Annotated in this window: 58 protein-coding genes and 1 tRNA gene (1 of these 59 cut by a window edge); 15 read left to right on the top strand and 44 right to left on the bottom strand. The window is 62.2% G+C overall.

From position 1 onward, the window contains the following. Positions 1 to 120: 120 nt before the first annotated feature. The 3 genes from IVB27_RS09340 to IVB27_RS09350 all read right to left on the bottom strand — a co-directional run bounded on the left by IVB27_RS09340 (position 121) and on the right by IVB27_RS09350 (position 3,671). On the bottom strand, positions 121 to 585 hold the full coding sequence (locus IVB27_RS09340; protein ID WP_247443085.1) for an MFS transporter: 465 nt from the start codon (positions 583 to 585) through the stop codon (positions 121 to 123). Between the two features lie 144 nt (positions 586 to 729). Further along, on the bottom strand, positions 730 to 1,176 hold the full coding sequence (nikR, locus tag IVB27_RS09345; RefSeq protein WP_247443086.1) for a nickel-responsive transcriptional regulator NikR: 447 nt from the start codon (positions 1,174 to 1,176) through the stop codon (positions 730 to 732). Positions 1,177 to 1,229: 53 nt separating this feature from the next. Continuing rightward, positions 1,230 to 3,671, bottom strand: coding sequence for a heavy metal translocating P-type ATPase (locus IVB27_RS09350; protein ID WP_247443087.1), 2,442 nt, complete (start codon positions 3,669 to 3,671; stop codon positions 1,230 to 1,232). Between the two features lie 50 nt (positions 3,672 to 3,721). Here IVB27_RS09350 and IVB27_RS09355 point away from each other — a divergent pair, with 50 nt between their 5' ends. After that, positions 3,722 to 3,997, top strand: coding sequence for a metal-sensitive transcriptional regulator (locus tag IVB27_RS09355; RefSeq protein WP_007598521.1), 276 nt, complete (start codon positions 3,722 to 3,724; stop codon positions 3,995 to 3,997). Positions 3,998 to 4,138: 141 nt separating this feature from the next. Here IVB27_RS09355 and IVB27_RS09360 read toward each other — a convergent pair whose 3' ends face one another. Continuing rightward, a complete protein-coding gene (locus IVB27_RS09360; RefSeq protein WP_247443089.1) occupies positions 4,139 to 5,113 on the bottom strand; it encodes a YiiX/YebB-like N1pC/P60 family cysteine hydrolase in 975 nt (324 codons plus the stop codon). A gap of 192 nt (positions 5,114 to 5,305) precedes the next feature. Here IVB27_RS09360 and IVB27_RS09365 point away from each other — a divergent pair, with 192 nt between their 5' ends. Further along, positions 5,306 to 6,703 carry a flavin monoamine oxidase family protein gene (locus IVB27_RS09365; protein WP_247443091.1) on the top strand — a complete coding sequence of 466 codons (1,398 nt, stop codon included), beginning with the start codon at positions 5,306 to 5,308 and terminating at the stop codon, positions 6,701 to 6,703. Here IVB27_RS09365 and IVB27_RS09370 read toward each other — a convergent pair. From IVB27_RS09370 to pheS, 4 genes are all read right to left on the bottom strand, one after another. Further along, on the bottom strand, positions 6,700 to 7,470 hold the full coding sequence (locus tag IVB27_RS09370) for a sulfite exporter TauE/SafE family protein (protein WP_247443093.1): 771 nt from the start codon (positions 7,468 to 7,470) through the stop codon (positions 6,700 to 6,702). The two genes, IVB27_RS09365 and IVB27_RS09370, sit on opposite strands and share 4 nt — an antisense overlap. Positions 7,471 to 7,526: 56 nt before the next feature. After that, the gene (pheT, locus tag IVB27_RS09375; protein ID WP_247443095.1) at positions 7,527 to 9,935 is read right to left on the bottom strand and encodes a phenylalanine--tRNA ligase subunit beta; all 2,409 of its coding nucleotides are present in this window, start codon (positions 9,933 to 9,935) and stop codon (positions 7,527 to 7,529) included. Next, the gene (locus IVB27_RS09380) at positions 9,932 to 10,378 is read right to left on the bottom strand and encodes an endonuclease domain-containing protein (protein WP_247443097.1); all 447 of its coding nucleotides are present in this window, start codon (positions 10,376 to 10,378) and stop codon (positions 9,932 to 9,934) included. The genes pheT and IVB27_RS09380 overlap by 4 nt, the downstream gene beginning before the upstream one ends. Positions 10,379 to 10,593: 215 nt before the next feature. Continuing rightward, positions 10,594 to 11,676, bottom strand: a complete 1,083-nt coding sequence (gene pheS / locus IVB27_RS09385) for a phenylalanine--tRNA ligase subunit alpha (protein WP_247443099.1) — start codon at positions 11,674 to 11,676, stop codon at positions 10,594 to 10,596. A gap of 150 nt (positions 11,677 to 11,826) precedes the next feature. Here pheS and IVB27_RS09390 point away from each other — a divergent pair, with 150 nt between their 5' ends. Further along, on the top strand, positions 11,827 to 12,240 hold the full coding sequence (locus IVB27_RS09390) for a hypothetical protein (RefSeq protein WP_247443100.1): 414 nt from the start codon (positions 11,827 to 11,829) through the stop codon (positions 12,238 to 12,240). A 9-nt stretch (positions 12,241 to 12,249) separates the two neighbouring features. On the opposite strand, the gene rplT is transcribed toward IVB27_RS09390, so the two are convergent. Both rplT and rpmI read right to left on the bottom strand, forming a co-directional pair. After that, entirely contained in the window at positions 12,250 to 12,609 is a 360-nt protein-coding gene (gene rplT / locus IVB27_RS09395; RefSeq protein WP_247352688.1) for a 50S ribosomal protein L20, read from the bottom strand. A gap of 80 nt (positions 12,610 to 12,689) precedes the next feature. Beyond that, positions 12,690 to 12,890 carry a 50S ribosomal protein L35 gene (rpmI, locus tag IVB27_RS09400; RefSeq protein WP_027535561.1) on the bottom strand — a complete coding sequence of 67 codons (201 nt, stop codon included), beginning with the start codon at positions 12,888 to 12,890 and terminating at the stop codon, positions 12,690 to 12,692. A 285-nt stretch (positions 12,891 to 13,175) separates the two neighbouring features. Between rpmI and IVB27_RS09405 the strand changes: the two genes are divergently transcribed. Beyond that, on the top strand, positions 13,176 to 13,571 hold the full coding sequence (locus IVB27_RS09405; protein WP_247443102.1) for a hypothetical protein: 396 nt from the start codon (positions 13,176 to 13,178) through the stop codon (positions 13,569 to 13,571). Positions 13,572 to 13,693: 122 nt separating this feature from the next. Here IVB27_RS09405 and infC read toward each other — a convergent pair whose 3' ends face one another. Next, positions 13,694 to 14,233 (bottom strand): translation initiation factor IF-3, encoded by a 540-nt coding sequence (gene infC, locus IVB27_RS09410; RefSeq protein ID WP_085349942.1) that lies wholly within the window; start codon positions 14,231 to 14,233, stop codon positions 13,694 to 13,696. Between the two features lie 250 nt (positions 14,234 to 14,483). Here infC and IVB27_RS09415 point away from each other — a divergent pair, with 250 nt between their 5' ends. After that, complete coding sequence (locus IVB27_RS09415) at positions 14,484 to 15,308, top strand: alpha/beta hydrolase (RefSeq protein ID WP_247443105.1); 825 nt, start codon at positions 14,484 to 14,486, stop codon at positions 15,306 to 15,308. A gap of 158 nt (positions 15,309 to 15,466) precedes the next feature. After that, on the top strand, positions 15,467 to 15,934 hold the full coding sequence (locus tag IVB27_RS09420; RefSeq protein WP_247443107.1) for a nuclear transport factor 2 family protein: 468 nt from the start codon (positions 15,467 to 15,469) through the stop codon (positions 15,932 to 15,934). Positions 15,935 to 15,937: 3 nt separating this feature from the next. On the opposite strand, the gene IVB27_RS09425 is transcribed toward IVB27_RS09420, so the two are convergent. The 3 genes from IVB27_RS09425 to IVB27_RS09435 form a co-directional block, all read right to left on the bottom strand. After that, on the bottom strand, positions 15,938 to 16,735 hold the full coding sequence (locus tag IVB27_RS09425) for an acyl-CoA thioesterase domain-containing protein (RefSeq protein WP_247443109.1): 798 nt from the start codon (positions 16,733 to 16,735) through the stop codon (positions 15,938 to 15,940). Between the two features lie 156 nt (positions 16,736 to 16,891). Beyond that, positions 16,892 to 18,067, bottom strand: coding sequence for a tRNA epoxyqueuosine(34) reductase QueG (gene queG / locus IVB27_RS09430; protein WP_247443111.1), 1,176 nt, complete (start codon positions 18,065 to 18,067; stop codon positions 16,892 to 16,894). Beyond that, entirely contained in the window at positions 18,016 to 18,708 is a 693-nt protein-coding gene (locus IVB27_RS09435; protein WP_247352701.1) for a glutathione S-transferase family protein, read from the bottom strand. Before IVB27_RS09435 ends, queG begins: the two co-directional genes overlap by 52 nt. Before the next feature lie 169 nt (positions 18,709 to 18,877). On the opposite strand from IVB27_RS09435, the gene IVB27_RS09440 reads away from it, so the two are divergent. After that, the gene (locus IVB27_RS09440) at positions 18,878 to 19,684 is read left to right on the top strand and encodes an undecaprenyl-diphosphate phosphatase (RefSeq protein WP_247352703.1); all 807 of its coding nucleotides are present in this window, start codon (positions 18,878 to 18,880) and stop codon (positions 19,682 to 19,684) included. 132 nt (positions 19,685 to 19,816) lie between these two features. On the opposite strand, the gene IVB27_RS09445 is transcribed toward IVB27_RS09440, so the two are convergent. Further along, the gene (locus tag IVB27_RS09445; protein WP_247443113.1) at positions 19,817 to 20,782 is read right to left on the bottom strand and encodes a complex I NDUFA9 subunit family protein; all 966 of its coding nucleotides are present in this window, start codon (positions 20,780 to 20,782) and stop codon (positions 19,817 to 19,819) included. A 151-nt stretch (positions 20,783 to 20,933) separates the two neighbouring features. On the opposite strand from IVB27_RS09445, the gene IVB27_RS09450 reads away from it, so the two are divergent. Then, positions 20,934 to 21,020: transfer RNA gene (locus tag IVB27_RS09450), tRNA-Leu, on the top strand. Between the two features lie 88 nt (positions 21,021 to 21,108). Further along, positions 21,109 to 22,767: a tyrosine-type recombinase/integrase gene (locus IVB27_RS09455; protein ID WP_247443121.1), complete on the top strand. Its 1,659-nt coding sequence runs from the start codon at positions 21,109 to 21,111 to the stop codon at positions 22,765 to 22,767. 638 nt (positions 22,768 to 23,405) lie between these two features. Here IVB27_RS09455 and IVB27_RS09460 read toward each other — a convergent pair. Further along, positions 23,406 to 23,609 carry a hypothetical protein gene (locus IVB27_RS09460; RefSeq protein WP_247443122.1) on the bottom strand — a complete coding sequence of 68 codons (204 nt, stop codon included), beginning with the start codon at positions 23,607 to 23,609 and terminating at the stop codon, positions 23,406 to 23,408. 233 nt (positions 23,610 to 23,842) lie between these two features. Continuing rightward, positions 23,843 to 24,271 (bottom strand): hypothetical protein, encoded by a 429-nt coding sequence (locus IVB27_RS09465; RefSeq protein WP_247443123.1) that lies wholly within the window; start codon positions 24,269 to 24,271, stop codon positions 23,843 to 23,845. A gap of 117 nt (positions 24,272 to 24,388) precedes the next feature. Between IVB27_RS09465 and relB the strand changes: the two genes are divergently transcribed. Then, positions 24,389 to 24,631, top strand: coding sequence for a type II toxin-antitoxin system RelB family anti-toxin (gene relB, locus IVB27_RS09470; RefSeq protein WP_247443124.1), 243 nt, complete (start codon positions 24,389 to 24,391; stop codon positions 24,629 to 24,631). 559 nt (positions 24,632 to 25,190) lie between these two features. On the opposite strand, the gene IVB27_RS09475 is transcribed toward relB, so the two are convergent. From IVB27_RS09475 to IVB27_RS09490, 4 genes are all read right to left on the bottom strand, one after another. Then, entirely contained in the window at positions 25,191 to 26,471 is a 1,281-nt protein-coding gene (locus tag IVB27_RS09475; RefSeq protein WP_247443126.1) for a hypothetical protein, read from the bottom strand. A gap of 140 nt (positions 26,472 to 26,611) precedes the next feature. Continuing rightward, positions 26,612 to 27,244, bottom strand: coding sequence for a hypothetical protein (locus IVB27_RS09480; RefSeq protein ID WP_247443127.1), 633 nt, complete (start codon positions 27,242 to 27,244; stop codon positions 26,612 to 26,614). Between the two features lie 100 nt (positions 27,245 to 27,344). Further along, the gene (locus IVB27_RS09485) at positions 27,345 to 28,112 is read right to left on the bottom strand and encodes a hypothetical protein (protein WP_247443129.1); all 768 of its coding nucleotides are present in this window, start codon (positions 28,110 to 28,112) and stop codon (positions 27,345 to 27,347) included. A gap of 135 nt (positions 28,113 to 28,247) precedes the next feature. Beyond that, positions 28,248 to 28,946 carry a recombinase family protein gene (locus IVB27_RS09490; protein WP_247443158.1) on the bottom strand — a complete coding sequence of 233 codons (699 nt, stop codon included), beginning with the start codon at positions 28,944 to 28,946 and terminating at the stop codon, positions 28,248 to 28,250. 382 nt (positions 28,947 to 29,328) lie between these two features. On the opposite strand from IVB27_RS09490, the gene IVB27_RS09495 reads away from it, so the two are divergent. Both IVB27_RS09495 and IVB27_RS43575 read left to right on the top strand, forming a co-directional pair. Further along, a complete protein-coding gene (locus IVB27_RS09495; protein WP_247443131.1) occupies positions 29,329 to 30,486 on the top strand; it encodes an HNH endonuclease in 1,158 nt (385 codons plus the stop codon). Between the two features lie 125 nt (positions 30,487 to 30,611). Beyond that, on the top strand, positions 30,612 to 31,340 hold the full coding sequence (locus IVB27_RS43575) for a competence protein CoiA (protein ID WP_524536474.1): 729 nt from the start codon (positions 30,612 to 30,614) through the stop codon (positions 31,338 to 31,340). A gap of 234 nt (positions 31,341 to 31,574) precedes the next feature. On the opposite strand, the gene ptsN is transcribed toward IVB27_RS43575, so the two are convergent. The 15 genes from ptsN to IVB27_RS09565 all read right to left on the bottom strand — a co-directional run bounded on the left by ptsN (position 31,575) and on the right by IVB27_RS09565 (position 43,657). Beyond that, positions 31,575 to 32,036, bottom strand: coding sequence for a PTS IIA-like nitrogen regulatory protein PtsN (gene ptsN, locus IVB27_RS09500; protein ID WP_007598573.1), 462 nt, complete (start codon positions 32,034 to 32,036; stop codon positions 31,575 to 31,577). Positions 32,037 to 32,255: 219 nt separating this feature from the next. Further along, positions 32,256 to 32,855: a ribosome hibernation-promoting factor, HPF/YfiA family gene (gene hpf / locus IVB27_RS09505; RefSeq protein WP_247443132.1), complete on the bottom strand. Its 600-nt coding sequence runs from the start codon at positions 32,853 to 32,855 to the stop codon at positions 32,256 to 32,258. 83 nt (positions 32,856 to 32,938) lie between these two features. Next, positions 32,939 to 34,552, bottom strand: a complete 1,614-nt coding sequence (gene rpoN / locus IVB27_RS09510; RefSeq protein WP_247443133.1) for an RNA polymerase factor sigma-54 — start codon at positions 34,550 to 34,552, stop codon at positions 32,939 to 32,941. A 90-nt stretch (positions 34,553 to 34,642) separates the two neighbouring features. Continuing rightward, entirely contained in the window at positions 34,643 to 35,653 is a 1,011-nt protein-coding gene (gene lptB, locus IVB27_RS09515) for an LPS export ABC transporter ATP-binding protein (protein WP_247352754.1), read from the bottom strand. 174 nt (positions 35,654 to 35,827) lie between these two features. Beyond that, positions 35,828 to 36,538, bottom strand: coding sequence for an LptA/OstA family protein (locus tag IVB27_RS09520; RefSeq protein WP_247352752.1), 711 nt, complete (start codon positions 36,536 to 36,538; stop codon positions 35,828 to 35,830). Positions 36,539 to 36,543: 5 nt separating this feature from the next. Then, positions 36,544 to 37,272, bottom strand: coding sequence for an LPS export ABC transporter periplasmic protein LptC (lptC, locus tag IVB27_RS09525; RefSeq protein WP_247352750.1), 729 nt, complete (start codon positions 37,270 to 37,272; stop codon positions 36,544 to 36,546). Between the two features lie 144 nt (positions 37,273 to 37,416). After that, positions 37,417 to 38,031 (bottom strand): ribonuclease D, encoded by a 615-nt coding sequence (locus tag IVB27_RS09530; RefSeq protein ID WP_247443137.1) that lies wholly within the window; start codon positions 38,029 to 38,031, stop codon positions 37,417 to 37,419. A gap of 194 nt (positions 38,032 to 38,225) precedes the next feature. After that, positions 38,226 to 39,716 (bottom strand): hypothetical protein, encoded by a 1,491-nt coding sequence (locus IVB27_RS09535; protein WP_247352747.1) that lies wholly within the window; start codon positions 39,714 to 39,716, stop codon positions 38,226 to 38,228. A gap of 483 nt (positions 39,717 to 40,199) precedes the next feature. Continuing rightward, positions 40,200 to 40,904: a c-type cytochrome gene (locus IVB27_RS09540; protein WP_247443138.1), complete on the bottom strand. Its 705-nt coding sequence runs from the start codon at positions 40,902 to 40,904 to the stop codon at positions 40,200 to 40,202. Further along, positions 40,901 to 41,035: a hypothetical protein gene (locus tag IVB27_RS42965; protein ID WP_256468295.1), complete on the bottom strand. Its 135-nt coding sequence runs from the start codon at positions 41,033 to 41,035 to the stop codon at positions 40,901 to 40,903. The genes IVB27_RS09540 and IVB27_RS42965 overlap by 4 nt, the downstream gene beginning before the upstream one ends. A gap of 36 nt (positions 41,036 to 41,071) precedes the next feature. Further along, entirely contained in the window at positions 41,072 to 41,305 is a 234-nt protein-coding gene (locus IVB27_RS09545; RefSeq protein WP_247443139.1) for a hypothetical protein, read from the bottom strand. A 135-nt stretch (positions 41,306 to 41,440) separates the two neighbouring features. Continuing rightward, positions 41,441 to 41,701: a hypothetical protein gene (locus IVB27_RS09550; RefSeq protein WP_247443140.1), complete on the bottom strand. Its 261-nt coding sequence runs from the start codon at positions 41,699 to 41,701 to the stop codon at positions 41,441 to 41,443. Between the two features lie 114 nt (positions 41,702 to 41,815). Further along, positions 41,816 to 42,457: a DUF1109 domain-containing protein gene (locus IVB27_RS09555; protein WP_247352739.1), complete on the bottom strand. Its 642-nt coding sequence runs from the start codon at positions 42,455 to 42,457 to the stop codon at positions 41,816 to 41,818. Further along, positions 42,454 to 43,011, bottom strand: coding sequence for a sigma-70 family RNA polymerase sigma factor (locus IVB27_RS09560; RefSeq protein WP_247443141.1), 558 nt, complete (start codon positions 43,009 to 43,011; stop codon positions 42,454 to 42,456). Before IVB27_RS09560 ends, IVB27_RS09555 begins: the two co-directional genes overlap by 4 nt. A gap of 262 nt (positions 43,012 to 43,273) precedes the next feature. After that, positions 43,274 to 43,657 carry a DUF6538 domain-containing protein gene (locus IVB27_RS09565; RefSeq protein ID WP_247443143.1) on the bottom strand — a complete coding sequence of 128 codons (384 nt, stop codon included), beginning with the start codon at positions 43,655 to 43,657 and terminating at the stop codon, positions 43,274 to 43,276. A gap of 196 nt (positions 43,658 to 43,853) precedes the next feature. Here IVB27_RS09565 and IVB27_RS09570 point away from each other — a divergent pair, with 196 nt between their 5' ends. Both IVB27_RS09570 and IVB27_RS09575 read left to right on the top strand, forming a co-directional pair. Next, positions 43,854 to 45,368, top strand: a complete 1,515-nt coding sequence (locus IVB27_RS09570) for a hypothetical protein (protein ID WP_247443144.1) — start codon at positions 43,854 to 43,856, stop codon at positions 45,366 to 45,368. Further along, positions 45,368 to 46,318, top strand: coding sequence for a DNA adenine methylase (locus tag IVB27_RS09575; protein WP_247443146.1), 951 nt, complete (start codon positions 45,368 to 45,370; stop codon positions 46,316 to 46,318). The genes IVB27_RS09570 and IVB27_RS09575 overlap by 1 nt, the downstream gene beginning before the upstream one ends. Positions 46,319 to 46,734: 416 nt before the next feature. Here IVB27_RS09575 and IVB27_RS09580 read toward each other — a convergent pair whose 3' ends face one another. The 8 genes from IVB27_RS09580 to IVB27_RS09615 all read right to left on the bottom strand — a co-directional run bounded on the left by IVB27_RS09580 (position 46,735) and on the right by IVB27_RS09615 (position 54,192). Continuing rightward, a complete protein-coding gene (locus tag IVB27_RS09580) occupies positions 46,735 to 47,007 on the bottom strand; it encodes a BQ00720 family protein (RefSeq protein ID WP_007598581.1) in 273 nt (90 codons plus the stop codon). Positions 47,008 to 47,058: 51 nt separating this feature from the next. Beyond that, positions 47,059 to 47,484 carry an Hsp20 family protein gene (locus IVB27_RS09585; RefSeq protein WP_018645065.1) on the bottom strand — a complete coding sequence of 142 codons (426 nt, stop codon included), beginning with the start codon at positions 47,482 to 47,484 and terminating at the stop codon, positions 47,059 to 47,061. 305 nt (positions 47,485 to 47,789) lie between these two features. Beyond that, positions 47,790 to 48,869, bottom strand: coding sequence for a sn-glycerol-3-phosphate import ATP-binding protein UgpC (locus IVB27_RS09590; RefSeq protein WP_247443148.1), 1,080 nt, complete (start codon positions 48,867 to 48,869; stop codon positions 47,790 to 47,792). 5 nt (positions 48,870 to 48,874) lie between these two features. Beyond that, complete coding sequence (gene ugpE / locus IVB27_RS09595) at positions 48,875 to 49,723, bottom strand: sn-glycerol-3-phosphate ABC transporter permease UgpE (protein WP_247443149.1); 849 nt, start codon at positions 49,721 to 49,723, stop codon at positions 48,875 to 48,877. After that, positions 49,723 to 50,604: a sn-glycerol-3-phosphate ABC transporter permease UgpA gene (ugpA, locus tag IVB27_RS09600; protein ID WP_247443150.1), complete on the bottom strand. Its 882-nt coding sequence runs from the start codon at positions 50,602 to 50,604 to the stop codon at positions 49,723 to 49,725. Before ugpA ends, ugpE begins: the two co-directional genes overlap by 1 nt. Positions 50,605 to 50,651: 47 nt before the next feature. After that, entirely contained in the window at positions 50,652 to 51,968 is a 1,317-nt protein-coding gene (gene ugpB, locus IVB27_RS09605) for a sn-glycerol-3-phosphate ABC transporter substrate-binding protein UgpB (protein WP_247443151.1), read from the bottom strand. A 405-nt stretch (positions 51,969 to 52,373) separates the two neighbouring features. Then, a complete protein-coding gene (locus IVB27_RS09610; protein ID WP_247443152.1) occupies positions 52,374 to 53,591 on the bottom strand; it encodes a CaiB/BaiF CoA transferase family protein in 1,218 nt (405 codons plus the stop codon). Positions 53,592 to 53,766: 175 nt separating this feature from the next. After that, positions 53,767 to 54,192 (bottom strand): organic hydroperoxide resistance protein, encoded by a 426-nt coding sequence (locus tag IVB27_RS09615; RefSeq protein WP_007598424.1) that lies wholly within the window; start codon positions 54,190 to 54,192, stop codon positions 53,767 to 53,769. A 148-nt stretch (positions 54,193 to 54,340) separates the two neighbouring features. On the opposite strand from IVB27_RS09615, the gene IVB27_RS09620 reads away from it, so the two are divergent. Then, positions 54,341 to 54,691, top strand: the 5' portion of a protein-coding gene (locus IVB27_RS09620) for a MarR family winged helix-turn-helix transcriptional regulator (RefSeq protein WP_247352774.1). 111 nt of this gene lie beyond the right edge of the window; 351 of the gene's 462 nt are visible here — the first part of the coding sequence; its start codon is at positions 54,341 to 54,343; the stop codon falls past the right edge of the window.

Consider the following 54,691-nt stretch of genomic DNA (forward strand, 5'->3'; position numbering starts at 1 on the left):
GCGCGGATGGAACATGCTCGAAACATTGTCCCGATGCCCCACACAACTCATCCACAAACTCAGCGTCGCCTAACCGAGCAAACGGACCTGGGCAGTTACCGCTACGCTCGCAATGACGAACTACACCACATCGAGCGGCTTGCCGCGCACGTTCGGGCCGAACAGCGTCATGGCGACCACCACGATCAACATCGCCGCGGTGATCAGGCGGAACACGCCGGTGACGCCAGCCTCCTTCAGCATGTAGGCGACGATGAAGCCTGAGAACGTCGCGCTCAGCCGGCTCGTCGAATAGACGAGGCCGGAGGCACGCGCGCGGACCTGGGTCGGGAACACCTCGGTCTGATAGGCGTGGTAGGCGTAGGACATCGTCGTGTTGCAGGCTGTCAGCAGCACGCCGCAGATGATCAGCAGCGAAGGCTCGGTCAGCCGGGCGAACGCCATGCCGAAGATGATGATGGCGGCCCATGCCCCCGCGATGATCCATCGCCGTTCGAACCTGTCGGCGAAGCTCGAAGCCAGCAGCGGCGCGATCGGATTGGCGAAGCCGCAGAAGCCGAAGGCCTGGCAGAGGTTGAACATCATGAAGAGTGTCCCGGACGCGGCGCGGCATGAAATGACGCGACGCAGAGCCGGGACCCAGGAGCTTGCGCTAGCGGTGAGATGGGCTCCGGCTCAGCAGCGCATCACTCTGTGCTGCGCTGCGTCCGGGGTACGAGAGGATAACTCCTACTCATGCCGGTGCCCGTGCTTCCGTGCCTTCGCCTGCTTGCCTTCACCCGTCGGGATCATCACCACGCGGCCGTAGCGGACGCCGCGTTCGGCGATGATGTGCTCGGCGAAATGTCTGACCTCGCCGGCATCGCCGCGAAGCGCCGTCATCTCCATGCAATTGTTGTCGTCGAGATGGACATGCAGCGTCGCCAGCGCGAGGTCGTGATGGCCGTGGAATTCCTGCACCAGGCGTTTTGAGAGATCGCGGGCGGCGTGGTCGTAGACATAGACGAGGCCGGCGACGCAGGGGCCGGTCTGTGCGATGTTCTCGCTGCTCTGTTGCAGGCCGGCGCGGGCGAGATCGCGAATCATCTCGGACCGGTTCTGATAGCCGCGCGCTTCCGCCGCCGCGTCGATCTCCGCCAGCAGATCGTCCTCGATCGTGATCGTAATTCGCTGCATGAAAAATGCTCCCTCGCGCCGCTCGATGCCGTTTTACACGGATTTGGCGAGGCTCACAGCTGCGTTGCCCTCAGCCGCAGCGCATTTCCAACGACGCTCACCGAGGACAGCGCCATCGCGGCCGCGGCGATGATCGGCGACAGCAACACGCCGAACGCCGGATAGAGGATACCGGCCGCGATCGGAATGCCCGCGGCGTTGTAGATGAAGGCAAAGAACAGGTTTTGCCGGATGTTGCTCATGGTCGCCTGCGACAGCTTTCGTGCACGGACGATGCCGGTGAGATCGCCTTTGAGCAGGGTGACGCCAGCGCTCTCCATGGCCACGTCAGTGCCGGTGCCCATGGCGATGCCGACTTCGGCGGCGGCCAACGCCGGCGCGTCATTGACGCCGTCACCGGCCATCGCGACGCTGCGGCCGGCCTTTTGCAACCTTGTCACCACCGCGCTCTTCTGATCCGGCAGCACCTCGGCCTCGACCTCGGCAATGCCGAGCCGGCGTGCCACCGCTTCCGCCGTTGTGCGGTTGTCGCCGGTCAGCATGATGACCTTGATGCCTTCGGCCGCCAATGCCTTCAGAGCCTCCGGGGTGGAAGCCTTGACCGGATCGGCGATCGCGAACAGGCCGGCCAGCCGGCCGTCGACGGCCATGTTGATCACGGTTGCGCCGTCGCTGCGCAGCCGTTCGGCCTCGGTATCGAGCGTTTTGGTGTCGATGCCGATCGACGTCAGATATTTGGCATTGCCGAGCACGATGGTCTTGCCGTCGACCTCGCCGGTCGCGCCCTTGCCCGTCGGCGAATCGAATTGCTCGACCTGGCCCAGTGCGAGCTGCTTGTCCTTCGCCGCGCGCATGATCGCGTCGGCCAAGGGATGCTCGCTGGCGCGCTCGACGCTGGCCGCAAGGCGCAGGATGTCATCTTCCGCAAAACCGGCGGCCGCCACGATCGCGACCACCTTCGGCTTGCCCTCGGTCAGCGTGCCGGTCTTGTCGACCACCAATGTGTCGATCTTCTCCATCCGCTCCAGCGCCTCGGCGTTCTTGATCAGCACGCCCGCTTGCGCACCGCGTCCGACGCCGACCATGATCGACATCGGGGTGGCGAGCCCGAGCGCGCAGGGGCAGGCGATGATCAGCACGCTGACGGCGGCAACGAGCCCGAAGGCAAGCCGCGGCTCCGGCCCGAACCAGGCCCAGGCAGCGAAGGCTGCGAGCGCGACGGCGATCACCGTCGGCACGAACCAGCCCGCGACCTGGTCGGCCAGCCGCTGGATCGGCGCGCGCGAGCGCTGCGCGTCGGCAACCATCTGCACGATCTGCGACAGCAGCGTCTCGCGCCCGACCTTGTCGGCGCGCATGATGAAGCTGCCCGACTGGTTCAGCGTACCGGCGATGACTTTTGCGCCGCTCTCCTTGGTGACCGGCATGGATTCGCCCGTCACGAGCGACTCGTCGAGCGAAGAGCGGCCCTCGAGGATGATGCCGTCGACGGGCACCTTCTCGCCGGGACGAACGCGGAGACGATCGCCGGCATGGAGCGTATCGATCTCGACCTCGTGTTCGGCGCCGTCAGCATCGACGCGGCGCGCGGTCTTCGGGGCGAGCTGCAACAGCGCCTTGATCGCGCCGGACGTCGCGTCGCGGGCGCGCAGCTCCAGCACCTGGCCGAGCAGCACCAGCACGGTGATCACAGCAGCCGCTTCGAAATAGACGGCGACCGCGCCGCCATGGCCGCGGAAGGTCGCGGGGAAGATCTGCGGCGCGATGGTGCCGATCAGGCTGTAGACATAGGCGACGCCCGTGCCCATCGCGATCAGCGTGAACATGTTGAGGTTGCGCGTTAGCAGCGACTGCCAGCCGCGCAGGAAGAACGGCCAGCCCGCCCACAGCACCACGGGCGTGGCAAAAACGAGCTGGATCCAGTTCGACAGCGTCGGATCGATCCAGTTATGCGGGCCCGCGAGATGGCCGCCCATCTCCAGCACCACCGCCGGCAGCGCCAGCGCACCGCCGATCCAGAACCGCCGCGTCATGTCGGCGAGCTCGGGGTTGGGACCGCTGTCGAGGCTCGCGATCTCCGGCTCCAGCGCCATGCCGCAGATCGGGCAGCTTCCCGGTCCGACCTGGCGTACGTCCGGATGCATCGGGCAAGTGTAAATCGTGCCCGCGGGCATCTCGGGCTCGGGTGTCTTCTGCTCTTCGTTCTTCTTGGCGAGATATTTTGCGGGATCGGCGGCGAATTTGGTGCGGCAGCCGGCCGAGCAGAAATGGAAAGTCTCGCCGTGATGGGCGAACCGGTGCTTTGAGGTCGCGGGATCGACCGTCATGCCGCAGACGGGATCGAGGACTTTTGTCGCGGCGGCGCCGTGGTCGTGGGCGTGATCGCCGCAGCAGGAGGAAGCCGCGGGCTTGGCGGCCGGCGCCGCTTTGCTGGAACAGCTGCATCCGGAATGTGTTTCGGGCTTGTGGTGGTGTCCGTGTTCGGCGTCGTTCATTGCCATGCTCCGGCCTTGCAACTTATACCCTAGGGGGGTATATAGCCACCATGCGCAAGGACATCAAGGCATCCGTCGGAAAACGTCTCGGCCGGATCGAGGGTCAGGTTCGCGGCCTCTCGAAAATGGTCGAGGAGGACCGCTACTGCATCGACATCGTCACGCAGATCTCGGCGGTGCGAGCCGCGCTGCGCCGGGTCGAGGAAGAGGTTTTGAAGGACCACGTCGCCCATTGCGTCGAGCATGCGATCGCGAGCGGCGACAAGGCCGACCAGCGCGAGAAGATCGCGGAGCTGATGGCAGTGATTGGGCGGGCGGAGCGCTAGGTTTCCACCCTCATTGCGAGCGAAGCGAAGCAATCCAGAATCCCACCGCGGTGACAGTCTGGATTGCTTCGCTTCGCTCGCAATGACGGCGTTGAGGGAGGCGAGCACCACCCCGATCGCCGGGCACGACGGCGGACGTTTCTACGCCGCCATCTCCTGCGCCCGTCCGCGTGCGCGGTACCTTGCGAGCTCGTTCAGCAGCACAAAATGATCGGAGAAGGCGACGCTCATTTCCGCAACCGCCTCAGGCATCACTTGCTCAGCCGGAATTTGATCCGGCGCCTCTTTGTCAATCGCTTCAGGAACGAGCGGCGGCGCACTGAGCGCTTCTGGAAAGACACTGAAGGTGCCGGCTACCTCCTCGAGCGGCTTCTGCTTGTCGGCCCAGTGCAGGGCGGTGTAGTCGAAACCGTGCACGATGGTGGGTTTGACGACTTCGAAATAGGGCGAGATGTCGAAGTCGCGGGGCATGTAGAGCGAGGAATCGCGAATATGCAGGATCTCGCGGCGGGCAGCGCGGCTGCCGGCCTTGGTGATCTTGGGCAGGATCGGATAGCGCACGGCGTCGAAGGCCTGCGCGATCAGCGCCGAGCAGATGATCTTGGTGGGATCGCCCGAGCCGATCGAGATCATGCGGCGTCGCCAGCGCTGCGGGATCGGCAGCGGAAACAGAAAGCGCATCAGGTCGACGATGTTCTTGGTGTCGTAGCCGAAGCCGATGCGGTTGATCGCATAGCGGCAGACCGTGGTGCGGTCCTCATAGGACAGCCCGACCGGGCGGCAGACCCGGGTGTGATAGGGGAAATATTTCGAAAGCGGCGCGGAGGTGACGCCCTCGCCGATATTGGCCTCGATCAGCACGTGGGGCTCGCCGTCGGGTTCCTCGGCGCCCTCGATCGGGCCGACATAGAGTGCGGCATGCGACCAGGTCGACTGCGTCAGATATTTGATGATGCCGGAAATGCGGTTGTTGCCCTCGACCAGCAGCACGTCGCCGGGCTCGATGACGCCGCGCAGATGCTCCGGGTCGCTCGGCGTGAACGGCTCATAGCCCGGCACCTCCTTCGAGAGGTACGCGGCAATAAGCTTGCCGGCTGAGTCTAGGACCGTCCCCATGTCGAACTCTCCCCACGGCCTTTTCCGGCCGCCTTTTTCTCTTCTCTATCATGGTCGAAACGTCTTGCAATTCGGTTCATAGCTCTGTGAGGTCAAGCACGATTGATTCACCATGATAGTTGCCGTGCAACATCGGATGCGGCAAGGTTCGCTAGCTGTTCCCGTTTGCCGCAAGTCTCCGGAAACCATGACATGACAATCACGCGCCGCAGCTTCCTATCGGCGTCGGCGGGCCTTGCCGCGATGCCGGTCCTGCGCGCAACCGCCGCGACCCTGCCGCGCGAGGCTGACATTGTCGTGATCGGCGCGGGCGCGGCCGGAATTGCCGCAGCGCGGCGCATCATGGCGGCCAATCGCAAGGTCGTGGTGGTGGAAGCTGCAGGCAAGATCGGCGGCCGCTGCATCACCGACGCGACGACCTTCGACACGCCGTTCGATCGCGGCGCGCGCTGGATGCACAATCCCGACACCAATCCGATGATCCGGCTGGCGCGCAGTGCCGGGCTCGACGTGCTGCCGGCGCCATCGGGCCAGAAGATGCGCATCGGCCGCCGCAATGCGCGCGCCGGCGAGACCGAGGAATTCCTGGCGGCGCTGGTGCGCGCCAACCGCGCCATCGACGAGGCCGGGCGCGGCAAGCTCGATACGGCTTGCGCATCGGTGCTGCCGAAGGATCTCGGCGACTGGGCCGGCGCGGCCGAGTTCATGCTGGGCGCGAGCTTCGCCGGCAAGGACCTGCGGGAGCTTTCGGCGATCGACAAGGCGCGCGCGCAGGATCGCAACGCCGCGATCGCTTGCCGCCAGGGCCTGGGAACTCTGATCACCAGGCTCGGTGAGCAGGCGCCGGTCGCGCTGTCGACGCCGGCGAGCCGGATCGTCTGGAGCAATCGCGACGTCAGTGTGGAGACGCAGGCCGGCAGGATTGCCGCACGCGCCGCCATCATCACGGTCTCGACCAATGTGCTGACCTCGGGTGCGATCAAGTTTGGGCCTGACATTCCCAAGCGCACGCTCGACGCCGCCTCGAAGCTCACCCTCGGAAGCTACGATCATATCGTGCTGCAATTGCCGGGTAACCCGTTGGGCCTGTCGCGCGACGACATCCTGATCGAACAGAGCAACTCGACGCGCACGGCGCTGATGTTCGCCAATATCGGCGGCTCCTCGCTGTGCTCGATCGATGTCGGCGGCTCGTTCGGCCGCGATCTCTCCGAGCAGGGCGAGAAGGCGATGACGGCCTTCGCCAGGGAATGGATCACAAAACTGTTCGGCAGCGAAGTCGCGGCCGCCGTGCAGAAAGCCAGCGCGACACGCTGGAACGCCTCGCCTTTCGTGATGGGTGCGATGTCGGCGGCCTCGCCCGGCGGTCAGCTCTCGCGAAAGATTTTGGCCGAGCCGATCGGCAACCTGTTCCTCGCCGGCGAAGCCACGCACGAGTCCCTCTGGGGCACCGTCGACGGCGCCTGGGAAAGCGGCGAGCGCGCCGCGGACGCGGCACTACGCAAGATCGGTGCGCTGAAGGATGAGCCGAGCGATGTCCCGACGCAGTCGACGAAGAGGCGGCGTGCGCCGCGACGGCAGGGCAACTAGCGCAGTATGCCGTCTAATACGGGCAGACCGGCGATCACCGCTGTCGCGATCAGCCCGTAGCAAATCGCGCGGAACACTTTCTCGCTGGCACGACCGAACAGCGAGGCGCCGAAGGCGACGCCGATCGCATAGACCGGGCCGACGATTAGCGAGAGCACGAGCGATTCGCGCGAGATCAGTCCTGTGGTCGCATAGCTGACCATCGAGAAAAAATCCGATGCGCCAAAAAACAGCAAGATGTTGGCGCGCGCGACGATCGATGCGACCGGGCGGCCGAGCCAGTAGCCGACGATCGGCGGGCCGCCGGTCTGTGCGAGGCCGCTGCAGAACCCGGAGAGGCTGCCGATGCCGACCGAGAGCCAGGCGTGGTCCTTGCCGCGATAGCGCCAGCCCGACAGCAGCAGAAGCAACAGCGCGGCGACGAAGCAGGAGATGATCCAGCGCGTCGTGACGGGCTCGAGCACGCTGAGGAAATAGGTGCCGACGGGTACGCCGACCAGTGCGCCGAGCACGATCACTGCGGTGGCCTTGCGATCCGCCTTGCGCCAGGCGTCAGGCAGCAGCGGCGCGGCCGCGACGAAATCGATCACGAGGAGCAGCGCGGCAACGAGACGCGGCGCCGCGATGCTGCTCGCCAGCGGCATGAAGATCAGCGCCGAGCCGAAGCCGGAGAAGCCGCGCGCGGTGCCCGAAACGAAAGCGACGGCGCAGAGCGCCATCGCAATGGTGAGGTTGACGTCTTTTGGGAGAAAGTCAGTGAGACTCATGCTCTATTATTTCTCGAGCATGATGGCGTCCGAAAACCGCCTCACACTTTTCGGCATCATGCTCTCAAAGTGCCACCGGTCTTCTTCGTCACCTCCGCCACGATTTTCGCGGCGACGGCCTCGATCTCCTGGTCGGTCAGCGTCTTCTCGCGCGGCTGGATCGTCACCGCGATCGCGATCGACTTCTTGCCGTCATCGATGCCCTTGCCTTCGTAGACGTCGAACACGTTCACGCCGGTGATCAGCTTCTTGTCGACGCTCTGGGCCGCGCGCACGATGTCGCCGCCCTTTACGGTGCGGTCGACGATGAAGGCGAAATCGCGCGAAACCGGCTGGAAAGCCGACAGCTCGATCACGGGCTTGGCGCGGGTCGGCTTCTTCTTCGCCTCGGGGACACGGTCGAGGATCACCTCGAACACCATCAGCGGGCCGTCGGCACCGAGCGCCTCGAGCGCGCGCGGATGCATCTCGCCGAAATAGCCCAGCACGTTCTGCGGCCCGATCTGGATCGTGCCGGAGCGCCCGGGATGCAGCCAGGACGGGCCGCCCGCGATGATTTGAAGTGCCTGCATCGGTGCGCCGGCAGCAGCCAGCACCGCAAGCGCATCGGCCTTGGCGTCGAACAATTCAGCCTGCGCCGAACCCGACCAATGCCGTCCCAGGCCTTGCGACGACGCAAAGCCGCGGCGGACGCCGCTTGCCGCCGTGAATTGATCCTGCGGGCGATCGCCCTTGAATACCTGCCCCACCTCGAACAGCGCGACATCGCCAAAACCGCGATCGGCGTTGGCCTGCGCCGCCCCGATCAGGCCCGCCAACAGCGTCGGGCGCATGTCGGAGAGGTCCGCCGCGATCGGGTTGGCGACCTCGAGTTCGCGCTGGCCGCCGCCGAACAGTTTTGCCGCAGACTTGGTGATGAAAGACCAAGTCACCGCTTCGATGATGCCGCGGCTCGCCAGCGCGCGCTTGGCGCGGCGGGTGCGGAGTTGGAGCGGGGTCAGCACGGATTTGCGTGCGTCCTCGCCGCGCTCAAACGGCGTCATCGGCACCTTGTCGACGCCGAAGATGCGGACGACTTCCTCGACGATGTCGGCCTTGCCGTGCACGTCGGAGCGCCACGACGGCACCGCGATCTTCACGACAGGGCCCGGGCCCGCCATCATGAAGCCGAGATGGGTCAGGATGCGCTTCATCTCCGGCATCGGCACCTCGATGCCCGAGAGCCGCTTCACCTCGGTGACCGGAAAATCGATCACGCGGTCATCGCCGAAGGTCTTGCCGACCACCACGTTCTCCGACGGCGTGCCGCCGCACATCTCCATCACCAGCCTGGTCGCGAGCTCCAGCCCGGGGACCATGAAGGCCGGGTCGACGCCGCGCTCGAAGCGGTAGCGCGCATCCGAATTGATGCCGAGCTTGCGGCCGGTCTGGGCGATGTTGATCTCGTTCCACAGCGCCGATTCGATCAGCACGTCGGTGGTGGCCTCGTCGCAGCCCGAGGCCTCGCCGCCCATGATGCCGGCCAGCGATTCGACGCCGTGCTCGTCCGCGATCACGCAAATCGCGGGATCGAGATTGTAGCTGCGGCCGTCGAGCGCGAGCAGCGTCTCGCCGTCACGGGCGCGGCGCACCACGAGATTGCCCTTCACTTTCTTGGCGTCGAACACGTGCAGCGGCCGTGCGCGGTCGTAAGTCATGAAGTTGGTGATATCGACCAGCGCGTTGATCGGACGCAGGCCAATCGCGGTCAGCCGCTTCTGCAGCCATTCCGGCGACGGGCCGTTCTTGACGCCGCGCACGAGACGAAGCGCAAAGCCCGGGCACAGTGCGGCGTCTTCGACCGTGACCGTCACCGGACACGGGAATTCGCCTTTGATCGGCTTGATGGTGGGGTCCTTGAACTTGCCCATGTCTGCGGCGGCAAGGTCGCGCGCGATGCCGTGCACGCCGGTGCAGTCCTGCCGGTTCGGGGTCAAATTGATCTCGACCACGGGATCGCCGAGGCCGGCCCATGCGGCGTAAGCAGCGCCGACCGGCGCATCGGCCGGCAATTCCATGATGCCGTCATGGTCGTTGGAGATCTGCAGCTCGGCCGCCGAGCACAGCATGCCGCGGCTTTCGACACCGCGGATGGTGCCGACGCCGAGCGTGATGTCCTTGCCGGGAATGTAGGTCCCGGGCGGCGAGAACACGCTGACGAGACCCGTCCGCGCATTCGGCGCGCCGCACACGACCTGCACGGCCGCGCCACCGTCGCCGGTGTCGACCATACAGACGCGCAGCCGATCCGCATTCGGATGCTGCTCGGCGGATATCACCTTGGCGATGGTGAAAGGCTTCAGTGCCTTCGCCTTGTCCTCGATGTTCTCGACCTCGAGCCCGATCATGGTGAGCTTCTCGGCGAGCTTTTCCAGCGGCTCGTCGGTGTCGAGATGATCCTTCAGCCAGGAGAGGGTGAATTTCATGGCTGCTTTTTCTCCACGGAGGCGGTCTGCTCCCTCTCCCGCTTGCGGGGGAGGGCTGGGGTGGGGGCTCTCTCCGCAACGGCGGTAGCAATTGTTTCGAGAACGCCAGCACGACTGGTCATGACGTCAAGGTTGCTGAAACGGAGCACCTTGAAGCCTCCCGCTTCGATCACGGCAGACCGCCGTGCATCGGCGCGCTCACCTTCCTCCGAGAAGTGCTGGCCGCCATCGAGTTCGATGACGAGCTTGGCCGCATGGCAGATGAAGTCGGCGACGTAGTGCTCGATCGGCACTTGGCGACGGAAAACCATGCCGTTCAATCGGCCGGCGCGCAGCTCCGACCAGAGGACGCGCTCCGCATCGGTCGAGTTGCGTCTGAGCGCGCGCGCATTGGCTCGCAGGCGGGCCGGCACTTTCCAATCCGGATGCTTGGGATCGACCATTGGCAACCCCATTGCGGAGAAACCCTCTCCCCGACCCTCCCCCGCAGGCGGGGGAGGGAGTTCGAGCTGTCGAGCGGACAGAGCATTGGTACCCAAGGGGCAAACGCCACGCGCTCGCTCCATCCATTCCCTCCCCGGCTTGCGGGGGAGGGTCAGGGAGAGGGCTGTCTCCGCACAGGGAACGGAGAGAGTCATCGTATGGCTGAGTAGTGCCATCACGAGCTCAGCCCTCCCGCGAGGGTCGGCACTTCCAGTGGTTTGAAGCCGTAATGGGACAGCCAGCGGACGTCGTTGTCGAACAGCTGGCGCAGATCGGCGATGCCGTATTTCAGCATGGCGATGCGGTCGATGCCCATGCCCCAGGCAAAGCCCTGGTACTCGTCGGGATCGATGCCGCAGGCGCGCAGCACGTTCGGATGCACCATGCCGCAGCCGAGAATCTCCAGCCAATCCTCGCCCTCGCCGAAGCGGATCTCGCCCTTGTCGCGGCGGCACTGGATGTCGACTTCCAGCGACGGCTCGGTGAACGGGAAGAACGAGGGCCGGAAGCGCATGTTGATGTGATCGACCTCGAAGAACGCCTTGCAGAACTCGTGCAGGATCCATTTGAGGTGGCCGAGATGCGAGTGCTTGTCGATGACGAGGCCTTCGACCTGATGGAATTGCGGCGTGTGGGTCGCATCCGAATCGATGCGATAGGTGCGGCCCGGGCAGATCACGCGGATCGGCGGCTTCTCACTCAGCATGGTGCGCACCTGCACCGGCGAGGTGTGTGTGCGCAACAGCATGCGCGAGCCATCCTCCTTCGGATGGAAGAAGAACGTGTCGTGCATCTCGCGCGCGGGATGGCCTTCGGGAAAATTCAGCTTGGTGAAGTTGTAGTCGTCGGTCTCGATGTCAGGACCTTCGGCGACCGAGAATCCCATGTCGGCGAAGATCGTGGTCAGCTCGTCCCAGACCTGGCTCAGCGGATGAATGCGGCCGGCTTCGGTCGGCGCGTCGCGCAGCGGCAGGGTGACGTCGATCGTTTCCGAAGCGAGCCGCGCGTCGAGAGCCGCCGATTTCAAAACGTCGCGCCGCGCGGCGAGGGCATCGGTGACCTTGTCCTTGGCCTGGTTGATCGCAGCGCCTTGCGTCTTGCGCTCGTCCGGCGACATTTTTCCGAGCGTGGCAAGAAGCGCCGAGATCGAACCTTTCTTGCCGAGGGCTGCGACGCGCACCGCCTCGAGGGCGGCCTCGTCTCCGGCGGCGGCGATCTGGTCGAGGATGGATGTTTCGAGCGTTGCGAGGTCGGACACGGTCAAATCCCTGCTGCCAAATTCGGCTGGGTTGTCGCCGCCCGAAGGCCGTAACGTCAAGCGAAAAGCCGGTCATTTCGGGCTGACGAACGGCTGGGTTGAACCTCGCGCAGGGGCTTGGCACCAAGGGGATATGAGGAGGCTTTCGCGATGCTCTCAAGATCCGGTCTGGCTGTTCTGGCCGTCGCTCTCTCTGTCGCCGGCACCCCGGCGCGCGCCATGGTCTGCATGGAGAAATCCATGACGCTGGACGAGGTCGTCGACACCATCGGTGCCCAGAAGGGCTGCAAAAGCGCGATGAAGGTGTTTCAGGATTGCCAATTGACCGCGAGCGGCGATGTCCAGCTCGGTGCCGCCGTCGAGAAGAAATGCGAGGCGGATTTCATGCCCGGCCTCAACATGGTGCGGAAACAGGCCTACCAACGCGAGATGGGTGTTTGCGACCGAAAGTACCGGAATAAATCCGGCACCATGTATCTGTCGTTTACGGCATTCTGCCGGGCGGAGGTCGCCCAGCGTTACTCGCAACGCGCGCTGAAGGCTGCGGGCTCGAAAGCCCGCTAGCGCGGCCTCTTAGGCCGCGAGCGCAGCTTTGGCCTTCTCGGCGATCGCCTGGAACGACGCGGGCTCGTTGATCGCGAGATCCGACAGCACCTTGCGGTCCACGGTGATCCCGGACTTGGCCATGCCGTCGATAAAACGGCTGTAGGTCAGGCCGAACGGACGGACGGCAGCGTTGATGCGCTGGATCCAAAGCGCACGGAACGTCCGCTTCTTGCGCTTGCGGTCACGGAAGGCGTACTGCATGGCCTTGTCGACGGCTGGCTTGGCAGTGCGGATGGTGTTCTTGCGGCGGCCGCGGAAACCCTTGGCGGCCTTGTAGACTTTCTTGTGCTTGGCGTGGGCGGTCACACCGCGTTTGACGCGAGCCATGACAAATTTCCTTCAGAGATGACTTGGTTTTCGGATCGCCGCGAGAGGTGCGGCGCTGGTGGCAATGATCGTGGACTCGATCAGGCGTTCGGCAAGAAGTACTTCTTGACGTTGTCGCCGTCGGTCTTGAACAGCACGCTGGTGCCGCGGAGCTGACGGATCTGCTTCTTCGTCCGCTTGATCATGCCGTGACGCTTGCCGCGATGGGCGAACATCACTTTGCCGGTGGCAGTCACCTTGAAGCGCTTTTTGGCGCCCGATTTGGTCTTCAGCTTGGGCATTTTGCTCTCCTATGGCCACAACAGAATGCCGCCCGTGAAGGCGGCTGGCCGTCTAAAATGCTCGTTAGAGCGTTGATTGTGCTCAGGTCTTTGCGAACTAGCGCGAAACCCGCACGGACACCGCCGCGGCAGCCCTTAATCAGCCGGGCGATGAAGGCTGGGCTTATGACAGAGGACAAGCCAATTGGCAACGGTGAACGCGTGGAACTTACCTGGCGACTAGCCGTAATTGCTATCCTCATGTCCAAGACATGTCCAAGACATGGCGCCCGGAGCAGGACCAAAATGTCCCATTTTTCCCAATTGCTTTTGACTGATTTCGCTCGTCCGAGCCGCCTGGCGCTGGCCGTGCTCGCCATTGCTGCGTTTCCGTCGACCGCCGATGCTCGCATCGACCGCTATGACGGCGTCTGGAACGTCACTTTCGCCACCACCCGCGGCAATTGCAGCTCCGGCTACAGCGTTCCCTTTACCGTCGCCGGCGGTCGGGTGTCGTCCGCCGGCGGTGGCCGGGTCTTCGGCAAGGTCAATCGCAACGGTGCCGTCGCGGTCCAGGTTTCGGTCGGGGCGTCCCATGCCAGCGGCGGCGGCCGCCTCGCCGGCGGGGCCGGGACCGGCTCCTGGCACGGCATCATCTCCGGCGACCGCTGCAGCGGCATCTGGCACGCGACAAGGACGTAACTATCGCCCAAGAGGACGGTGCGCTCCCTCTCCCGCAAGTGGGAGAGGGAAGCAAACAAAACGGCCCGCCGGAAATCCGGACGGGCCGTTGAATTCGCTAATTCAAAGTATCGGTGTCAGCGTCAGCGCGGCGCCAGCACCATGACGACCTGACGGCCCTCGAACCGCGCGTCCTGCTCCACCTTGGCGAGCTCGGCGACGTCGGTCTTGATCTTGTCGAGCAGCTTGGTGCCGATCTCCTGGTGCGCCATTTCGCGGCCGCGATAGCGCAGAGTGATCTTGACCTTATCGCCCTCTTCGAAGAACCGCTGCATCGCGCGCATCTTAACTTCGTAATCATGGTCGTCGATCATCGGGCGGAGCTTGATCTCCTTGATCTCGACGATCTTCTGCCGCTTGCGGGCTTCGGCAGCTTTTTTCTGCGCGGAATACTTATACTTCCCGTAGTCCATGATCTTGCAGACGGGAGGGCTGACGTTCGGCGAGATCTCGACCAGATCCATGCCGGCCTCCTGGGCCAGGCGGATAGCCGCGACGGTCTCGATGGTGCCCTTGTTGTCACCGGTCTGATCGATCAGCTGGATCTGCGCATTGCGAATATCGTCATTGATGCGCGGCCCGTCTTTGGCGGCAGTGGGTGGGGCTTTATTGGGACGGCGAATGGGTGGTTCTCCAAAGTTATGAAAAGAGGCGGCTATTTTGCAGGAAGATACGGTTGCCGGCAAGCAATTCGCTCGTGCGGCGGTCGAAAAAGCCTCAACCGCGAGGCATTTTGGCCACGCCGGGGCACGAAGACCGACATAGACACCTTGCTTCTGTTCCGCAAGCGTCCCAAAGGGCCAATGCCGATGTCCGGCTGCGCTGCGGAGCACGTCCGGACAACTCAAACCGCGCAGTCAGAGTAAACGTTCCATGAATCACCCAATTCCCGATGCCATGCTCGACTTCATCGATGTGGGCGACGGCCCGTCCGCACGCCGGATCGCGGTGCGCAGCCGGCGCGGGCAAGGACCTGAGCAAGGACCTGAACAAGGACCGGGACTGGTTTGGCTCGGCGGGTTCAAGTCGGACATGCAGGGCAGCAAGGCCGTGGCGCTGGACGAGTGGGCCAGGGATCGCGGCCGTGCCGTGGTCCGGTTCGACTATTCCGGCCACGGCGAATCCGGCGGCGACTTCGCCGATGGAACCATTGGGAGCTGGCTCGAGGATAGCGTGGCGGTGTTCGAACGGTTCTGCGACGGCCCGCAAGTCCTGATCGGCTCGTCCATGGGCGGCTGGATGGCGCTGTTGCTCGCGCGCGAAATCAAGAAGCGTCAAGAGAAACAGCAAGCCAAGGCGTCGCTGGCGGGCCTGGTGCTGATCGCGCCGGCGCCCGACTTCACCGAGGAGCTGATGTGGAAGAACTTTCCGGCCGCGGTGAAGAAAGAAATCGAGACCAAGGGTGTCTGGCTGCGGCCGTCGGACTATGGCGACGGCTCGCCCTATCCGATCACGCGGAAACTGATCGAGGAGGGGCGCAACCACCTCGTGCTCGGCAGCGCCATCGATCTCGGCTGTCCCGTCCGCATCCTGCAAGGCGCGCAGGATCCTGATGTACCCTGGCAGCACGCGTTCGCGCTGACACATCGCCTGCCGGCCGACGACGTCGTGCTGACCATGATCCAGGACGGCGATCACCGTCTCTCCCGCCCGCAAGACATCGCGCGCATTCTTGCCGCGGTGGCCGAGATCGGGTGAAGGTGTAGTACTCGGTGTCATCGTCCGCCTTGTGCGCAATTGCGCACTGGGGCGGACGATCCAGTATTCCAGAGCCTGCAGTGATTGAACCGAGAAGCTGCGGCGTACTGGATGCCCCGCCTTCGCGGGGCATGACGAAGAGAGTGGGAGAAACACCGATGACCACCACCGCCATGCTGCGCGCCTTCTGCGACGCCGTCGAACAACGCGACGGGAAAGCCTTCGCCGACCTGTTCGCCGAAGACGGCGTCTATCACGACGTGTTCTACGGCGCCTTCGACGGCCGCGAGAACATCGCCGCGATGATCGACGACTGGTTTTATCGCACGGCCACCGATTTCCGCTGGGACATGCACGATCCCGTGTCCGACGGCACCACGCTCTATGCGCGCTACACGTTCAGCTACCGCTCGACCTTGCCCGAGGCGAATGGCGCGCGGGCGATGTTCGAGGGCGTCGCGATCATGACGCTACGCGACGGCAAGATCGTCAGCTATCACGAGGTCGCCAACACCGCGCCGGCGTTTGTCGATCTGAAGTTTGCGCCCGAGCGCATCGCCAAGATCGTCGCCAGGCAGGGCGCTGAGCTCAAGGCGCGGCCGGAGATGAAGCGGCATTTGTCGTGACGGTTACGGCGGCGGTGGCTTCGCAATCGGCTTGCGCTGCGCCAGCGCTGCGACCGTGGCGGTGCCGATCGGGCCCGCTTCGTCATAGAGCCAGCATTCGCCGATTGCCACGCCGTCGGTGGCCTGGTGGTTGACCACGTCGAAGCCGATCCAGTTCGTCACCGGCAAGCGGTGCAGATAGATCGTGACATCGCTGTTGATGTAGCGGAGCCCCTTGTCGCCGGCGTTCGCGAACGGGCTGGCGAAATCGGCGCCGGTGGCGACGTGGACGAACGGCGTCATCGGCACGCCCGCCACCAGCTCGCGCACCTCGCTCATCCAGAGTTTTCGTGGCCCGAGCGAGCCCATATGGCCGACGATCGGCCGCGTCGCCCATTTGCCGTTCATGCCGAGCCTGGGATCGGTGGGCTTGGGAATGTCAGCGGGTTTCGGCACGTCCCAGTTCCGCGGCGACCAGACATTGCCGTCCGGATTCTGCGTTCGCCGCAACAGCTGACACGAGGCGCGCGCCATGCCGACGCCGCCGGACAAGAATTCCGCTTCCACGACGCGGATGCGCATTCCGTCGCGCACGAGACGCGTCGTCACCTCGATCGGCTTGTCGATGGTCGGCAGCCGAAACATGTCGACGGTCAGCCGCGCCGGCACGAATTCAGGGCCGGAATGCCGCTCCTCGATGGCGAAGCCGAGCAGGCCGATGATGACGCGTCCGTGCAGCGATTTCGGATCCCACGGACCGTTGGCGGCTTCCGTCGGATGGAATGTGTCGCCGTCGCAAGTGAAGAAAGGCATGTTTGTCATGGCGCGCGAGATTGAAGGAACGCGCGGGGAAATCAAGATCCCCAATCCTCATGGTGAGGAGGCGCGAAGCGCCGTCTCGAACCATGAAGGCCCGGCTCTTTCAGCTCGGCCTCTATCCTTCGAGACGCGCGAAGAGCGCGCTCATCAGGATGAGGATCAGGAAGCGGCCCGCCACTCCGCGCGCACGCCATCATCGCGCTCGCGCGCGATTGCGGCATCTTTCATCGCCGCGAAGTCATCATCTGACAACAACTGCCCCAGCGCCCACACCGCAGCCCCCCGCACCAGCGGGCTCGCATCCTCCAGCAATCGCCGCGCCTCGTCCGCCAGTGCCGGATCGCCGGAGTTGCCGATCGCGATCAGCACGTTCCGCAAAAAACGATCGCGGCCGATGCGCTTGACCGGCGACTTCGTGAACAGCGCGCGAAACGAAGCGTCGTCGAGCCGGGCGAGTTCGGCGAGACCTGGCGCGCGCAATTCGTCACGCGCCGCGAGCTTTGCCTCGCGACCCTCCTGCGCGAACTTGTTCCAGGGACACGCCGCGAGGCAATCGTCGCAGCCATAGATGCGGTTGCCGATCGCCTTGCGAAATTCGCGCGGGATCGGCCCCTTGTTCTCGATGGTGAGGTACGAGATGCAGCGCCGCGCATCGAGCTTATAGGGCGCGGGGAAGGCCGCGGTCGGGCAGATGTCGAGACACGCCCGGCACGAGCCGCAATGATCGATCTCGGCGTCGTCGCGCGGCAGCTCCAGCGTGGTGTAGATCGCGCCGAGAAACAGCCACGAGCCGAATTCGCGCGAGACCAGATTGGTGTGCTTGCCCTGCCAGCCGAGATGCGCAGCTTGCGCCAGCGGCTTCTCCATCACGGCGGCAGTGTCGACGAACACTTTCACGTCGGACGGTGCGGTCGCAACCAGCCATCGCGCCAGCGCCTTCAGGCGCTTCTTGATGAGGTCGTGATAGTCGTCGCCCTGCGCATAGACCGAGATCGCCGCGCGCGTGCGTTGTTCGAGGATCGCGAGCGGATCCTGGTCGGGCCCGTAATTGACGCCGAGCATGATGACGCTGCGCACGTCCTGCCACAGCCCGCGCGGATCGACCCGGCGCTCCGGTTGCGCGGCGAGCCAGTCCATGTCGCCATGGCCGCCGGATGCGATGAATTCCAGAAAATGTTTTCCGGCGCTTTCGATCGTGCCGGGCTCTGTGACGCCGATGCAGTCGAATCCGAGCGCGCGTGCCTCGTTTGCAAGCGCCGTCTTCAGTTCGGTCGGACCGGAGTTCAGAAGTCGAGGTCCACGTAGGTCCGCGACGCCGGCACGCCCGCCAGCCATTCGCTCAGCAGCGGACGGAACGACGGGCGGGATTTCACCCGCGCGTACCACGCCTTTGCTGCGTCGTCCTCGCTCCATGGCACGTCGCCCAGATAGTCGATCGCCGAGAGGTGCGCCGCGGCGGCGAGATCCGCGTAACTGAGCCGGTCGCCGGCGAGGAAATTACGCGTCTGCGCCAGCCAGCCGATATAGGCCAGATGATAGCGCACATTTGCCTTCGCGGCGCGCATCACGTCGGCCGAAGGCGGGCCGCCGCCATTGTCCTCGCTCATGAAGCGCTTGTAGATGCGCTCGGTGACGAGCGGGTGGGAGACCTCCTCGAAGAATTTTTCGTTGAACCAGGCCATCAGCCGGCGCACCTCGACGCGCTCGCCGATCGTGTCCGGCATCAGGCGCTTGGGTCCCATCTCGGCGCCATAGGCCTCGTCGACATATTCTGCGACGATCGCCGCGCCCGGGATGGGCGGCTGCTCGTTGTCCACCAGGACGGGCGTCGTGCCCGCCGCATTGAGCAGCAGAAATGCCTCGCGCCGCTCCCAGCTGCGCTCTTCAACCAGCTTCAGCTCAAGCCCGTATTCCCCCGCGATCAGGCGGATGAAGCGCGAATGCGGACAGAACGGATGATGAAACAGCGTGAACATGAAGCCTTTGACTATTTGATGGTGCTTAAGAATCCATCAATGTTTGTGCGGCGCCACACTAGTCATTCAAAACCGCGAAGCAAGGGCGTGACGCCGCATTTTGCGATTGCAGCAATGGGGCGGATGGGCGAGAAGAGCCCCGCTTTTCCAGCGGAAATGGACCGTAAATATGTCAGACGCAATACGGGCAGTGATCCTCGGCATCATCGAGGGTGTGACCGAGTTCCTTCCCGTGTCCTCGACCGGTCACCTGCTGCTTGCGGAGCGCTTCTTCCATCTCGGCGAGGGCGCGTTCTGGGATTCGTTTACGGTTCTGATCCAGCTCGGCGCGATCCTCGCGATCGTCGTGCTGTACTTCAAGAAATTGTGGGACGTCGCGATCGGCATGTTCACGGGCGACGCCTATGCGCGCCGTTTCGTGATCGGCGTGCTGGTGGCGTTCCTGCCCGCTGTCGTCGTCGGTCTCGTCGCCGGCAAATACATCAAGAGCATGCTGTTCAATCCGTGGGTGGTGTGCTTCTCGCTGATCGTCGGCGGCGCCATCCTGCTCTGGGTCGACAAGCTCGATCTCAAGGCGCGCGAGCATGACGCCACCCGGTTTCCGCTGCTGATGTATCTCTATATCGGCATCGCGCAGTGCATCGCGATGATCCCGGGCGTGTCGCGCTCCGGCGCCAGCATCGTCGCCGCAATGTTTTTGGGGGCCGACAAGCGCGCCGCGGCGGAATTTTCGTTCTTCCTCGCCATCCCCACCATGATCGGCGCGTTCGCCTACGATTTCTACAAGAACCGCTCCGAGATGACGATGGACCACATGGGCATCGTCGCGATCGGCTTCGTGGTATCGTTCGTCACCGCGATCATCGTGGTGAAGACGTTCCTGGAATACGTCACCCGCCACGGTTTCGTGGTGTTCGCCTGGTGGCGCGTGATCGTCGGCACGCTCGGCCTGATCGCGCTGGCCATGGGGCGGTAAGCCCGAACTTCAAACAACTGCAGCCTGGATGAATCTCGTCACGCCCGGCCTTGTGCCGGGCATCCACGTTCTTGGCGACCATCGAGGAAAGACGTGGATGGCCGGGACAAGCCCGGCCATGACGGCGGATGGTTACGCGCTCTTGCGCTGGAACTGCCCGGCGGCGCGAAAGCGCCAGAGATATTGGGGGGCGATCGCTTCAAGCGAGTCGGCGCTGATGCCGAGGCCCTCCAGCGTCAGGCCGGCGGCCTTCGCCGCATCCGACACGACATTGTCGCGCGCGAGCAGCGTGACCTGGTCCGGCGTCAGCTTCAACGCGCCGGGCGCGAATTGCAGGAAATTGGCCTGGAAGCGGGCCAGCCCGAACGGCAGCGGCACCAGCATCGGCTTGCGATCGGCGATCTTGAGGATGGCCTCGATGATCTCGCGCATGGTCAGCACGTCCGGCCCGCCGAGTTCGTAGGTCGCGCCCGCCTTGGCCTTGCCGTCGACGGCATCCGCGATCCCGGTGGCGACGTCGCCGACATAGACCGGCTGCATCCTAGTCTCGCCGCCGATCAGCGGCAGCACCGGCGACATCCGGGCCAGTGCCGCGAAGCGGTTGGTGAACTGGTCCTCGGGGCCGAACATCACGGAGGGACGGAAGATCGTCGCCGACGGCACCGCGGCCAACACCGCGGCTTCGCCGGCCGCCTTGGCCTTGGCGTAGCGCGAGGGCGATTCAGCGTCGGCGCCGATCGCCGAGACATGGATCAGGCGTGCCCCCGCGGCCGCGGCCGCCTTGGCGACGGTCTCGGCGCCCTTGGCCTGGACGGCATCGAAGCTCTGCGCGCCACCCTCGGCGAGGATGCCGACCAGATTGATCACGACCTGCGAATCACGCAGCGCCGCCTCGACCGAGGCCGGATAGCGCAAGTTCGCTTGAACGGTGTGAACCTGCCCGACCTTGCCCGACGGCTGGAGGTAGCCGGCCAGCTCCGGCCGCCGCACCGCGACCCGGATACGGTAGTCGCGCCGGCACAGCGCGCGGACGACATTCCGGCCCAAAAACCCCGATCCGCCGCAAACCGTGACGAGAGTTTCCAGATTCGATGCCATGGAGGTCCATTCCTGCAGGAAGAGTGCGTGTTATCAGGCTTGTATCGGGCCGGTTTGCGATGCGCAATCCGCATCCGGAAGCGGGGTTCAAGCATGAATTGACAACCGCGTCACCGAACCGTAGTAACCGCCTCCGTGCCCTAAACGGCATGCCCAGGTGGTGGAATTGGTAGACGCGCTGGCTTCAGGTGCCAGTGGCTTAACGGCCGTGAAGGTTCGAGTCCTTTCCTGGGCACCATACAATTCTGGATATCAAACAAATCCAGATAGATAAGCCCAATCAGAGTCTTGCGTTGGCCCCGACTGTGTAACAATGGGGCGTAACATTGCTGTTCAGGGTTGTTCGGCCGATGCGCCGGGACGGGTCTCGCTTTCCACTTTTCGTGCAGCGCATTCCGGCTGATGTCCGGCGCAAGGCGGTCGGTATCGAACTGGCGATTCCGCTCGGTGATGACTTCGTTTTTGTGACGCTCACCGAGAGCGCTCAGGCCGTCAGGTTCTCCCTCCGCACCGCAGAGCCTAGTGAGATAAAGACGCGTCAGGCACTCGCAGCGGCCTATCTGGAAACCGTCTGGGAGGCGCTCCGCAACGACGCCCCGGTGCATCTGACCCACCGGCAGGCGACGGCCTTGGCAGGCGAACTCTATCGCGTTTGGGCGGACAGCGAGAGCCGCGCCCGGAGTGTCGCCATGGTCCACACGCCCGGTGTTGGTTGGGCGCCGGATACTGAGAGCCACGAGGAGCAGGAAGCTCACTGGGCGGCCGTAACCGAGATGTGGGAGAGGGTCGGCGGCGACGGTGCGGCCAAGAAACTAGAGAAGGCACTCGGGCCCATCGTGGACCGCCTCTTGCTGACTAAGGGCATCCGCCGTGTGGATACCGAATCGCGTGCTCTCCTGCTCACCGCCTTTTGGATGGCGCTGCGTGACGCCTTCGCGAGCCGCCAACGGAACGCTGGGGGAGACTATTCGCTCGACTCCAAGGCCGCCCGCTTCCCCGAATGGCAGACGCCGGCAGATGTGCCGAAGGAGAAGCCAAAACGGGGCGCCTCCAAGAATTCCCTCACCGGACTAGTCGAGGACTGGTGGAAGGAAGCCAAACGGGCCGGCCGCAAGCAGAGCACCTATGAGAGCTATCGCAACTCGATGGCGCGGCTCGTGACATTCCTGAAGCACGATACGGCGAGCCGGGTGACGCCCGAGGACATCGTTCGCTTCAAGGACTATCGCGTGCAAAGCGGCGTGAGCCCGAAAACCGTGAAGGACAGCGACCTCGCGGGCATGAAGACCGTGTTTGGATGGGCGGTGGTCAATCGTCGGCTGCCCAGCAATCCGGCCGAAGGGATCACCATCAAGGTCGGCAAGTCGCGTAAGCTCCGGTCCAAGGGGTTCTACGATTCGGAGGCTATCGCAATCCTGAAGCACGCCCGCGAGTTCGTGCCCGGCCGGGAAGCCCCGAAGCTGGCGGCAGCTAAGCGGTGGGTGCCGTGGCTGTGTGCCTTCACGGGCGCCCGCGTGGGCGAGATGATTCAGATTCGCAATGAGGACATTCGGCGCGAGGGCAAGCTCTGGGTGCTGCATGTGACGCCCGAGGCCGGGCCGGTGAAGACGGACGAAGCGCGTGATGTCGTGCTCCATCGGCAAGTTATCGAGGAAGGCTTCTTAGCGTTTTTTGAGAAGTCGAAGGGCGGCTATCTGTTCATAGACCCCAAGGCCGGCGAGTTAGGCGTGCGCAACGCGGTGAAGACGGCCCGTAACAAGGTCAATGAGTTCGTGCGTGAGGTGGTGAAGGATAAGAACGTTGATCCAAGCCATGGCTGGCGTCATCGCTTCAAGACGGTTGGCATTGAGCAGGGCGTGGAGACGCGTGTTCTGGATGCCATTCAGGGGCATGCGCCGCGCAATGTCTCCGAGGGTTATGGGGACGTGACCATCAAGGCGAAGGCGAACGCTATCGCGAAATTTCCCACCGTCGAGGTCGCATAGGGCACCCTTACCCTTCGCCGATCTCCAGCTCCACGTCAGCAGCGGCGCTGTGGCGAAAATAGCTTGTCCCTCCGCTGTCCCATCTCACCTTGATTGATCCATCGTTGTCGACCACAAGGCCAAGCTCCTTCGTGCTCTTGCGGGCTACTCGCTGGCCAACTGGCCACGTTGCGCGGCTTGTGTCCGGCATCGCGATCTCCTGATTTGGGGGCGACTTAGTGTCTGGTCGGTGAGAAGGTCTCGATCTCAAGGCCGTCCGAATCCCGCAAGATTATTGTTCGTCCAGTCTTATTGGCTAATAGCTTGGCGAGTTTTCGGGCTTGCGCTTCGGTATCGAGACTGAGAACTATGATCGTGGGCCGATCGTGTTTCGTGGGTGAATGCCTCATCATTTTTCCTTTTTGGGCACCATTCGTCCCTCCCGTACGACGTGAGAGATCGCTTCGCCGGAGCCTTCGGAGCTGTCGGGTAATAAGCGCTTGACCATTCGGTCACCGCTCCAAACCTCGATAGGCCGATCCTGTAGGAGTTGGGTGCCCCATACGACGGCACTTTCGTCGCTGTCACATACGATCGAACGCGCACTTACTGACTGGCCGTTTGGGCCAATCACATGGAGTCGGTAGTCGGTCATGATGTTATTCGGGGGGTTGCAATCCAGGCGAGGCCAACCAATTGGCCATACGCGCTGCGGTCTCTGCCTGCTGAGCTTTTCGCAACAGCTCCTCGCGACGAATGCCCAAGGGCATCCCCTCCGCCTGTTTGCGGAGATTTATCGCCACTTCCACTAAATTAGACTGATCATCGAACAAAAAAGATTGCTCAAGGCCGTGCTGTTTCATCTTGCTGCTCCCTCTTCAAGTTGGGCGCAGGCGGGAGTTCTCTCAGCCTCTCGGTCGCCAGCGCCCGCAGACAAGTGTCTTTGGCCGGCGATGACTATCTAACTACCACCATTCCGTTTGGTTCAAATGAACTTAAAGTTCCGGTTCCACCTCCGCCCACTCCGCGCGGCCGTCTTGTCGAGCGTGGGATTTTCCCTCGATCTGATTGGCGAGGGACGGATTGAAATGACTCGCTAGCGCGTGTTCGCATAATCCGTTGCTGCCGCCTTGCAGGCCGCAATCTTGGCGCACGCCAGCACGGCACCATCACGCAGGGCACTCTCATAGGACTCGTCTTTGTGGTTCGCGTGAAGATAGGCCCCGAGCAAGGCCGCAGCGACCAAGACCACGACGTAACGGGCCCGCTCCAAAATGAGCCGAGCCTTGGGGTTCTTCTCAATGCGGGTGACCGTCACCAAGAAAATGGCCGGTGTGCTCACGAGAAGGATAACAACTTGGATGCTGCCCGGCTCGATGTCCAGCCGGTTGAGAACCTCATGTTCGAGCCAAAGGCAAAGCGCGATGAATCCCCAGATGGTGGCCCAGTAGCTGGCCATGTCGAAGAGGACCTTAATGGGGTCGTTTTCGCCCAACTTCGGGGCGTTGCTCTCGGTGCTGGACATTTGCGCGTTCCTCAACAGGTGGCTGATGCAATGTAGACGATAGTCATCATGGCTCAATGGGAAAATGGGACTCATAGTCCGTAGACCCAAAGTCATCATGACGGCCTGCTTCCGTGGATGGATGACGAGACAGGCATCGTTAACGTGGTGGCGGCGGCTGTGCGGCGGGCCCGGAAGGGGCTTGGTCTGTCCCAAGAGGATTTGGCCCTAGAGGCGGGGCTGGATCGGACCTACGTCAGTCAGGTGGAGCGGGGCGCCCGCAACTGCACCATCATCGTCCTGGCCCGCTTGGCGAAGGCCTTGAAGACGACCCCTGATAGGTTGCTTGTCCCCCAGAAGAGGACCCGAGGTCAGGCCTGAATCTCGGCCGGTGTCAGGCGGGTCACTTTCAGCACCGGACCTCAGGTTAGGCCCGAACCGGACCGTTGATTTAGGTCAATGGTCACTGTCGTCCTTTTGCCAAGCTTTAGGCATGAATGCGCCTGAGCCCGAGAAACGTCCGACGCCCAAGCCGACGCGCATGGAGGAGACTCGACGGATCATCGAGGAGTATGCCGATGACCTCCGCGAGATCATCAGGAAGCTGCGTCAGAAGATGAATTGAGACCGCCTTGGTCCGCGCACATGGTTCGGCCCTATGGAGGAGACCGAAGGGTTAGTCTTAGGGGCTGTCCTTGGGCGCCATGTAGGAGGGGTGGTGGTCACTCACCCGAGCTTGGAGGTGACCCTTCAGGGTTGGTGAAGGCTGGCCCTTAGAGGCCGCACTAGGGGTGACAATAAAGGAGGGGTGGTGTCACCCTCCCAACTTGAAGGCAGCCCTTACAGGCCCCCTGAGACGGACCTCTAAGTTCTAACCCCCGCTGAGTTTCCTCCTTTAGCTTCCTCCTCCATTAGCGGAGGCGTAAGGCCTATTTCCGGTTTAAGTGATTGTTATCGCGGGGAAAAATTCTATAGAGACAATCGCGCAGGAAGATCCCGTCGCCATGCTGAAAGCAGTCTGCATCGCGTCCTCCGCAACGTAGGCCTTCGATTCCGCGACCAGCACCGCGTCATGGAGCGGCAGGGCGGTCACCCCGAGGCTCTGAAGATGCGTGATGATCCCGATCAGCATATCGCTTTCGATGCGCATCAACTGAAAGCCCAGCCCGGTGCCGAACAAATCGGCAATGGGCGCATGGCGCGTGGCTAGCATCTCAATGGCGTCACGGAGTTTCATGCCCGAGGGGAAATGTTGAAGCGTGCCCTCCGGCCAATTCCGCAATGGGCCGTCCGCGAACAACATCGCGTTCATCAGCCGTTTCCAGCCATCACGTCCGGAGCCATCGCCGGCCACATTATATATGTCACCTTCCGGCTGCGGCTGTCCCGCCCGCACGTACGCTAGGCGCGGGAAGAGCTGCCTGTAATCGACATCCGCAATTCGCTCGCTATCAATCCGAATGCGCTCAAACCGCTCGGCTCGTTCCATGCCCATCCAGAAACCGCCAGCGAGCCGGCCCCCGTGGTGCCAGTTGGCATTATTGAAGATACGCCGAAGAGAGCGGCGATAGGGTGCGATGACTTGCCCATCCTTCCCTAAAGAGAGGCCGGTGTTCTGACCGGTTACTTCGATATCCGCGCTGCTAAGAAACTCGTTGATGCGCCGCATCTGTCTCGCAAGCTGGCGTGTATTGGCTGTCTCCCGGAAGGCGATTGGGGCCGCACGCCCGTCATCGTCCTTGCCTTCCTTCAATATGATTAGAGCGCGTTGGTCGATTTGCTTAACGCTTCGCCACTCGGGTGGTGCCAGCGGAAGATGCTGAGCGAGCGTGGCGCTTGGTCGAATGAGCGACGGCACCCGCATTCTAGCGGACAGCCTATATCCCCTTTGCTCCTCTTCGATCAGGCCAAGCGATGCAAGCCCATCTAACGCGGATAGGAAGTGCTGGCCGTATACTGGGTCGGCGCCGCCATCGCCCCGCCAAAGAAAGCCGTGCGACCGGGGCACCGCGAGCTTTGGGCCGGACTCCACTGCGCTGAGCAGGATTAAGTTGCAGGCCAGCGCTTCAACGGCGAGGCCGAACTTCTCCTTGTCCGCTTCCTTCCGCGCTCGCTTCCTCGCGCCGCTATCTGTCTCGTGCAGCAGTAGCGCATCGCGCAAACATTGGACCGCATGGGCAAGTTCGGTCGTCTTGCCCCGGAGCAGTGGATCGAACCACATGATGTTGGGTGATTCTGTCATCGAGGCGTGAGGCGTGTGTTCAAAGTGACCTGCCCCAACCCTCGATATGCACGCACTGCTTCACTCCGACCAGATACCTCGCGCGAATGCTGCGGCTTACGATTTCTTTCGGGCATGGATCAACTCGACGCGCGGAGCCGCCCATAGCGCTGCCGATGGGCCAGGACGCCCGCGACGTGCTTCTCAATGACCCATTCGCAGGGCTGCTCCAGCATCCGTCCCATCTCCCGCAGAACCCGCCCGGTGGACTTGGGGAAGGCGTGCATTTCGGTCCGCCGTTTCCTGCCCTGATGGTCCTCCACTACCCACACACGATGCGTGCCCGAGGCTAGCCGATGGACGGCCTTGCAGATTTGCACCGTCCGGAACTCCTTTGAGCGGGGTGCCGTGGCGTCGGCCTTGATCAGGGCGGAGACGGCGAGCACGAGGGAGACAACGCGCTGCGGGGGCACGCCTTCAACGCGGAGCCGCGCTAGTCCGATCTTGGCTCGCTTCGTGGCGGACATTCCTTTGAGGCGCGTCGCAATCTCCACCGGGCCAGCTTCCTCTAGGGCTCGTGCCATGTCCGCAATTGCGGCGGCGATGAACTTATCGTTAGCTGCCCGAAGGCCGACATACGCGGTCGCCGCCGTGATAAATGGCCGCAACTCGGATGCCTTGAAGCTCGCCCGCCAATAGGAGCCATGACGCTGCCGGTGCTCAACGTGGCGCCTACAGTGGTGAGGGGCGAGGCCTTCACGGGCTGCCTTCATGGTCTCGCGCCCGCAGCCGGGTATAGCGCACGTGGCTGCAGCTGCGAGCGGCCCCAATCGGATGCTCTCCTTTAGGGCCGTCTTGCGTCTGCTTCGTGGGCTAGCGCCGGACATCGTCCCGACCTTGCAGCAGAAACCTCTCGTGCACGGCGTCTGCCAAGTCCACAGCGTAGCGGAGCAATTCCTCATATCCGCCGAGTGTAACATTGAGCCCCGGCATCTTGCTTGCCCTCGTGGGGCGTTTGCCATGGGCGGCAAGTTGACGCTTGAACAGCTCGACCGCGAATTGGATAGCACTTTCTCTCACACGCGCTTTGCGACGCGTATCTTGCCCCATTGCGCGAACAACGTCTTTGTAGACCCACCTCAGTGTGGCGCGGCGATAGTCGTAGTGACCACCATCTTTTTGTTCGCGAGTATCGGCCAGCGCTGGAGTGTTCGCCACAATACGGCGTAGGTAGAAATTTCCTTCTTTGGTGCCGGGCGCGGCATACGCCAAATACAGATATTTCCGCTTAGACCAATCGAACCGAAATCGTCCTCCAGGAATTTCCATCAGCAGCATGACCACGAAATACCAAGGGTCAAAATATCGGTTGCTTCGGGCCTTGCCGGATTCCGCTGTAGGATCATGAATCACCGCTGAAACTGCGGGCAAAGGCAATCCGCGAGCCTCTGGGACTAGGTCAGACTGAAGTATCGAACTCGCAGGAAATCGAGACCGGACAATGCGCGAGGCATCTGGTAGCGTTCTGCGCTTTCCCTGCTGGTAGGCGCCGGCCTCTTTCAAGTATGCAATGCAAGCAGCAAGGGTCTCACGAGCCGACTGATCATATTCGATGAGCAGTGTCGAATTCTTCTTGGGCATTTCCTCATTCCATAGCGGTGACGCACAACGTTTTATGTAGGAGTTCGCATCCCGATTTGCGAGAAATTAATGCTGGAGAAACGTCAAGCTACTTCACTAGAATCAATCGCTTGGTAGCTTTTTCTTCGTTCGCTGCTACTGCATCCTCGCTAGACGTGCTTCGATCAGCGTGACCTGTGGTGCTGACCACTTCGCTCCACCCCTTGCCGTAGGGATGTCCTGTGCGGTCAATGCTCGTGCGACCTCGGTGGGTGACGTGATGCCCTTGGCCCGGAGCTTCTTGAGCACGGGGGCGAGGTCCGCTGCTCGTCTATCGGCAAGCTTTGATTGCTCGTCTCTCCCGCGAGCTTGTGCATCGGTGGATAGGCTCCCCCCTCGATGTCCCCCCAGTCGTTGCCCTCGCGCCTTAGCTGCCGCAAGCGCGGCCTTGGTGCGGGCAGAGATCAGCCCTGCCTCTAGCTCCGCCACTGCGGCCATCTGTTGAAGCATGAAGCGCCCGGTGGGCCCCTCGATGGCTGGGAGATCAGCGAAGCGTACGTCCACCCCAGCCTCTAGCAGGCGCTCCAAGAAGCCCACCGAGCGGGTCAGGCGATCAACCTTGGCGACCACAAGGGCTGCCCGGTGCAGACGCGCTGCGGTCAATGCCTCGTCTAGCGCGGGTCTGTCGTTGCGGCGTCCGCTCTCCACCTCCGTGAATTCGGCGATGACGTTCGCTAGTCCATCTCCGAGGTGGTTCGTTACGGCGGCCCTCTGAGCATCGAGGCCCAAACCGGACTGGCCTTGCTTGCGGGTGGATACTCGATAGTAGGCGACAAATCGGCGCTTCACGGCCATTTTTTCCTCTCGATGATGGCTCGCAAAAAACTTAGTCAACGAGCGTTGTCACCATATTTTTCGGAGGATTCGCTCGGCAAGAGGGGGCGCATGAGTCAAATAGACTCAGGCAACGGAAAGAGTTAAGCGCGGCCCGCATGTGGTGAAATAGCATTGGCCACGAGGAATCCCGACCGAACGCTCCGTTGGACGACGTTTCAGAAATCAAAGGGGCGCACGGGGGAAAGACAGCAAGCCGCCGACACGAGGTCACGTCTTAAATTTGGGACCCCTGAGAAATGTTGGCCGGGCTCGTCTGCGTCTGGCCTCTTCTAGTCCAGCTACGATAAGCTAGGGCTGGGTCGTCGGCATCACGCAGGACGAACCTCCTTGGGGAAAGTTCATGCAGTCGCGAGAGGAATTGGTTGGAGCAATTCGAGCGCTACGGAATGAGACGGAGATTCTTTCCGAGCCGCAGAAGGAGAAATGGCTCGGTTGGCTTTCCGAATATGACGGGCCGGGCTTCTATGGTCGGAAAAAGGCGGATCGTTCGGCTCGCTTCATATTCAACAAGTTGAACAGCGCCGCGATGATTATTTGGCTGGCGGAAGCCAGTGGTGTTGATGCTCGTATCCTTCAAAAGGCTCTGACGGCGAGCCGGAATCATCCCCAAACAAAGCAGGCGGCAGCCATTCGGAAAGTTCTTCCTTGGGAGTTGATTGAAGCGCGTCTCGGCGTGTCACAAGCGAAGGAGGCGGCCGTTCAACGCCACTTCATTGCGTATCATAACGCGGATGAACGCGGCACTTATCGAACCCGTAGGGATGAAGGTGCTTTCCTCACACGCAAGAATTTTCGTGGTCAGACTCTGATCGGGCAGCATGTCTGGGTTTTTGAAGGAAGTGGCTCGCCAAAGAATTATCGACTGGTGCGTCATGGGACCGTAATCACAATGCACCGTGATGACGCGGGGGAGGCGCGTGTAAAGTTTAAGATAGAAGGCCCCGAGGCGGCGATTGCCGTGACCGAATTGCCGTGGTTCAGGCGTCTATTGGATCAGCAGCGTTCGTTTGCGAATGGATTTAGCTCTCTTCGCGATGCGGCGATTATTCAATCCTTGGAGCAAATTGTCCGAGCATGGCAAAATGACGCACGCGTTGGTCTTCCTGCCGGCCCAACGACCGCTCAAGCCCTAATAGACGCACGCCTCGGTCAGGGCACCTTCAGAAGGAGCTTGGAGGCCAAATGGAGTAGTGCGTGCGCGGTCACGGGCTGCACAATCTCCGGAATTCTTCGTGCTTCTCACATAAAGCCGTGGGCCGCTTCCAATGATTCTGAGCGCTTGGACCCGGAGAACGGTCTTCTGCTGATTGCGCACGTTGATGGGCTTTTCGATAAAGGGCTTATCTCTTTTGGGAAGGACGGACAGATGCTCCTATCGAAACGGATCAGCCGGAGAGATCGCAAGTATCTGCGCTTGCCGACATCGTTGCGCAAAGGGCCCAGTGAGCAACAATGCCACTTTCTTGAATACCATCGGGTGAAGATTTTCGAGGCCTAGATAATGCGCTCGCTTCTTCATGCGAAGTGTTCGATTGCCCATCTCGGCGGACGGTGGTTGGCTCTAGGCATGAACAAGGTCGCGCGTGCGCTCGCATGCGTCATCGATAATCCACGGAGACCGACGTGCAGTTCGCGTTTGCAATAGACAACACGCATCTTGAAGCGGAGCCTGGGAAGTCCGCCACCTGCCGGGATTGTGGTGGCAGGGTTATTGCAAAGTGCGGAGAGCACCGAGTTTGGCACTGGTCACACATTGGACGGCGTGACTGCGACAGTTGGTGGGAGCCCGAGACACCCTGGCATCGTGGTTGGAAAGGGCTGTTCCCAAAAGATTCTCAGGAAATCATTTGTCGCTCGGAAACGGGCGAGAACCATCGCGCAGACGTAAAGACCCTGTCGGGTCTAGTCATCGAATTCCAGCGGTCGCCTATTGCTCCGGACGAGCAGCGAAAACGCGAGCCCTTTTACGGAGACCGCTTGATCTGGGTGATAGATGGAACTCGGCTTGCAGGGGACATGCGTCGCTTTAACCAAGGCGGCCGCAACCTCGTGCGAATGACATCTGGGGTGCTCAGCGTTTTCTTGACCCAAGACCCCGCCGCAAGCTTTCCGAGACAGTGGCTAGAGTGCGAAGCGCCCGTCTTCTTGGACTTCGGAGGTGCAGATTGTCGGGTTGACGCGCCTCTGTGGTGCTTGCTGCCCGGGCGGGCAGAAGGGCACGCTCTTGTTGTTGCGGTATCGCGAAGCAATTTCCTTGCTCTAGCACTTACCGAGGTTTGCATTTTTGACCATGCAGCGATTTTGCAGACTGCGGCTGAAGGTCTGAAAGCAACGAGGCGTCGGACATCTTAGGCGCATCATCATGCAACAGGGCTGTGTAACAAAGTCTCGACACGTTTAGAAATATGGCATAAAGATCAGTATCTTACGGATCAGGCCGGCCAGTCCTTTCCTGGGTACCATTTCCTGGGCACCATTTTCGAAATCTCAGCATCAAATGGCTCGCCTGCACATCAGGCTTTGCTGGCACTTGCGTGAAGCAAGGCCAGATCGGGCATTCATCTGAACTGTTGGAGACCCGGCTTCTTACGCCGCAGTCGCGGGCGGTAGCGCCAGCACCGAATAGATCGCCTGGGCGTCGCGGGAGGCGCGGAGCTTTTTGGCGATGTCCTGGTCGCGGAGGAGACGGGCGATGCGGGCGAGCGCCTTCAAATGATCGGCGCCGGCGCCTTCGGGGGCGAGCAGCAGGAAGACGAGATCGACCGGCTGGCCGTCCATCGATTCGAAATCGATCGGACGATCGAGACGGGCGAACAGGCCGAAGATCTTTTCCAGCTTGGGCAGCTTGCCGTGGGGAATGGCGACGCCGTAGCCGACCGCGGTGGTGCCGAGCTTCTCACGCTGCAGCAGCACCTCGAACACGGAGCGCTCGTTCTGGCCGGTCAGCTCGGCCGCCCTGGCGGCGAGTTCCTGGAGCGCCTGCTTCTTGCTGTTGACCTTCAATGCCGGGAGAATCGCCTCGGGCGCGACCAGATCGGTAATCGGCATGGAAGGTTTCCGAGGTGAATTAAACCGTCAGGTTCCGAATTGGCCAGCTTGGTGAGAACCACGCCGGGCCGGCGTCAAGAAGGTGAAGCAGGAGGGGAACTTAGCCCGGTCCTGATGTGGGGCGCTTCTACTCCAACGCAATCCCGGTGCCAACTGCTGCGTGCGGCTTTGCCCCCGTCATTGTTAAGGCTGCGGATGGTACGGGCCCCGGTTCCGGCCCTAACCACCTGATTTGGCCCCCGGCGGGTCGATCCAGCCCACATTGCCGTCGGCCCGGCGGTAAATGATATTCACCCGGCCGCTGGAGCCGTGCTGGAAAACCAGGCAGGGCGCACCGCTGAGGTCGAGCTCCATGACGGCCTCGCTCACCGAAAGCTGCTTCAGGGAGGTGGTGGCCTCGGCGATGATCACGGGGCTGTAGCCGGTGACCTCGTCGTCGTCCTCACCCTCGCCCGGCGCTTCCAGCACATAGCTCGTGGCATCCATGGCGGCGAGAGCGGCGGAGGCGACATGGGCCTTGCGGGCCGAGCGATCCTTGAGCCGGCTCTTGTAGCGCTTGAGGCGCTTCTCGATCATCAGGAGCGCCAGGTCGGCGCTTGCATAGGCATCGGGCGCGTTCGAATCGGCCTCAAGCGTAATTCCGGAATCGAGGTGCAGCGCGCAGTCGGTGCGGAAGCCGAAGCCGTCCTTGCTGAGCGTAATGTGCCCGGAATAGTTGCCGTCGAAATATTTACGCAGGACCTCTTCAGTCCGGTCGGAAACGCGGCCGCGCAGGGCCTCGCCAACGCTGACGCTCTTTCCCGAGATTCTGAGAGTCATGTGATACCTCGCTTGGTTTGGGTGCCTAGCTTGGATCGGCCGCGAAGGGGGGATGAGAGTAGCGCGATTTCGCGCCAGCGCAATCAGGCCGGCACGGTGCTGCGGGAGCGATCGGACATTGCGGTGGAGAGGACGTTACCAAGAGCGCTCTGCTTGTCGCGGCGGCGTTGCACCGAGGAAGGAATGCGCATGGCTTCGCGGTACTTCGCGACCGTGCGGCGGGCAATATCAATGCCCGAGCCGCGCAAGCGTTCCACGATAGTATCGTCGGACAGGATCGCGGACGGCGCCTCCGAATCGATCAGCTGCTTGATGTGGTGACGCACGGCTTCGGCCGAATGCGCCTCGCCGCCGTCAGCCGAAGCGATCGAGGCCGTGAAGAAATATTTCAGCTCGAACGTGCCGCGATTGGTCGCCATGTATTTGTTGGCGGTGACGCGCGACACCGTCGATTCATGCATCTGGATGGCGTCGGCGACGGCCTTCAGATTCAGCGGCCGCAGGTGCGCCACGCCATGGGTGAAGAAGCCGTCCTGCTGGCGCACGATCTCGGTCGCGACCTTCAGGATGGTGCGGGCGCGCTGGTCGAGCGCGCGCACCAGCCAGGTCGCATTCTGGAGCGCGTCGGTGAAATAGGACTTGTCGCCGTCCTTGCCGATCTTCTTCGAGAGCTGCGAATAGTAGGTCTGGTTGACCAGCACGCGCGGCAAGGTGTCGCTGTTGAGCTCAACATGCCAGCCGCCGTCGGGACCGGGGCGGACATAGACGTCAGGCACCATGGTCTGGAGCCGGGCCGAGCCGAACTTCATGCCGGGCTTGGGATTGAGCCGGCGAATCTCGCCGATCATGTCGGCGATGTCCTCGTCGTCGACGCCGCAGAGCTTGCGCAAGGCTCCGACGTCGCGCTTGGCGAGGAGATCGAGATGCTCGACCAGGGCCTGCATCGCGGGATCGTAGCGGTCGAGCTCGCGGAGCTGGATCGCCAGGCATTCGCTCAAATTGCGCGCGCAGACGCCGGGCGGATCGAATTTTTGCAGCACGGCAAGAACGTTCTCGACGTCCTGCTGCGATGCGCCAAGCCGTTCGGCGGCCTGGCCGAGATCCGGTGGCAGATAGCCGGCCTCGTCGACGAGGTCGATCAGGTACTGGCCGATCATGCGCTGCGCGGCCCCGGTGAAAGCAACCGATAGCTGCTCGGCGAGGTGGTCGCCGAGCGTGGTCTCCGCGGCGACGAAGGCTTCGAGATTGTAGGCCTCGTCACCGGAGGCACCGCCGCCCCATTCCGTATAGGTGGTCGGCGCCGCATCCTGGGCGTTGCGGGCGGCAGCCTCGGCCGGTTCCTCGGAGAAGACGTTGTCGAGGCCGGTGTCCATGGTCTGCTCGATCTCGGCGCGGGTGCCGAGATCCTTGCTCAGCCATTCTTCCTGGCCGGGCTCGAACGCCTCGCCCGGACCGCCGCCGGGCTCGTCATTGTGGCCGCCGTCGCTATCGTTGAACTGGCCGGTCTCGGCCGGGGCTTCGCCGGCCGGGGGCTCGTCATTGGCCCGCTCCAGCAGCGGATTACGCTCGAGTTCCTCTTCCACGAACGTCGTGAGATCGAGATTGGACAATTGCAGCAGCTTGATCGCCTGCATCAATTGCGGCGTCATGACCAGCGACTGCGATTGCCGGAACTCTAATCTCTGCGTAAGCGCCATGAAGCAAGAACCGATCCCAAAAGTTGGTCCGATTTTTGCTTATCCTAGTCCGAGCCCGATGTACACGTCTTGACGAAATGGAAAAACGGGCTAGAGGCGGAACTCCTCGCCAAGGTAAAGACGGCGTACGTCCGGATCGGCGACGATCTCATCCGGGCTCCCCTCGGTCAGGATTTCACCGGCATAGACGATGTAGGCGCGATCGGTGAGGCCGAGCGTCTCGCGCACATTGTGATCGGTGATCAGCACGCCGATGCCGCGGTTGGTGAGATGGCGAACGAGGTCCTGGATGTCGCCGACCGCGATCGGATCGATGCCGGCAAAAGGCTCGTCGAGCAGCATGTAGTTCGGACGCGTCGCCAGCGCACGTGCGATCTCGACGCGGCGCCGCTCACCGCCGGACAGCGCGATCGACGGCGATTTACGCAGGCGCGTGATGTTGAATTCGTCGAGCAGCGAGTCGAGCTGCTGCTCGCGCTTCTTGCGCGAGGGCTCGACCACTTCAAGCACGGCGCGGATGTTCTGCTCGACGGTGAGGCCACGGAAGATCGAGGCTTCCTGCGGCAGATAGCCGATGCCCAGTCGCGCACGCTGATACATCGGCAGCTTGGTGACGTCGTGGCCGTCGAGTTCGATCGCGCCGCGGTCGGCCTTGATCAGGCCGGTGATCATGTAGAACACGGTGGTCTTGCCGGCGCCGTTCGGACCGAGCAGGCCGACCGCTTCGCCGCGGCGCACATAGATGCTGACGCCGCGCACAACCTGGCGGCTGCCAAAACTCTTTTCCACGCTATGCACAGCCAGGAAGCCCGGGCGCTTCAACAGCTGAGGCCCGCCGGAACCATTGGGCTTGGCGGCAGCGGCCCTGACGGGATGAACCGCCTGCGCGCGCGGCTCGGCTTGATAGGTGGCCTGGAAGTCAGCCTGGAACTGGTCTGGCGCATGCATCGGCTGGTCACGCGCAATCGGCGGCGCATCCCGTACCGGGCTGGCCACGAGACCGCCGACACTGTCACCGAGCGCGGTGATGTCCTGGCGCGCAAATCCTGGCCGGCCGCGCTTGGCGGGGCGCCGACGGAACATGCTGAAGAGATCGACCATCCCCGCCTTCTAGCCTTTCGCGACGATCCTGCGCGGAACTGCCCGGTGAAACACCCCCGATAAGCGGCGAACCCCGCTTCGAAAGCCCTTCGCACCAGATACAGTCTCGCCGGGCAAGCTTCAACCTCGGATCAGCAGCGCTCGGCCCAAGTGCTTGAAATCATTCTTCAAATTTTACTTCGGTTTACTGGCGCCAGGCAGTTGCAAAGGCCCCGCGCCGGGCTTGCCCGATCCTCCGGATCCGCAATCATTGCCGCCGCCTTGTGGCAGCAGCGCCTGCACCCGGCCGGTGTCGGATTCCACACGCGACACGCCGGTGGTCATGTCGACCGCCAGCCGGTCGCCGCGCAGCACGTTCTTGCACTGCGTCAAGACGACGCCGCCGAGCATGGTGATCTGATTGGTCCTGGTGTCGAACACGGCGGTCTCGCCTGTCACCACCTGGTCCTTCTGGGTGACGACGACATTGCCGCGCGCCTCCAGCCGCTTGATCGAGGAGCTGCCGCCCGGCCCCGGCGTCGCCGACTGCATCGGAGCGCCCTTTGTCGCCTTCGCCGCAGGCTGCGGTGTGGCCGGCTTGTCGCCGCCCGAATCGTAAAACACCACCAGCGTCTTCGAGGTCATGGTGGTGTCGCCCTGGATGACCTTCACATTGCCGGAGAAGGTCGCCTCCTTCTTCTTGTCGCGCATCTCGAGCGAGGCAGCTTCGATCTGGATCGGTTGATCGCGATTCTGCGAGAAGCCCTGCATCGCGTTGGGCACGCCTTGCATCGTGCTCTGCGCGATTGCCGCACCCGTTGCGAGCAGTGCGACGCCGACGGCGAGCGCGGCCGCACCAGGGATGACGCGCCGCTTGTCTTTGTTGCGCGGAAAAAACCTGATCATGAAAATCACTTTGAATTGGCAGACTTGTTCTGCGGCGTGCGTGTCTTCGCTGGCGGCGCAGGCTCGGGGGGCACAGGCTGAGCGGCGGCAGGATCGTCCAGCTTGTCGAGATGCATCACCACATTGCCCTCGAAGCGGATGACATCGCCGCCGTCCGTGATCCGCAGCCGATCGGCGGTCAGCGTGCCGTTGGTCAGCTTGACGTCGACATGCTCATCCGACGAGACCGTGCCCTTGCCCATATCGACGAAGGCCGAGTTCAGCCGCGCCTCGTAGCCGGTCGAGGTGCGCAGGAAGATGTCCTTGTGCAGGTCGAGCTGCTGCTGCTTGTTGTCGAACCGTCCGGTGCGGGCATCGAGGAACAGGGTCGATTGGTCTTCCATCAACACTTTCGCGCGCAAATCATGGAGATCGACATGGTCGGGATCGGTGATGTCCTGTGTCGCGGTCTTGGCCCAGAGCTCGTAGGGCCGCTGGTCCGGGGTGAAGCCGGACATATGCGGCGATTCCATCGTGATCTTGGTGCCTGTCACCACGAGGTTTCCGGAGTCGAGCTTCACCGGGATCTTGAAGGGATTGAGGAAGGTTGACACGGCCACGATCACAGCCATGGCCACGGCCACCGTCGTCGGCACCGCGATGCGCAGAATCCGCACCAGGCGGCTGTGGCGAGCCGCGCCGGCGAACTTCGCCGCAAGCGCGGCGTCATAGGTGGGATTATGGGCCGAATTCACCTGGGCTCCTGAGGTATCGCTCGCCTTGTCCGGTTGACGGGCGCCCCATTGTAGCCGGCAACGCCAAAATATGCAGCCGGCGACAGGCCGTCAGGAAAGTGACCGAAACGGGGCGACCGCCCAACCCAGCCGCCACGCGAAGCTCTAGGAATGCGCGAAAATGTCCTCTTCGGCCCAGCCCTGGAGGTCGAGCAGAGCGCGGGTCGGCAGGAAGTCGAAACAGGCTTTTGCCAGCGCGGTGCGGCCTTCCCGCGCCAGCATGGCATCGAGCCGCTCGCGCAAGCCGTGCAGATGGAGCACGTCGGAGGCGGCGTAGGCGAGCTGCGGCTCGGTCAGGCTGTCGGAACCCCAATCGCTCGATTGCTGCTGCTTGGAGAGATCGACATTGAGCACCTCGCGCACGAGGTCCTTGAGGCCATGGCGGTCGGTATAGGTGCGGATCAGGCGGGAGGCGATCTTGGTGCAGTAAATCGGCCCGGTCATGACGCCAAACGCCTGGTAGAGCACCGCGACGTCGAACCGCGCAAAGTGGAAGATCTTCGTGATCGCGGGATTGGCCAGCAGGGCCTTCAGGTTCGGCGCGTCGGTATGCCCCTTGGGTATCTGCACCACGTCTGCGCTGCCGTCGCCGGGCGAGAGCTGCACCACGCAGAGCCGGTCGCGGTGCGGGTTCAAGCCCATGGTCTCGGTGTCGATCGCCACCGCTCCGGTGTAGCGGGACAGATCGGGCAGGTCGCCGCGGTGCAGGCGTACGGTCATGGCGTTTCAAACCTCAATCGAATCGGTGCGCTTTCGCAGGCTAATACCCGCGACAGACGCTGGCGAGGGCCGGCCGCGATGTATCCGCTGGCAGCCGTCGGCGCAAGCATCAGGCGCAGCTGGGCATACAGAGCTGCGGCGCTGCTCGTCATTATCGTTTGTCATTGTCTTTTGGCATCGCCGGCAAAACCGGATCAAGGCCGGACGTAAACGGTCTCGTAGGCGCCGGTGTATTGCTCGCGCCAGCCTCGGCGCTCCACGAGAAAGTGCCGCAGCTGGTCGTGCGCCTTGACCCATAGCACGGCGTCGATCCGGTATTTGTCGAGCACCATGTCCCACGCGGCTTCGTCGATCTCCCAGCTCACCAGCTTGAAATAGTCGCGCAGCAGATCATCCGGATAGGCCGTTGCGGCGCGGCCGTCGACGAACAGGGGGACAGTTCCGTGCGTCGCGAAAATCAGGTAACCGCCGACGTTCCAATTGTTCAGCACCCGCTGACCTGCGAGGTATTTTTGCAGATAGCCGGCATCTTCGGTCGACAGCATCTGCGGAAGTGCGAGCGCCGGCGCAACGCGTAAGTAGACCATCGGCAGGGTGCACAGACCGACGATGCCGGCGGCAAGCAACGGTCCACGCAGATCGAGACCCGTGAGACGTTCCGGCAGCAAGCGGCTGAGGTGAAGCGCCATCGGCGCGGTCGAGAAGATGAAGAAGAAGGCGATGTACCTGAACTGATACAGCCCCAGAATCAGGAACAGCCATGACATCAATCTCGGTTCGAGCGGGATCGGCCTGGAGTTTCTGTAGCGCAGTTCGAGCGCAACGAAGGCCAGCATGTACAGGATGCCGGGAATGCTGCCGGGCATTTCCATGTTGTGATAGTAGGACAGCCATTCGCCGATATTGCCCTGGACGAAGTGCCCCATCGTCGCGGCAGCACCGGCATAGATATTCCAGCCGAGCGGGTTGACGAATGTCGCGGCAAGACACCCGATTCCGGTGAGCGCAACGATCCTGAGCTCGGCCCAGGCCGCTCTGAGCAAGGCGGCGCCGAAGAAAACGCCGATCACGAAGAAGCCGAGCAGAAAGCCGCCGTGCAGATTGGCCCAGAGCGCCATCAACACGGGAAGCACGAACCATCGCGTTCGTCTCAGGCACTCGCGGTAGAACACGACGCAGAACAACATCGTGCATGTATTCGGCGAGACCGCGAGATACATGTTCGGCGAAGCTTCGTAGGCGGGATAGAGCAGGCAGGCAAAGAAGACCGAGACGCAAACCGCGATCGCCGATGCGCCGTAGCCAAGAGAGATCGCAGTCAGGGTGCCGACGATCGCCGCGCCACAGGCCACCGTCAGCACGACGAGGCCGCCAAAGCCCGCGTATTGAAACGTCGCACTGGCAAGCGCGTCCCAGAGCCAGGACAGATTGAACCACGGCTTGTCGCCGTGGGTGAACGACCAGGTGTCCTGGGGCGGGATAGCGTTGCTGTCCCGGATCAGATCTCCGGCCGCCAGATGCCAGCCCAGATCGTAGTGACCGAGCAGAAGCGGCGCGTTCAAGACGTAGAACAGGCAAATGAACGAGATCAGGAATAGATAAATTCCCGATCTCAGAAAAAACGGGCTGATCGCGTTCGCAACCTTGTCGAATGCCGACGCGCGCCAGACCTGGTGCTGATCCACCGCTTCCCTCACGACAAAGCGAGCCCGACGGCTCTGCGTGCTCGCCGACCGCCGGTTGCGAGCCTGACCGCTGACTTAGGCCAAGTTGTCTAAAGTGGAGTAAATTCGGATGGCGCAATCGGGGGTACCAGCGGACGAAATTCGGCGCGGCGGCAGGTTTCCGAGGTCCCCAACCAGCTGTTTTCTTGAAAATACCGATGCAGGCCGGCTCAAGCCGGGTTCTGGCGTGTTCGATCGGCTCGAAGCCAAACTGGCGGCGCAAGCGGACCGCAACTGATCCTCACCGTCGCCGCGCCCAGGAAAGGATTGGATCGCCCCCGCCGAAAAAGCCCCATTTTGCTGGGATTTTGAACCGCTCGGTGGACGATTGTGTACCGCTCTTGCGTACCGAAAGACAAGGTGAGTCATTTCGATCCGTCAAGCACCTGGACGCCAGCTTCCCGAACCTGCGCCTTGACCGGGACTTGCGTGCCGCAATCGGCTTTAGCATCCGGCTTTGATCGTGTTGCTGATCTCATCGGGTGCGGCAAAAATCACGTCCGCCCGGTCGCCCATCATGCCCGCGGGAACCAACGCCGGCGCGCCACTTTGCGGGCCGTCTTTGCCAGAATCAGTTTTCAAGCGCAGGTTGCGTTCCCAAAAGGCGCGGGTCTTGCCATCGGCAGTGGTCACTCGGTAGGTATCGCGACAATAGGTGATCGCCTTCACCTGCATGTTCGCTTCCATATTTTTCAAATTGGGATCGGGACCGCCGCCCATCATCCCGCCCATGCCTCCCATTTGCCCTTGAGCGGTCACCTGCGGTGCGGCGCCTGGCTTGGTCGCCTCTTTCAGGAAGGCGAGCAGGTCTGCACGGTCCTGGGGGTTCTTGATGCCGTTGAACGGCATTTCGTTGCCCGGCACCATGCGGTCGGGATCGGTCAACCAGCCGTCCAGCGAGCGATCGTCCCAGATGATGCCGGACGATTTGAGCACATCGGAATAGCGCTCGAAGCTCGGTAGCGATCCGGCCTTGCGTCCCCACAGACCGGCAAGGCTCGGCCCCGTCATGTTTCGGTCGGGTTCAAGCGAATGGCAAGGGGCGCACATGCGGAAACTCCGTTGGCCTCGCGCGACGTTGTCGTGCTGGGCAAACGAGGGCGATGCAAATGCAATCGTCGAAAGCCCAATGACAATGAGTTTGTTCATTGCCGATCGTCCTTGCTTCTCGTGCGAAGGTACTTAATCAGCGCCGCGGCCGCCAGGATTAAGACGATCACGACCAGCAACCAGACGAGGCCCATACCCCACATCATCCCAGGCATCATATTGTCCATCATAGGCTCACCTCGAACATCTTGCGGGGCAACGCGGCTCTACCTGCAAGCGGCGCGCTTCATGCACATCAGCATCATGAATGCGCACGGCAGCGACGCCATGATGCGAAATGTTTCGGCGCCGGTCAGCCAATTCCAGTTCCAGGCGACACTCAGAGACGCCGCCGCTGCGAAAACCAGATACAGCGGCATCCGATAGCGGGCGACATGGTTGCCCAGAGTGACGCTCAGTGAATTCGCAGCGCTAGTAGTGATGTGGTGATCCAAAGTCATAAAATGCCCTTTCCTATTGCAGCGAGAACCAAAGGCGAGGGGTTTGCGGAGCGTCGATCACGACCCACAACTCCCTAGCACTTGGCCAGCAGCCGTGGTTGCGCTGCGATGTTGGCAAGCTCTGCGTGGACGACGTCAACGCCCCTTCGGACCGCCGTGATACTGGAACGCCGGGTTGGCAACGCCGCCGATGGCGGGTGCCCAACGTGACGCGGCGCGATCGTAGGCGAACGCGGCGTTGAGGTCGGTCTGCGATCCCGCCCTGATCGGCGCGCTCCGTTTGGCTTCGTTCGGCCAATAGCTCTTATCGGTGATGGTCGAGCCCGCCTGCGCCGTCGCGGAGATCGCCAAGAGCGGCAACAAGAGACAAATCGTGAGAAGGTGCTTGGTCGACATGTTCCGGCTCCATGATGTTGGAAGCACCGTGATGTGCGCTTCTGGTCATGAGTTCGGAGTCAAATGTCAGCCGGTTACACGCTCACGCCGACGTGAAACCACTTGATCGGTTACTCACCAGCGCAACAGCCGTGGTCCCAACGCCGCGCCTGCCAGTGTGCACAGCACAATCGTTCCGCCGTACCAGACGGCAATAAATGGCAGCGAATCTTCCGTGCAGTGAAGCGCATAAGCTATTGCGCTTGCACCTCCCGCTATGAGCCCCGCGAACGCGCCGGCGCGTCGAAGATTTGTGGGCGCACCTTTGCGCACGGCCCAAATTGAAACGGCAAAGGGGACGATCGCAATGACCGGAATGGAGAGGAGGCATTCCAGCCATTCATCCCCCACGATCATCCGGTCCCAATGCGCGCGGGGCGCCGCCCCTAGGCTGACGGCGGCAAGAGCCACAATGACGAGAAACGGCACCGCGACGAGGAAGGGCGAAATTTTTTGTTCCCCGCCGGGGCGGGCCAGCCTCGTCAAGTAAACCAGCGCGAGACCGACGACCCCGATTGCGAATGCGAGCTTTATGGCGAGAAAAGCCAGCGCGCGGGTCGTCGCCAAGTCGGCGCGGAAGCCCAAGCCGGCAAAGGCGATGCCAAGCGCCACGGTTGTCCCTGCGGCGATTGCGATGGACAGCGTGCGAACGACCGCGTTGCGGTCGACCGGCTCGACGTTTGTACTCAGGAGCGCGACCAGATCATCCGTTTTCATGTTCGGGTTTCCCGCGCAATTAATGCGGCCAGCGTTTTGAGCCCACGGTGGATGTTTACTTTTACGCCCGACTCGGAGAGCCCACATCTCCTCGCGGCTTCCGCTACGTTTAATCCGTCGAGTTTCACAGCCTTGATCGCGCATTGCATGCCTTCGGGCAGCCGCTCGATCAGCCGCCTTACGTCATACGTGCTTTCTGTACCGGCATGGTCATCATCCGCCATGACCTCGTCGGCCGCATCGATCGGCACGTCGGCAAGCGACCCACGGTTCCGACGCAGAAAATCGATCAGTTTGTAGCGCGCGATGGCGTGCACCCAAGGCGTCAACGGCTCCCGCGGATCATAGGTATGCCGTTTGATGTGGACCGCCAACACTGCTTCCTGAACCAGATCTTCAGCCTCCGATGTATCCCTGCCGATCGCTGCGAGCTTAGCCTTGTAATAGCCGCGCAGGCGGCGGCTCAACTGGTCGAGCAGCGAGCGGTGTGACGCCGCATCACCTTTCAGGCTCGCAAGCATCAGGGCCTTAAGTTCAATTTCCAGGGGCGTCATGCCCTGTCTCATTAGTTCGGCGGCCCTGCGGATTTGGTTACAGTCTCAGCGTCGGGCCGCAAAAATCGGGGCTAGGTCTGGACGGTTGGCTCAACGAGTTTGAACTCGTAATCCTTGATCCCGGCAGGGCGGAAGTCACGATTTCGCCAGACGCCTATCAGGAAAGTCATAACTCACCCAGCATGCGGGCGACAGCGGTCTGACCCGGAACGATCGGCTCGACGTCCCTTATTCGCCCCCTCCGCACCACGCGATTGAAGGCCTAGTGAGCTATCCAAACGTCGTTCGAGCCATGATCATCATCCTGGAATGCCTCGACGTAGAGCTCATGGATGGCACGCGACAGACCAAGCAGCTGCTTGTGCGTGAGCGGTTGCGGCCCGGCGCGGATTGTCGCGAACACCTTGTTCAACTCCGCTAGCGCCACGCTCCTCCAGAACCGCGCCACATCATCGTCGCGGGTACGCAGAGAGAATTTGATCTCTGCGTCGATCGTCGTGGTCGCGATGAAGGGCCGGCTGAACATGAACTCTGGAAACTGGATCAGGACGCGCCGGTTCATCGCGCCGCGCGCCAGGACATCGGCGGGCGTTCTGACTCGAAAGATATGGCTGGAAGAGTCAGCCCGAGAAGTGATGTAGGCCATTCCAAACGTCACCAGCGCTGTGTCCCGGTTTTGTGTACCGGTCAGCGGCTCGAATTCCCTGCAAATCAGCAATTTCAATCGCTTAGGGAAAGGGTGGTGCCCAGGAAAGGATTGGCTGCGCAGACCTTCAAGGCACTGATTTCTATAGCAGTTTCTTGACCCTGTCGAGATGTTGTTACACAGTCCCGTTGCGCACTTGGGCAAGCTCCTGCCTCGGCGCCGCCGCACGGCTAGCACCTTCGTCTTGTGGACGAGCATCAGTGTCCGCTTCAATATCCCGCAACCGGCAGTTGCCTCGGCAGGCGGGATCGTGTTTCGTCAGCGATGGGGGGCGCTCATCATGTATGCCGGTTTTAAGCTCGTTGACCTTCAGCTCGAAGATATCGATCTGGATGACAAGAATCCGCGTATCGTCTCGCAGACCGCATTGACCACGCAGGCGGCTATTCTGGCCTATCTCTACGAGAACGAGGAGCTGGAAGCCTTCATCAAGCGGATTGCGTCGGAGGGCCACAACGTAGGGGCAGAGCGGCCTTACGTTATCAAGAAGGGCTCCCGCTATGTCGTCATCGAGGGCAATACGCGCATAGCGGCCTACAAAGTCCTCACCGGCCTTATGAAGCCGCCCAAAGACTATGCCGATTCTGTCCCGCACGTCTCCGAGGCCCTGAAGAAAGTCCTCCAGACCGTCGCATGCACGCTTGCCCCGGACCGCGCCACATTGATGCCCGTGATGGCAGGCGCTCATTTTGGCAGGGGCGACAAATCCCAATGGGGCTATCTCGGGAGCAGGCAGGCGATCTACAATGAGTGGAAGTCCGATAAATCCCTTGCGAAGATCGCCAAGGTTTTCAGACTCACGCAAGGAGAGGTGAAGGACCTCATTCTTGAATATCAGCTATATCTGAAGGCGCTATCGCTCAATTGGACGCCGAAGGAGAAAGACGTTCTCCTCAAACCGAACGTTGCCTTCAATCCTCCCGTTCGCTTCTTGCAGACCAGCGGCCACAAGACCAAGATGGGCATCACCTACGATGCTGCCAATCTAAAGGTCGTGTTCGCTTCGGGCGCCGACAAGAAATTCAAGCACCTCATCAAGAAGCTTGTCATCAATCCCGAGCGTGGATTGGGCGCGACCGCGTCATACGACAGTGTGTTCTCTGACTACGATGAAACCGGCTCCGGCTCAAAGGCATCAAAAACGAAGGGCGGCGAAAAGAAGACCGGAAGCGCAGGCGGCACGGGAGGGGGATCATCAGGCGGAGGCTCCTCTGGAGGCAGCTCCGGTGGAGGAGCGACCGGTGGAACATCCACACCTAAGCCCGGCGCCCTCTTCGGATATCAGCCGAAGAAGATGAATAGCGGGCTGATTACGCAGCTGCTCAAGGAAGCCAAAGAGATCAACTCGAAAAAATTCCCCGCCGCCGCGACCTTCTTGCTACGCAATATCGTCGAATCCATTCTGAAACACATCATTGATGAGCAGGGCGGCAACAAGCTCGGGAAGTCGCACGACTTGGAGAGCGCTCTCAATCACATTGCGAGCAATGCCATCACGCTTCCCTCAGGTGATAAGAAAATATTAGCGGAGTTCAAGAAGGATCACCTCGCGTATTTGAACCTTGGGGCGCATGGAAACGTGATCCCAAACGAGACGCGTCTGGCGGCCGCTCGGGATTCCGTCGATCAGTTTGTAAAGAAGTATGTGTAATGATTGGCTCGCCACTTCGATATCCGGGCGGGAAGGCGAAGCTTTTCCCATTCTTCGTCGAGTTAATCAGAGAGAATAAGCTTTTCGGCCGCGACTATTGCGAACCGTATGCGGGCGGTGCCGGCTTAGCGATTCGGCTTCTCACGAACGGCTTCGTCGATAAGGTCTCAATCAACGACATAGATCCGTCGATTTACGCGTTTTGGATGTCGGCCCTGTTCGACACCGAGAAGTTCTGCCGCCTGATCGCCAAGACGCCTATCACCATTGACCAATGGTATCAGCAGCAAGAGGTCTGGCAAAACGGTGACCTCGACAACAAGCTCGCGCTTGGCTTCTCCGCTTACTTCCTCAATCGAACGAATCGCTCGGGCATCATAGAAGGCGCAGGTCCGATTGGCGGGTTCGAACAAAAGGGGAAGTGGAAGATCGACGTTAGATTGGTCAAAGACCGGCAAATCCAGAACTTGAAGGCCCTGGCCCGATACTCAAATCAGATCGAGGTCACGAACCTAGACGCGATGGATTTCCTCCAGAAGGTTCTGAGCAATCCAAACGCCCTGACCTATCTGGACCCGCCCTATTACGTCAAAGGGCACAAGCTCTATAAAAACTTCTATCAACCGAAAGACCACGAGGAAATTGCTGAGGCGCTCCGCAAGAAGCGCCGCGTTAACTGGGTGGTCTCATATGACGACGTGCCGGAAATTCGGTCTGTCTATTCCACGTTCGATCCAATTACTTATTTGCTGAATTACAGTGCGGGCGAAAAGTCTGAAGGTCCCGAGGTCATCTTCCTCAGCGACAGCCTCAAAGCACCAACGATAACCGGCTTTGACGCTCATCACTCTCGACGGCCCGCCCGGAAAAAGCGAGCCACAACTGGCAAGAAGGTCTCGGCCTCAAAGGTCCGCAACCGGCCGAAAACTGCGCGAAGGTCGAAAATCTAAGAGGTCACCTCGTGGCGTCGGCTGCGAGCTTCCCCCCCATCCCCCCATCAATTTCTGACACATCGTTCAGGCCGCGTCCCAGAGTTCGGCCCTCTGCGCTCCGTGCGGCCACCAGCACTCAAAAAGCGCGCGCTATCACCGCCGTTGCGTGAGTCGTTTTGACTCAGGCGGCCCCTCTTGCCGGGCGGTTCTTCCCAAAAATATGGTGACAACGCTCTTCGGCTAAGTTTTTGGCAGCTGTCATCGCGAGAGCAATAGCTGTGAAGCGCAAGTGGCCGAGGCTGAAGGGCCCACGGCTCGATCGAGCCAATCTGAAGCGGTTTCGGCTCTGGAAAAATGCATGTCCAAAACAAACGGGCACGCCTTCGTCCGAAGGCATGCCCACTTGAAACTCTATTCGTGCGACGCGCGCGTGCTCAGTGCACGCTCACCGCTTGCAGCTCGTTGCTCCAGGCGTTTGCGATCGCGGCTTCGCGGCTGTCGGTCAGCATGATCGGCGTGCCGTCGGCGGCGTGGAGCGCGAAAAGCTTGAGGCCCGGCGCGATCTTCGGGGCTTCGGGAAACAGGCCCGGCACATCCTCCGAGCGGATCTGCTTCACATAGGCGATATGGCCTTCGCCGAGGGTTGCCAGTGTCTCGGGAGAGACGTTCTTGGCTTCGTATTCGAACGCAACATGACCTTCACTCATGGTCTCGACTCCTCTCTCGAAACTAAGCGGTCGAGTCCGCTACTCGTTCCATTATTCGTGCTCATTGATAGCGATTGTCTTAACGATCCTCTCCGGTTCAGGCCGGGCAAGATCGACCGACAACAGCCCGTTTTTCAGATCCGCACCCAGCACCAGCATCCCCTCCGCCAGCACGAAGGTGCGCTGGAAATGGCGCGCGGCGATGCCGCGATGGATGTATTGCCGGGACTTGTCGTCCTGCTGCCGCCCGCGAATGACGAGCTGGTTTTCCTCAATGGTTACATCGAGTTGGTCGCGGGTGAATCCGGCGACCGCCAGCGTGATTCGCAAACGCTCGGGCTGGCCGTCCGACCGGTCACACCTCTCGATATTGTAGGGAGGATAGCCGTCGGCGCCTTTGACGACCCGATCAAGCACGCGCTCGATCTCGTCGAAACCCAAAAGGAACGGACTGGAAAGCGTGGGAACACGAGACATAGTTTACAAAGTCCTCTCGAAGCGACTTTGGTGCATCAGGGCCCGTCAAGGCACCCCTTGGTCAGCAATATGGTCATATCCCCGTGTGGGTTCAAGGACGTAGCTGGAATGGCCGGAGGCCAGGAGCTTCCGCTCGCCTGCGTTCCGCCATCCACGATCTTGCCCGCGCCACTGAGACCGTGGATGCCCGCGACAAGGCCGGCACGACGAATTTGCGGGCCTATTTATCTCAACGAAAACAGACCCCCGGCTACTGTGCATGGGGTTGTTTTCGCGTTTTTTAATCGGCGGACCCGTGGAACCGGTCAGGCCTCGATCCGCGTCCGCCCGTCGCCGCTGAAAAGATGCAGCTTCGCCCGCATTGCTGCGACGCGGATCCTCTCACCGATCGGCGGTGCCTCGGAGCCGGGAATGCGGACGATGACCTCGCCGGGCGGCAGCTCGCCGGGGGTGGCTGCGACGCGCTGCTCGTCCTGCTGCCGCGTGCCGTAGACAAAGGTCTCCGCGCCGACGCGCTCGATCGCTTCCACGGTGAGCGGCAGCGCGATGCCGCCGGCCGGGGTCTGGTCGGTGATGACAAAATCTTCCGGACGGATGCCGAGGATGCCGGCCTCGGTGCTGCCGAGCTGCGATTTGATCTCCTCGGCGCGAATCGACATCAGATTCATCGGCGGCGCGCCGATGAAGGAGGCGACGAAGGTCGTCGCCGGCTTCTCGTAGATCGCCAGGGGATTGCCGACCTGCTCGACCTGGCCGCCGTTCATCACCACGAGGACGTCGGCGAGTGTCATCGCCTCCAGCTGATCGTGGGTGACGTAGATCGACGTCGTGTTGAGCCGGCGCTGCAATTTGCGGATCTCGACCCGCATCGCGATGCGCAGCTTTGCATCGAGGTTCGACAGCGGTTCGTCGAACAAGAACACCTTCGGCTGGCGCACGATGGCGCGGCCCATGGCGACGCGCTGGCGCTGACCACCGGAGAGCTGGCGCGGCTTGCGCTCCAGCATCGGCGACAGTTCGAGCACGCGCGCGGCTTCCTCGACGCGGGTCTTGACCTCGGCCTCCTTCATGCCGCGGTTGCGCAGGCCGTAAGCCATGTTGTTGAAGACGCTCATATGCGGATAGAGCGCGTAGTTCTGGAACACCATCGCGATGTCGCGGTCGGCGGGCTCGACCTGGTTGACGATTCGGCCGCCGATGTCGATCTCGCCGCCGGTGACGGTTTCGAGACCCGCGACCATGCGCAGCAATGTCGACTTGCCGCAGCCGGAAGGACCGACCAGCACGCAGAATTGTCCGTCGCCGACATCGACGTTGACGCCCTTGATGGCCTCGAAGCCGCCGGGATAGGTCTTGCGGACGTTGCGCAGGGTAACGTTAGCCATGGGATTTACTTTTCCGTCTCCACGAGTCCGCGCACGAACAATTTCTGCATGGCGACGACGACGAACACCGGCGGCAGCATCGCCAGCACGGCGGTCGCCATCACGATCGGCCATTCGGTCAGCGCGTCGGTGGTGGTGATCATCTTGCGGATGCCGACCTGGATGGTCTGCATGTCGTCGCGCGTGGTGATCAGCAGCGGCCAGAGATACTGATTCCAGCCGAGGATGAAGAGGATCACGAACAGCGCCGCCATGTTGGTGCGCGACAGCGGCAGCAGCGTATCCCAGAAGAAGCGCAGGGGACCGGCACCGTCGAGGCGCGACGCCTCCAGCAGCTCGTCCGGCACCGTCATGAAGAACTGGCGAAACAGCAGCGTCGCGGTGGCTGAGGCGATCAGCGGCAGCGCCAGGCCCGCATAGCTGTCGAGCATGTGGAGGTCGGCGACGATCTTGTAAGTCGGATAGATTCGCACCTCGACCGGCAGCATCAGGGTGATGAAGATGATCCAGAAGATCGGCATCCGGAACGGAAAGCGGAAATACACGATCGCATAGGCCGAGATGATCGAGATCGCGATCTTGCCCACCGCGATCAGCAGCGCCATCACCAGCGAGTTCAGCATCATGTTGCCGACGGGCTCGCGGGTCGAGCCGCTCGTGCCGACAAAGATGGTCTGGTAGTAGACCTCGAAGAAATGGCCGCCCGGCAGCAGCGACATCTGCCCGTTCGCGATCAGCGCGTTGTCCTGGGTCGAGGCGACGAACGCGATGTAGACGGGGAAGGCGACGATCGCGATCCCGATCCACAAAATGGCGTGAGCGACGTAGCGCCGAAAGCCCTCTTCCTCGACCATCAGTAGGTCACCTTGCGTTCGACGAAGCGGAACTGGATTCCGGTCAGCACGATCACCATGACCATCAGGATCACCGATTGCGCCGCGGAGCTGCCGAGATTGCCGCCGAGCAGGCCGTCGGAATAGACCTTGTAGACCAGCGTGACCGTCGACGTTCCCGGACCGCCGCGGGTCATGGTGTCGATGATGCCGAATGTATCGAAGAAGGCGTAGACAATGTTGACGACCAGCAGGAAGAAGATAGTCGGCGACAACAGCGGGAAAGTCACGGTCCAGAAGCGACGCATCGGACGCGCGCCGTCGATCGCGGCTGCCTCGAACACGCTCTTCGGAATCGCTTGCAGGCCGGCGAGAAAGAACAGGAAATTATAGGAGATCTGCTTCCACGCGGCGGCAAGGATGATCAGCGCCGCGGCCTGATCGCCGTCGAGCAGCGGATTCCAGTCGATGCCGGCTTCGCGCAGATAGCGCGAGAGGACGCCGAGCGAGGGATGCAGCATGAAGATCCAGAGCACGCCGACGACGGGCGGCGCGACGGCGTAGGGCCAGATCAGCAGCGTGCGATACAGCGAGCCGCCGCGCATCGGCTTGTCCGCCATGACCGCCAGCAGCAGGGCCACGGAGAGCGAAGAGACCGCGATCGCGAACGAGAAGAAGAAGGTCCGGACGATCGCCTCGAAATAGGCGGCGTCACTGAAAAGATCGAGATAATTGTCGAACCAGACGAAGCTGGTCGAGAGACCGAAGGCGTCCTGGAGCAGGAAGGACTGAATGACAGCCTGCGCAGCCGGCCAGTAGAAAAAGATCAGGACGATCGCAAGCTGCGGCGCAACCAGCGCGTAGGGCAATAGCCTTGATTGGAAAATGGCTTGCTTCTGCATGATGTCAGCTGAGCGGCAGGCCGGGTCGCGACCTGCCGCTCATCGCCTCACTTGACGGCGGTCTTTTCGAACTGACGCAGCATCGTGTTGCCGCGCTCGACGGCGGCATCGAGCGCCTGCTTGGCGGTCTTCTTGCCAGCCAGCGCCTGCTCGATCTCTTCCGACCAGACGTCACGCAGCTGAACCATGTTGCCGAGGCGCAGACCGCGCGAATTCTCGGTCGGCTCCTTGTTGGTCAGCTCGAGCAGCGGGGTCTCGAGGTAGGGTTGGTCCTTGTAGAACCCTTCTTCCTTCGCCTTGGCGTAGGCCGCCTTGGTGATCGGCAGATAGCCCGAGGCCTTGTGGATGTAGATCTGGCGGTCGGTGTCGGAGAGGAATGTCATGAACTTCGCAATGCCCTTGTACTCGTCGGCCGACTTGCCGCCCATGACCCAGAGCGAGGCGCCGCCGATGATCGAGTTCTGCGGCGCGCCCTTGACGTCCGGATAATACGGCATCGGCGCCGCGGTGAAGTTGAACTTGGCCTGCGCCTTGACGTTGCCGAAGAAGGCCGACGAGGTCAGGTAGATCGCGCACTCACCCGAAGTGAAGCGGCCTTCGCCTGTGTTGGTGCGACCGGCGTAGTCGTAAGTCTTGTCTTTTTGCAGCTCGACCAGCTTCTCGAGATGCTTGACCTGGAGCGGACCGTTGAACTCGAGCTTGGTGTCGAAGCCGTCGAGGCCGTTGGCTTTACTGGAGAGCGGCACGTTGTGCCAGGCCGAGAGCTGTTCGAGATTGACCCAGGTGACCCAGGAGTTGGAGAAGCCGCAGGTCGGATGGCCGTTGTCGTGGAGCTTCTTGGCGGCTGCGAACGTCTCGGGCCAGGTCTTCGGGATCTCGACGCCGACCTTCTTGAGCTCGTCGAGGTTCACCCACATGACGGTCGACGACGAGTTGAAGGGGAACGACAGCATCTCGCCCTTGGAGGTCGAGTAATAGCCGCTGATCGCGGGCAGATATGCCTTGGGATCGAATTTCTCGCCGGCCTCGGCCATCAGCTTGTAGACGGGCTTCACGGCGCCGGTCGCCGCCATCATGGTCGCGGTGCCGACTTCGAAGACCTGCATGATGTGGGGCGCGTTGCCGGCGCGGAAGGCCGCGATGCCGGCGTTCATCGTATCGGCGTAGTTGCCCTTGTAGGTCGGGATCACCTTGTAGTCGGTCTGCGCCGCGTTGAAGTCGGTGGCGAGCTTGACGATGACGTCGTTGTTGGCGCCGGTCATCGCGTGCCACCACTGGATTTCGGTCACGGCCAAGGCCGGCGAGGCCGACATTCCAACCGTGAGTGCAACAGCGGCAGCCGCTCCAAAGTGTCGAAGAGCCATCAAGTAAACCTCCCTTGGCCGTCAAAATTGATCGCTTGCGCTAGCAGCGCCATATGACGTTCACATGACTGTGTAAGCGGCCGAAACGAAAGCGGCAAGCGCTGGAAAAGGGAAGCTGTCAAATAGGCGAATGCGCAGCGGGCAGGTTTCTTCGTTCGCGGTGCAGCATTCGGGAGTGATGGGTTGGGTCGCTGCGTCGTCAGCAGAATAGCGCGAGGCAGACGCTCGGCCCGCGGGCTCCAACCTCTCCCGCTTGCGGGAGAGGTCGGCGCAACGCGCCGGATGAGGGCTCTCTCCTCTTGGGGAGTCTCACTGCGGAGGCACCCTCTCCCCAACCCTCTCCCGCAAGCGGGCGAGGGAGCGCACCTTCCTTGCGGCGCGTTGTCAGTTCAATAGCGTCACGCCTCAGCGCTTGCGCTCGGGGCCGCAGACCGTGCCCTGCTCGACCATCGCGTCGATCTCGGACTTGGAGTAGCCGAACTCGCCCAGCACCTCGGCCGAGTGCTGGCTGAATTTCGGCGGCAGGCGGCGCAGGCTCGGTTTGCTGCGATCAAGCCGGATCGGCGACGCCACGCCCTTGTACCAGTCCTTCTCGATGATATCGCCGCGGGCGATGGTGTGCGGGTTGGTCAGCGCCTGGTCGATCTTCTGCACGGGGCCTGCGGGCAGGCCCGCGGCGAGGAGGCGATTGCACAGCGGCTCGGCCTCGTGCTGGCTGAACACGGCGGCGAGCTCGGCGCGCAGCGCTTCGCGATTGGCGATGCGGTCCTTGTTGCGGGCAAAGCGCGGATCGGTGCCGAGTTCGGGCTTGTCGATCTCCTTGGCAAGCTTGCGGAAGGTGCCGTCATTGCCGACGCCGATGAAGATGTCGTCGGTCCTGGTCGGGAAGATCGCGTAAGGCACGAGGTTGGGATGCTCGTTGCCGGTCAGCAACGGCGGCTTGCCATGCATGAAATAATTCGCGGTGTGCGGGTGCATGATGGCGAGACCGGTCTCGTACAGCGTCGTCTCCAGGAACTGGCCCAGGCCCGAGCGCTGCCGCTCCGACAGCGCCATCAGGATGCCGATCGCCGCATAGAGGCCGGTGCCGATGTCGACCAGCGGCACGCCGATCCGCATCGGTCCGCTCTCGGGCGAGCCGGTCGCCGCGATCATGCCGGTCATGGCCTGGATGATGGCGTCATAGCCGGGATTGCCGCCGCGCGGGCCGTCGGCGCCGAAGCCGCAGATCCGGCAGTGCACCAGGCGCGGGAATTTCTCGCGCAGCACCTCGCTGCCGATGCCCCATTTCTCCAGCGTGCCCGGCTTGAAGTTCTCGATCAGGACGTCGGCGGTTTCCAGCATCTTGAGCAGCACGAGGCGACCGCCCTCGGAGGCGAGGTCGAGGCCGATCGAGCGCTTGTTGCGGTTGATGCCGATGAAATAGGCCGCGTCTTCCTCGTGGAAGGGAGGGCCCCAGTCGCGCACCTCGTCGCCTGCGGGCGGCTCGACCTTGATCACGTCGGCGCCGTGGTCGGCGAGGATCTGGGTGCAATAGGGACCGCCGAGCACGCGCGTGAGATCGATGACGCGCAGGCCGCTCATTGCGCCCGTGGCAGCTCCAGAACTCGCGGCTTCAGTCATGCCTTCGCTTCCCCTGTGTCGATATTGATCACAGGCCTAGCGAGGTTCGTCTGAGCCAGCAATAGCTTGTTGCTGGGGGCCGCATGCGCCGCGGCTGCGCCATCCCGCCGAATGGCAAATCAAACGGAAGCGGCCGGCCCGAGGAGGATCCCGGGCCAGCCAATCCAATCGACGATCAGACGACCGTCAGGCGGACGTCGACATTGCCGCGCGTCGCGTTGGAATAGGGGCACACCTGGTGAGCCTTCTCGACCAGTGCCTCGGCTTCGGCACGGGCAAGGCCCGGCAGCGATACGGCAAGGTCGATGTCGAGACCGAAGCCGCCGGCCGCGCGCGGGCCAATGCCGACGGTCGAGGTCACGGAGGCGTCAGCCGGAACCTTCGGCCCGCCCTGCGAGGATACGAATTTCATCGCGCCGATGAAGCAGGCGGCATAGCCTGCCGCAAACAGCTGCTCGGGATTGTTGCCGGCGCCGCCGCCGCCGCCGAGTTCCTTCGGCGTGGTGAGCTTGACGTCGAGCGCGCCGTCGAGGGTCGCAGCATGGCCGTCGCGGCCGCCGGTGGCTTTTGCGCTGGTCTTGTAGAGGACGTTCACGGACATTTTGGTCTCCTGGGTTTTCGCTGGTGCAATCTTTATCGCAGGCATTAGATTGCGCGCAATTTAAATTACGGAGCCTCACATTTAATTGTTCGCAATTGAATGTGCCGCCGGCCGGCCCCAGAATGGAGCAAGCCTCGTGAGATTCTCTATGCCCCGGAAATCATCGGCAGCGGACCAGCCGCTGCGCCTCGACAACCAGATCTGCTTCGCGGTCTATTCGGCCGCGCATGCCTTCAACCGCGTCTACAAGCCGCTGCTGGACCGGCTCGGCCTGACCTATCCGCAATATCTGGTCATGCTGGTGCTGTGGGAGCGCGACGACGTGCCGGTGAAGGACATCGGCGAAAAGCTGTTCCTGGATTCGGGCACGCTGACGCCGCTGCTCAAGCGACTCGAAGCCGCCCACCTCGTCAAGCGCACGCGCTCGCGCGAGGACGAACGTCAGGTCCTGATCGCGCTAACGGCGCAGGGCCACGCCTTGAAGGACAAGGCGCGCGCC

The organism is Bradyrhizobium sp. 197 (genome assembly GCF_023073375.1).
In the GTDB taxonomy this organism is placed as follows: Bacteria; Pseudomonadota; Alphaproteobacteria; order Rhizobiales; family Xanthobacteraceae; genus Bradyrhizobium.

What these genes read in the sequence shown, in the direction of transcription:
- IVB27_RS09340 (WP_247443085.1), bottom strand. Translation starts at nt 585, where the DNA reads ATGATGTTCAACCTCTGCCAGGCCTTCGGCTTCTGCGGCTTCGCCAAT.
- nikR (WP_247443086.1), bottom strand. Translation starts at nt 1,176, where the DNA reads ATGCAGCGAATTACGATCACGATCGAGGACGATCTGCTGGCGGAGATC.
- IVB27_RS09350 (WP_247443087.1), bottom strand. Translation starts at nt 3,671, where the DNA reads ATGAACGACGCCGAACACGGACACCACCACAAGCCCGAAACACATTCC.
- IVB27_RS09355 (WP_007598521.1), top strand. Translation starts at nt 3,722, where the DNA reads ATGCGCAAGGACATCAAGGCATCCGTCGGAAAACGTCTCGGCCGGATC.
- IVB27_RS09360 (WP_247443089.1), bottom strand. Translation starts at nt 5,113, where the DNA reads ATGGGGACGGTCCTAGACTCAGCCGGCAAGCTTATTGCCGCGTACCTC.
- IVB27_RS09365 (WP_247443091.1), top strand. Translation starts at nt 5,306, where the DNA reads ATGACAATCACGCGCCGCAGCTTCCTATCGGCGTCGGCGGGCCTTGCC.
- IVB27_RS09370 (WP_247443093.1), bottom strand. Translation starts at nt 7,470, where the DNA reads ATGAGTCTCACTGACTTTCTCCCAAAAGACGTCAACCTCACCATTGCG.
- pheT (WP_247443095.1), bottom strand. Translation starts at nt 9,935, where the DNA reads ATGAAATTCACCCTCTCCTGGCTGAAGGATCATCTCGACACCGACGAG.
- IVB27_RS09380 (WP_247443097.1), bottom strand. Translation starts at nt 10,378, where the DNA reads ATGGTCGATCCCAAGCATCCGGATTGGAAAGTGCCGGCCCGCCTGCGA.
- IVB27_RS09390 (WP_247443100.1), top strand. Translation starts at nt 11,827, where the DNA reads ATGCTCTCAAGATCCGGTCTGGCTGTTCTGGCCGTCGCTCTCTCTGTC.
- rplT (WP_247352688.1), bottom strand. Translation starts at nt 12,609, where the DNA reads ATGGCTCGCGTCAAACGCGGTGTGACCGCCCACGCCAAGCACAAGAAA.
- rpmI (WP_027535561.1), bottom strand. Translation starts at nt 12,890, where the DNA reads ATGCCCAAGCTGAAGACCAAATCGGGCGCCAAAAAGCGCTTCAAGGTG.
- IVB27_RS09405 (WP_247443102.1), top strand. Translation starts at nt 13,176, where the DNA reads ATGTCCCATTTTTCCCAATTGCTTTTGACTGATTTCGCTCGTCCGAGC.
- IVB27_RS09415 (WP_247443105.1), top strand. Translation starts at nt 14,484, where the DNA reads ATGAATCACCCAATTCCCGATGCCATGCTCGACTTCATCGATGTGGGC.
- IVB27_RS09420 (WP_247443107.1), top strand. Translation starts at nt 15,467, where the DNA reads ATGACCACCACCGCCATGCTGCGCGCCTTCTGCGACGCCGTCGAACAA.
- IVB27_RS09425 (WP_247443109.1), bottom strand. Translation starts at nt 16,735, where the DNA reads ATGACAAACATGCCTTTCTTCACTTGCGACGGCGACACATTCCATCCG.
- queG (WP_247443111.1), bottom strand. Translation starts at nt 18,067, where the DNA reads ATGGCTGGCGGGCGTGCCGGCGTCGCGGACCTACGTGGACCTCGACTT.
- IVB27_RS09435 (WP_247352701.1), bottom strand. Translation starts at nt 18,708, where the DNA reads ATGTTCACGCTGTTTCATCATCCGTTCTGTCCGCATTCGCGCTTCATC.
- IVB27_RS09440 (WP_247352703.1), top strand. Translation starts at nt 18,878, where the DNA reads ATGTCAGACGCAATACGGGCAGTGATCCTCGGCATCATCGAGGGTGTG.
- IVB27_RS09445 (WP_247443113.1), bottom strand. Translation starts at nt 20,782, where the DNA reads ATGGCATCGAATCTGGAAACTCTCGTCACGGTTTGCGGCGGATCGGGG.
- IVB27_RS09460 (WP_247443122.1), bottom strand. Translation starts at nt 23,609, where the DNA reads ATGAAACAGCACGGCCTTGAGCAATCTTTTTTGTTCGATGATCAGTCT.
- IVB27_RS09465 (WP_247443123.1), bottom strand. Translation starts at nt 24,271, where the DNA reads ATGTCCAGCACCGAGAGCAACGCCCCGAAGTTGGGCGAAAACGACCCC.
- relB (WP_247443124.1), top strand. Translation starts at nt 24,389, where the DNA reads ATGGATGACGAGACAGGCATCGTTAACGTGGTGGCGGCGGCTGTGCGG.
- IVB27_RS09475 (WP_247443126.1), bottom strand. Translation starts at nt 26,471, where the DNA reads ATGTGGTTCGATCCACTGCTCCGGGGCAAGACGACCGAACTTGCCCAT.
- IVB27_RS09480 (WP_247443127.1), bottom strand. Translation starts at nt 27,244, where the DNA reads ATGAAGGCAGCCCGTGAAGGCCTCGCCCCTCACCACTGTAGGCGCCAC.
- IVB27_RS09485 (WP_247443129.1), bottom strand. Translation starts at nt 28,112, where the DNA reads ATGCCCAAGAAGAATTCGACACTGCTCATCGAATATGATCAGTCGGCT.
- IVB27_RS09490 (WP_247443158.1), bottom strand. Translation starts at nt 28,946, where the DNA reads ATGGCCGTGAAGCGCCGATTTGTCGCCTACTATCGAGTATCCACCCGC.
- IVB27_RS09495 (WP_247443131.1), top strand. Translation starts at nt 29,329, where the DNA reads ATGCAGTCGCGAGAGGAATTGGTTGGAGCAATTCGAGCGCTACGGAAT.
- ptsN (WP_007598573.1), bottom strand. Translation starts at nt 32,036, where the DNA reads ATGCCGATTACCGATCTGGTCGCGCCCGAGGCGATTCTCCCGGCATTG.
- hpf (WP_247443132.1), bottom strand. Translation starts at nt 32,855, where the DNA reads ATGACTCTCAGAATCTCGGGAAAGAGCGTCAGCGTTGGCGAGGCCCTG.
- rpoN (WP_247443133.1), bottom strand. Translation starts at nt 34,552, where the DNA reads ATGGCGCTTACGCAGAGATTAGAGTTCCGGCAATCGCAGTCGCTGGTC.
- lptB (WP_247352754.1), bottom strand. Translation starts at nt 35,653, where the DNA reads ATGGTCGATCTCTTCAGCATGTTCCGTCGGCGCCCCGCCAAGCGCGGC.
- IVB27_RS09520 (WP_247352752.1), bottom strand. Translation starts at nt 36,538, where the DNA reads ATGATCAGGTTTTTTCCGCGCAACAAAGACAAGCGGCGCGTCATCCCT.
- IVB27_RS09530 (WP_247443137.1), bottom strand. Translation starts at nt 38,031, where the DNA reads ATGACCGTACGCCTGCACCGCGGCGACCTGCCCGATCTGTCCCGCTAC.
- IVB27_RS09540 (WP_247443138.1), bottom strand. Translation starts at nt 40,904, where the DNA reads ATGAACAAACTCATTGTCATTGGGCTTTCGACGATTGCATTTGCATCG.
- IVB27_RS42965 (WP_256468295.1), bottom strand. Translation starts at nt 41,035, where the DNA reads ATGATGGACAATATGATGCCTGGGATGATGTGGGGTATGGGCCTCGTC.
- IVB27_RS09545 (WP_247443139.1), bottom strand. Translation starts at nt 41,305, where the DNA reads ATGACTTTGGATCACCACATCACTACTAGCGCTGCGAATTCACTGAGC.
- IVB27_RS09550 (WP_247443140.1), bottom strand. Translation starts at nt 41,701, where the DNA reads ATGTCGACCAAGCACCTTCTCACGATTTGTCTCTTGTTGCCGCTCTTG.
- IVB27_RS09555 (WP_247352739.1), bottom strand. Translation starts at nt 42,457, where the DNA reads ATGAAAACGGATGATCTGGTCGCGCTCCTGAGTACAAACGTCGAGCCG.
- IVB27_RS09560 (WP_247443141.1), bottom strand. Translation starts at nt 43,011, where the DNA reads ATGACGCCCCTGGAAATTGAACTTAAGGCCCTGATGCTTGCGAGCCTG.
- IVB27_RS09565 (WP_247443143.1), bottom strand. Translation starts at nt 43,657, where the DNA reads ATGGCCTACATCACTTCTCGGGCTGACTCTTCCAGCCATATCTTTCGA.
- IVB27_RS09575 (WP_247443146.1), top strand. Translation starts at nt 45,368, where the DNA reads ATGATTGGCTCGCCACTTCGATATCCGGGCGGGAAGGCGAAGCTTTTC.
- IVB27_RS09580 (WP_007598581.1), bottom strand. Translation starts at nt 47,007, where the DNA reads ATGAGTGAAGGTCATGTTGCGTTCGAATACGAAGCCAAGAACGTCTCT.
- IVB27_RS09585 (WP_018645065.1), bottom strand. Translation starts at nt 47,484, where the DNA reads ATGTCTCGTGTTCCCACGCTTTCCAGTCCGTTCCTTTTGGGTTTCGAC.
- IVB27_RS09590 (WP_247443148.1), bottom strand. Translation starts at nt 48,869, where the DNA reads ATGGCTAACGTTACCCTGCGCAACGTCCGCAAGACCTATCCCGGCGGC.
- ugpE (WP_247443149.1), bottom strand. Translation starts at nt 49,723, where the DNA reads ATGGTCGAGGAAGAGGGCTTTCGGCGCTACGTCGCTCACGCCATTTTG.
- ugpA (WP_247443150.1), bottom strand. Translation starts at nt 50,604, where the DNA reads ATGCAGAAGCAAGCCATTTTCCAATCAAGGCTATTGCCCTACGCGCTG.
- ugpB (WP_247443151.1), bottom strand. Translation starts at nt 51,968, where the DNA reads ATGGCTCTTCGACACTTTGGAGCGGCTGCCGCTGTTGCACTCACGGTT.
- IVB27_RS09610 (WP_247443152.1), bottom strand. Translation starts at nt 53,591, where the DNA reads ATGACTGAAGCCGCGAGTTCTGGAGCTGCCACGGGCGCAATGAGCGGC.
- IVB27_RS09615 (WP_007598424.1), bottom strand. Translation starts at nt 54,192, where the DNA reads ATGTCCGTGAACGTCCTCTACAAGACCAGCGCAAAAGCCACCGGCGGC.